General features: G+C 62.1%; 51 protein-coding genes and 1 pseudogene (2 of these 52 cut by a window edge). 34 read left to right on the top strand and 18 right to left on the bottom strand.

Going from position 1 to position 57,671, the window contains the following annotated elements:
- The 3 genes from PPUTUW4_RS10230 to PPUTUW4_RS10220 all read right to left on the bottom strand — a co-directional run.
- On the bottom strand, positions 1-96 hold the start of the coding sequence (locus PPUTUW4_RS10230) for a cytochrome c biogenesis protein DipZ (protein ID WP_015094564.1). The gene continues 1,122 nt to the left of window position 1, outside the view; only the first 96 of its 1,218 coding nucleotides appear in the window; its start codon is at positions 94-96; its stop codon lies beyond the left edge, outside the window.
- 144 nt (positions 97-240) lie between these two features.
- Positions 241-453 (bottom strand): hypothetical protein, encoded by a 213-nt coding sequence (locus PPUTUW4_RS10225; protein WP_015094563.1) that lies wholly within the window; start codon positions 451-453, stop codon positions 241-243.
- A gap of 48 nt (positions 454-501) precedes the next feature.
- Positions 502-765 carry a DUF2790 domain-containing protein gene (locus tag PPUTUW4_RS10220; RefSeq protein ID WP_015094562.1) on the bottom strand — a complete coding sequence of 88 codons (264 nt, stop codon included), beginning with the start codon at positions 763-765 and terminating at the stop codon, positions 502-504.
- A 291-nt stretch (positions 766-1,056) separates the two neighbouring features.
- Here PPUTUW4_RS10220 and PPUTUW4_RS10215 point away from each other — a divergent pair, with 291 nt between their 5' ends.
- Together PPUTUW4_RS10215 and PPUTUW4_RS10210 are read left to right on the top strand one after the other, a co-directional pair.
- Positions 1,057-1,797 carry a response regulator gene (locus PPUTUW4_RS10215; RefSeq protein WP_015094561.1) on the top strand — a complete coding sequence of 247 codons (741 nt, stop codon included), beginning with the start codon at positions 1,057-1,059 and terminating at the stop codon, positions 1,795-1,797.
- Positions 1,794-3,104, top strand: a complete 1,311-nt coding sequence (locus PPUTUW4_RS10210; RefSeq protein ID WP_015094560.1) for an ATP-binding protein — start codon at positions 1,794-1,796, stop codon at positions 3,102-3,104. The genes PPUTUW4_RS10215 and PPUTUW4_RS10210 overlap by 4 nt, the downstream gene beginning before the upstream one ends.
- Positions 3,105-3,705: 601 nt before the next feature.
- On the opposite strand, the gene PPUTUW4_RS10205 is transcribed toward PPUTUW4_RS10210, so the two are convergent.
- Positions 3,706-4,464, bottom strand: coding sequence for a putative DNA-binding domain-containing protein (locus PPUTUW4_RS10205; RefSeq protein ID WP_015094559.1), 759 nt, complete (start codon positions 4,462-4,464; stop codon positions 3,706-3,708).
- Entirely contained in the window at positions 4,457-5,299 is an 843-nt protein-coding gene (locus PPUTUW4_RS10200; RefSeq protein ID WP_015094558.1) for a DUF692 domain-containing protein, read from the bottom strand. Before PPUTUW4_RS10200 ends, PPUTUW4_RS10205 begins: the two co-directional genes overlap by 8 nt.
- A 446-nt stretch (positions 5,300-5,745) precedes the next feature.
- Here PPUTUW4_RS10200 and PPUTUW4_RS10195 point away from each other — a divergent pair, with 446 nt between their 5' ends.
- Both PPUTUW4_RS10195 and PPUTUW4_RS10190 read left to right on the top strand, forming a co-directional pair.
- Entirely contained in the window at positions 5,746-6,792 is a 1,047-nt protein-coding gene (locus tag PPUTUW4_RS10195; protein WP_015094557.1) for a class I SAM-dependent methyltransferase, read from the top strand.
- 127 nt (positions 6,793-6,919) lie between these two features.
- A complete protein-coding gene (locus PPUTUW4_RS10190; RefSeq protein ID WP_015094556.1) occupies positions 6,920-7,762 on the top strand; it encodes an NAD-dependent protein deacetylase in 843 nt (280 codons plus the stop codon).
- 119 nt (positions 7,763-7,881) lie between these two features.
- On the opposite strand, the gene PPUTUW4_RS10185 is transcribed toward PPUTUW4_RS10190, so the two are convergent.
- Entirely contained in the window at positions 7,882-8,778 is an 897-nt protein-coding gene (locus tag PPUTUW4_RS10185) for a LysR family transcriptional regulator (protein ID WP_015094555.1), read from the bottom strand.
- A gap of 173 nt (positions 8,779-8,951) precedes the next feature.
- Between PPUTUW4_RS10185 and PPUTUW4_RS10180 the strand changes: the two genes are divergently transcribed.
- From PPUTUW4_RS10180 to PPUTUW4_RS10160, 5 genes and pseudogenes are all read left to right on the top strand, one after another.
- A complete protein-coding gene (locus tag PPUTUW4_RS10180) occupies positions 8,952-9,650 on the top strand; it encodes a CoA transferase subunit A (protein WP_015094554.1) in 699 nt (232 codons plus the stop codon).
- 36 nt (positions 9,651-9,686) lie between these two features.
- The gene (locus PPUTUW4_RS10175; RefSeq protein WP_007975748.1) at positions 9,687-10,352 is read left to right on the top strand and encodes a CoA transferase subunit B; all 666 of its coding nucleotides are present in this window, start codon (positions 9,687-9,689) and stop codon (positions 10,350-10,352) included.
- 11 nt (positions 10,353-10,363) lie between these two features.
- On the top strand, positions 10,364-11,545 hold the full coding sequence (locus PPUTUW4_RS10170; protein ID WP_015094553.1) for an acetyl-CoA C-acetyltransferase: 1,182 nt from the start codon (positions 10,364-10,366) through the stop codon (positions 11,543-11,545).
- A 243-nt stretch (positions 11,546-11,788) separates the two neighbouring features.
- Positions 11,789-11,884: pseudogene (locus tag PPUTUW4_RS30180) on the top strand (outer membrane lipoprotein carrier protein LolA); the annotation flags it as partial.
- 233 nt (positions 11,885-12,117) lie between these two features.
- Positions 12,118-13,176 carry an IS110 family transposase gene (locus PPUTUW4_RS10160; RefSeq protein WP_086780471.1) on the top strand — a complete coding sequence of 353 codons (1,059 nt, stop codon included), beginning with the start codon at positions 12,118-12,120 and terminating at the stop codon, positions 13,174-13,176.
- 574 nt (positions 13,177-13,750) lie between these two features.
- Here PPUTUW4_RS10160 and PPUTUW4_RS10155 read toward each other — a convergent pair.
- Positions 13,751-14,590, bottom strand: a complete 840-nt coding sequence (locus PPUTUW4_RS10155) for a helix-turn-helix domain-containing protein (protein ID WP_015094551.1) — start codon at positions 14,588-14,590, stop codon at positions 13,751-13,753.
- Between the two features lie 94 nt (positions 14,591-14,684).
- On the opposite strand from PPUTUW4_RS10155, the gene PPUTUW4_RS10150 reads away from it, so the two are divergent.
- Positions 14,685-15,605: a LysR family transcriptional regulator gene (locus tag PPUTUW4_RS10150; protein ID WP_015094550.1), complete on the top strand. Its 921-nt coding sequence runs from the start codon at positions 14,685-14,687 to the stop codon at positions 15,603-15,605.
- A 136-nt stretch (positions 15,606-15,741) separates the two neighbouring features.
- Here the strand turns inward: PPUTUW4_RS10150 and PPUTUW4_RS10145 are convergent, their stop codons facing one another.
- Positions 15,742-16,656 (bottom strand): LysR family transcriptional regulator, encoded by a 915-nt coding sequence (locus PPUTUW4_RS10145; protein ID WP_015094549.1) that lies wholly within the window; start codon positions 16,654-16,656, stop codon positions 15,742-15,744.
- Between the two features lie 71 nt (positions 16,657-16,727).
- Here PPUTUW4_RS10145 and PPUTUW4_RS10140 point away from each other — a divergent pair, with 71 nt between their 5' ends.
- The 21 genes from PPUTUW4_RS10140 to PPUTUW4_RS10040 all read left to right on the top strand — a co-directional run bounded on the left by PPUTUW4_RS10140 (position 16,728) and on the right by PPUTUW4_RS10040 (position 40,388).
- The gene (locus PPUTUW4_RS10140; protein ID WP_015094548.1) at positions 16,728-17,801 is read left to right on the top strand and encodes an AraC family transcriptional regulator; all 1,074 of its coding nucleotides are present in this window, start codon (positions 16,728-16,730) and stop codon (positions 17,799-17,801) included.
- A 237-nt stretch (positions 17,802-18,038) separates the two neighbouring features.
- Positions 18,039-20,009, top strand: a complete 1,971-nt coding sequence (locus tag PPUTUW4_RS10135; RefSeq protein ID WP_227698118.1) for an acyltransferase family protein — start codon at positions 18,039-18,041, stop codon at positions 20,007-20,009.
- 481 nt (positions 20,010-20,490) lie between these two features.
- Entirely contained in the window at positions 20,491-21,843 is a 1,353-nt protein-coding gene (locus PPUTUW4_RS10130) for a UDP-glucose/GDP-mannose dehydrogenase family protein (RefSeq protein ID WP_015094546.1), read from the top strand.
- A complete protein-coding gene (locus tag PPUTUW4_RS10125) occupies positions 21,840-22,856 on the top strand; it encodes an NAD-dependent epimerase (RefSeq protein ID WP_015094545.1) in 1,017 nt (338 codons plus the stop codon). Before PPUTUW4_RS10130 ends, PPUTUW4_RS10125 begins: the two co-directional genes overlap by 4 nt.
- 154 nt (positions 22,857-23,010) lie before the next feature.
- Entirely contained in the window at positions 23,011-23,757 is a 747-nt protein-coding gene (locus PPUTUW4_RS10120; protein WP_015094544.1) for a sugar transferase, read from the top strand.
- Complete coding sequence (locus PPUTUW4_RS10115) at positions 23,758-24,405, top strand: CpsD/CapB family tyrosine-protein kinase (RefSeq protein WP_015094543.1); 648 nt, start codon at positions 23,758-23,760, stop codon at positions 24,403-24,405.
- A gap of 22 nt (positions 24,406-24,427) precedes the next feature.
- Entirely contained in the window at positions 24,428-25,456 is a 1,029-nt protein-coding gene (locus PPUTUW4_RS10110) for a polysaccharide biosynthesis/export family protein (RefSeq protein WP_015094542.1), read from the top strand.
- Between the two features lie 16 nt (positions 25,457-25,472).
- Positions 25,473-27,065, top strand: a complete 1,593-nt coding sequence (locus PPUTUW4_RS10105) for a Wzz/FepE/Etk N-terminal domain-containing protein (RefSeq protein WP_015094541.1) — start codon at positions 25,473-25,475, stop codon at positions 27,063-27,065.
- Positions 27,062-28,156, top strand: coding sequence for a glycosyltransferase family 4 protein (locus PPUTUW4_RS10100; protein ID WP_041475008.1), 1,095 nt, complete (start codon positions 27,062-27,064; stop codon positions 28,154-28,156). The genes PPUTUW4_RS10105 and PPUTUW4_RS10100 overlap by 4 nt, the downstream gene beginning before the upstream one ends.
- On the top strand, positions 28,153-29,520 hold the full coding sequence (locus tag PPUTUW4_RS10095; protein ID WP_015094539.1) for an O-antigen ligase family protein: 1,368 nt from the start codon (positions 28,153-28,155) through the stop codon (positions 29,518-29,520). Before PPUTUW4_RS10100 ends, PPUTUW4_RS10095 begins: the two co-directional genes overlap by 4 nt.
- Positions 29,517-30,485: a glycosyltransferase gene (locus PPUTUW4_RS10090; RefSeq protein WP_015094538.1), complete on the top strand. Its 969-nt coding sequence runs from the start codon at positions 29,517-29,519 to the stop codon at positions 30,483-30,485. The genes PPUTUW4_RS10095 and PPUTUW4_RS10090 overlap by 4 nt, the downstream gene beginning before the upstream one ends.
- The gene (locus tag PPUTUW4_RS10085) at positions 30,478-31,614 is read left to right on the top strand and encodes a glycosyltransferase (RefSeq protein ID WP_015094537.1); all 1,137 of its coding nucleotides are present in this window, start codon (positions 30,478-30,480) and stop codon (positions 31,612-31,614) included. Before PPUTUW4_RS10090 ends, PPUTUW4_RS10085 begins: the two co-directional genes overlap by 8 nt.
- A 12-nt stretch (positions 31,615-31,626) precedes the next feature.
- On the top strand, positions 31,627-32,628 hold the full coding sequence (locus PPUTUW4_RS10080) for a polysaccharide deacetylase family protein (protein WP_015094536.1): 1,002 nt from the start codon (positions 31,627-31,629) through the stop codon (positions 32,626-32,628).
- Positions 32,625-33,929 (top strand): oligosaccharide flippase family protein, encoded by a 1,305-nt coding sequence (locus PPUTUW4_RS10075; protein WP_015094535.1) that lies wholly within the window; start codon positions 32,625-32,627, stop codon positions 33,927-33,929. The genes PPUTUW4_RS10080 and PPUTUW4_RS10075 overlap by 4 nt, the downstream gene beginning before the upstream one ends.
- The gene (locus PPUTUW4_RS10070; RefSeq protein ID WP_015094534.1) at positions 33,926-35,845 is read left to right on the top strand and encodes a hypothetical protein; all 1,920 of its coding nucleotides are present in this window, start codon (positions 33,926-33,928) and stop codon (positions 35,843-35,845) included. Before PPUTUW4_RS10075 ends, PPUTUW4_RS10070 begins: the two co-directional genes overlap by 4 nt.
- An 87-nt stretch (positions 35,846-35,932) precedes the next feature.
- Positions 35,933-36,622, top strand: a complete 690-nt coding sequence (locus PPUTUW4_RS10065; RefSeq protein WP_015094533.1) for a hypothetical protein — start codon at positions 35,933-35,935, stop codon at positions 36,620-36,622.
- Between the two features lie 4 nt (positions 36,623-36,626).
- The gene (locus PPUTUW4_RS10060; RefSeq protein WP_015094532.1) at positions 36,627-37,838 is read left to right on the top strand and encodes a GNAT family N-acetyltransferase; all 1,212 of its coding nucleotides are present in this window, start codon (positions 36,627-36,629) and stop codon (positions 37,836-37,838) included.
- Complete coding sequence (locus PPUTUW4_RS10055; RefSeq protein WP_015094531.1) at positions 37,810-38,583, top strand: ChbG/HpnK family deacetylase; 774 nt, start codon at positions 37,810-37,812, stop codon at positions 38,581-38,583. The genes PPUTUW4_RS10060 and PPUTUW4_RS10055 overlap by 29 nt, the downstream gene beginning before the upstream one ends.
- A gap of 307 nt (positions 38,584-38,890) precedes the next feature.
- A complete protein-coding gene (locus PPUTUW4_RS10050; protein ID WP_015094530.1) occupies positions 38,891-39,586 on the top strand; it encodes a hypothetical protein in 696 nt (231 codons plus the stop codon).
- Positions 39,587-39,783: 197 nt separating this feature from the next.
- Positions 39,784-40,077 (top strand): type II toxin-antitoxin system RelE/ParE family toxin, encoded by a 294-nt coding sequence (locus PPUTUW4_RS10045; RefSeq protein WP_015094529.1) that lies wholly within the window; start codon positions 39,784-39,786, stop codon positions 40,075-40,077.
- A gap of 2 nt (positions 40,078-40,079) precedes the next feature.
- A complete protein-coding gene (locus PPUTUW4_RS10040; protein ID WP_015094528.1) occupies positions 40,080-40,388 on the top strand; it encodes an addiction module antidote protein in 309 nt (102 codons plus the stop codon).
- 14 nt (positions 40,389-40,402) lie between these two features.
- Here the strand turns inward: PPUTUW4_RS10040 and PPUTUW4_RS10035 are convergent, their stop codons facing one another.
- Positions 40,403-41,215, bottom strand: a complete 813-nt coding sequence (locus PPUTUW4_RS10035) for a class I SAM-dependent methyltransferase (RefSeq protein ID WP_015094527.1) — start codon at positions 41,213-41,215, stop codon at positions 40,403-40,405.
- Between the two features lie 172 nt (positions 41,216-41,387).
- Between PPUTUW4_RS10035 and PPUTUW4_RS10030 the strand changes: the two genes are divergently transcribed.
- Complete coding sequence (locus PPUTUW4_RS10030; protein WP_015094526.1) at positions 41,388-41,768, top strand: hypothetical protein; 381 nt, start codon at positions 41,388-41,390, stop codon at positions 41,766-41,768.
- A gap of 16 nt (positions 41,769-41,784) precedes the next feature.
- On the opposite strand, the gene PPUTUW4_RS10025 is transcribed toward PPUTUW4_RS10030, so the two are convergent.
- From PPUTUW4_RS10025 to PPUTUW4_RS10005, 5 genes are all read right to left on the bottom strand, one after another.
- A complete protein-coding gene (locus PPUTUW4_RS10025; RefSeq protein ID WP_015094525.1) occupies positions 41,785-43,218 on the bottom strand; it encodes a sigma-54 dependent transcriptional regulator in 1,434 nt (477 codons plus the stop codon).
- Positions 43,187-44,680 (bottom strand): ATP-binding protein, encoded by a 1,494-nt coding sequence (locus PPUTUW4_RS10020; protein ID WP_015094524.1) that lies wholly within the window; start codon positions 44,678-44,680, stop codon positions 43,187-43,189. The genes PPUTUW4_RS10025 and PPUTUW4_RS10020 overlap by 32 nt, the downstream gene beginning before the upstream one ends.
- A 103-nt stretch (positions 44,681-44,783) precedes the next feature.
- Complete coding sequence (locus PPUTUW4_RS10015) at positions 44,784-45,896, bottom strand: SCO family protein (protein ID WP_015094523.1); 1,113 nt, start codon at positions 45,894-45,896, stop codon at positions 44,784-44,786.
- A gap of 23 nt (positions 45,897-45,919) precedes the next feature.
- A complete protein-coding gene (locus tag PPUTUW4_RS10010; protein ID WP_041474823.1) occupies positions 45,920-46,141 on the bottom strand; it encodes a hypothetical protein in 222 nt (73 codons plus the stop codon).
- A 184-nt stretch (positions 46,142-46,325) separates the two neighbouring features.
- Positions 46,326-47,771 carry a HAMP domain-containing sensor histidine kinase gene (locus PPUTUW4_RS10005; RefSeq protein ID WP_015094522.1) on the bottom strand — a complete coding sequence of 482 codons (1,446 nt, stop codon included), beginning with the start codon at positions 47,769-47,771 and terminating at the stop codon, positions 46,326-46,328.
- Between the two features lie 275 nt (positions 47,772-48,046).
- Between PPUTUW4_RS10005 and PPUTUW4_RS10000 the strand changes: the two genes are divergently transcribed.
- Both PPUTUW4_RS10000 and PPUTUW4_RS09995 read left to right on the top strand, forming a co-directional pair.
- Entirely contained in the window at positions 48,047-49,393 is a 1,347-nt protein-coding gene (locus PPUTUW4_RS10000; RefSeq protein ID WP_015094521.1) for a hypothetical protein, read from the top strand.
- Positions 49,394-49,428: 35 nt separating this feature from the next.
- A complete protein-coding gene (locus PPUTUW4_RS09995; protein WP_015094520.1) occupies positions 49,429-51,678 on the top strand; it encodes an Ig-like domain-containing protein in 2,250 nt (749 codons plus the stop codon).
- Between the two features lie 196 nt (positions 51,679-51,874).
- Here PPUTUW4_RS09995 and PPUTUW4_RS09990 read toward each other — a convergent pair whose 3' ends face one another.
- The 4 genes from PPUTUW4_RS09990 to PPUTUW4_RS09975 form a co-directional block, all read right to left on the bottom strand.
- Positions 51,875-53,260 (bottom strand): DUF1254 domain-containing protein, encoded by a 1,386-nt coding sequence (locus PPUTUW4_RS09990; protein WP_015094519.1) that lies wholly within the window; start codon positions 53,258-53,260, stop codon positions 51,875-51,877.
- Positions 53,257-54,606 (bottom strand): DUF1254 domain-containing protein, encoded by a 1,350-nt coding sequence (locus tag PPUTUW4_RS09985; RefSeq protein WP_015094518.1) that lies wholly within the window; start codon positions 54,604-54,606, stop codon positions 53,257-53,259. The genes PPUTUW4_RS09990 and PPUTUW4_RS09985 overlap by 4 nt, the downstream gene beginning before the upstream one ends.
- A gap of 160 nt (positions 54,607-54,766) precedes the next feature.
- Positions 54,767-56,104 carry a DUF1329 domain-containing protein gene (locus PPUTUW4_RS09980; RefSeq protein WP_015094517.1) on the bottom strand — a complete coding sequence of 446 codons (1,338 nt, stop codon included), beginning with the start codon at positions 56,102-56,104 and terminating at the stop codon, positions 54,767-54,769.
- Positions 56,105-56,115: 11 nt separating this feature from the next.
- Positions 56,116-57,671, bottom strand: the 3' portion of a protein-coding gene (locus tag PPUTUW4_RS09975) for a DUF1302 domain-containing protein (RefSeq protein ID WP_015094516.1). It continues 271 nt past the right edge of the window; 1,556 of the gene's 1,827 nt are visible here — the last part of the coding sequence; its start codon lies beyond the right edge, outside the window; its stop codon occupies positions 56,116-56,118.

Genomic DNA, 57,671 nt, shown 5'->3' with positions numbered 1-57,671 from the left:
TGTGCGGTCGGCCCCGGCGAACAAAAATGGCACGACCGGCAGGATGCACGGGCTGAGGACGGTCAATATGCCGCCCAGGAAAGCGATGAGTAACATGGGATCACCTAATACAATTAGAGGGCGACACATAGCCAGTGTGGGAGCGAGCCTGCTCGCGATGGCGTCGGGTCAGGCGACACATCATTGACCGGACAATCGCTTTCGCGAGCAGGCTCGCTCCCACAGTGGATTGGGGTGTTTTCAAGCTGTCTGTTCATCCAGCAACTGTCCCTGAGGCGTGCGGCTGGCACCGTCTTGTGCCAGCAAGCCCTGGGTGCCCTTCTCTGCCAAGGGCGTCAGCTGGAAGCAGGTGTTGCTGGCGCAGGTGCTTTGCTCGACGGCGGCGTTGGCATGAGCCGCAGCACCGGCGACGGAAAAGGCGATGGCGGTAAGAAAGCGGGATACGTTATTCATGATGTCCTTCCTGATTCAATGGGATTAGGCGGGCGTTGATCGCAACACTCAGTTTTCCGAGTTGCAGTGATCGGCGAACTTGCTGTAATCCAGCACCTGGGTTTTCGACTGGGAGTCGAGGTACGTCAGCCGTGCATTGACCACACCGCAGGAAGGCGTTGCGTCCTCGGTCAGCGAAACCACTTTGCTGATGTCAAGATGGCTGCCGTAGGTGTAGGTTTTTGGCGCAACATCGGCTTCGGCGCGGGCCGACAGGGTGCAGATGTTCAGGGCGGCAAACAGGCAAGCGGCGTAGACGGCTTTGGTGTTCATGGCGAGTTCCTCAAGGTTTCAACAGATCCGAGGCGGTCTGGTTTGCCTCGATGGAACCAATTAAAAGCCTGCGAGGTATCTCGTCTGTGTCGGAAATCGGCGTGAATCAATCGGTACGTATCAGAACCGGGCGCAGATACAGAGCAATACAAACCCCCTGAAATCGGCTTTTTTTGCCTTCGTGTGTATCCGCAGGCAGGCCGGATACACTGCAATACAAAGGGCGACAGGCGACCCCGCCCAGGCTCGATAGACTGTGTGGCAATCCCCATTCATCAGAGGTTTGGCCCAATGGATCACGTTGATCACATCCTCATCGTTGACGATGACCGCGAAATCCGCGAGCTGGTAGGCAACTACCTGAAGAAGAACGGCCTGCGCACCACCGTCGTGGCGGATGGACGGCAGATGCGCGCGTTTCTGGAAACCACCCCGGTGGACCTGATCGTGCTGGACATCATGATGCCGGGGGACGATGGCCTGCTGCTCTGCCGCGAATTGCGCGCCGGTAAACACAAGACCACGCCGGTGCTGATGCTCACTGCACGCAACGATGAAACCGACCGCATCCTCGGCCTGGAAATGGGCGCCGACGACTACCTGGTCAAACCCTTCGCTGCCCGTGAACTGCTGGCGCGGATCAACGCGGTGCTGCGACGCACCCGCATGCTGCCGCCGAACCTGGTGGTGACCGAAGCCAGCCGCCTGCTGGCCTTCGGCCGCTGGCGCCTGGACACCTCGGCCCGTCACCTGCTCGATGAAGACGGCACCATGGTCGCCCTGAGCGGCGCCGAATATCGATTGCTGCGGGTGTTTCTCGACCATCCGCAACGGGTGCTCAACCGCGATCAACTGCTCAACCTGACCCAAGGCCGCGACGCCGATCTGTTCGACCGTTCCATCGACCTGTTGGTCAGTCGCCTGCGCCAGCGCCTGCTCGACGACGCCCGCGAACCGGCCTACATCAAGACCGTGCGCAGCGAAGGCTATGTGTTTTCCCTGCCGGTGGAAATTCTGGGCGACCCATCATGACGCAGGCGCTGCTTTGGCCGCGGACCCTGGCTTCGCGGCTGTCGCTGATTTTCCTGATCGGCCTGATCCTCGCTCAGGCATTGTCCTTCGGTGCGCAGTACTACGAACGCTACGAATCCTCGAAAAACACCATGCTCGGCAACCTGGAAACCGATGTTTCCACCTCCGTTGCCATCCTCGACCGCTTGCCCGCCGATGAACGAGCCGCCTGGCTCAAACAACTGGAGCGGCGCAACTACAGTTACCTGCTCAACGAGGGTTCGCCGGGCACGCCCATCCGCACCGACATGCCCGATGCGCCCATTGCCATCGCCTCGATCAAGGACGCCATCGGCCACGATTACCCGATGACCTTTACTGAGATTCCCGGGCCGAAAAAACACTTCCAGGTGCACCTGAACCTGGCGGATGGCAACCCGCTGACCATCGACCTCCGCCCGGCAATGGTACCGCTGTCGCCCTGGCTGCCCTTCGTGTTGCTCGGGCAACTGGCACTGATGCTCGCCTGTTCCTGGTTGGCGGTCAGAATTGCCATCCGCCCCCTCACCCGCCTCGCCGAGGCCGTCGAAACTCTGGACCCCAACGCCCACCCCGTACTCCTGGACGAAAAAGGCCCGACCGAAGTCGCCCACGCCGCCAAGGCCTTCAACGCGATGCAGGCACGCATCGCGGCGTACCTGAAGGAACGCATGCAATTGCTCGCAGCGATCTCCCACGACCTGCAAACCCCGATCACCCGCATGAAACTGCGCGCCGAGTTCATGGACGACTCCAGCGAAAAAGACAAACTGTGGAACGACCTGGGCGAGATGGAACACCTGGTGCGCGAAGGCGTCGCCTACGCCCGCAGCATCCACGGCGCCACCGAAGAAAGCCGCCGCACCGACCTCGACTCGTTCCTCGACAGTCTGGTGTTCGACTACCAGGACATGGGCAAGGACGTTCAACTCACAGGCAAGAGCTCCACCGTCATCGATACCCGCCCTCACGCCCTGCGCCGGGTGCTGGTCAACCTGACGGACAACGCCTTGAAATTTGCCGGAGCTGCCGAGTTGCGCGTGGAAAAACAGGCCGACGGCAAGCTGTCGATCAAGATCCTCGACCGCGGCCCGGGAATCGCCGAAGAAGAACTCAAGCACGTGATGGAACCCTTCTACCGCGTGGAAAACTCCCGCAACCGCAGCACCGGCGGCACCGGGTTGGGGTTGGCGATTGCCCAGCAACTGGCGATAGCGATTGGAGGGGCGTTGACCTTGAGCAATCGGGAAGGGGGTGGGTTGTGTGCGGAGTTGAGATTGCCGGGGTAGGAAGGATTGGCTGGGGGAGTATAAGGATGTTGGGCCAGCGGTAGAAAATGTTCGGCTGCAAGGCCGCCTTCGCGGGCAAGCCCGCTCCCACAGGTGCCTACCGGCCGACCTGGTTCTGATGCGTTTCCCTGTAGGAGCACCGCAGGCTGCGATCTTTTGATTTTGATTTTTGACAATGTCGAAAGAGCGGAAGATCAAGAGCAAAAGATCGCAGCCTGCGGCAGCTCCTACAGGGAGCGTGTTTAGCCGTAAGAGATTGGTCGCCCATAAGGCTCCACCACTCAACAGGCCGAGCGTTAGCTCGCCTGCCGCTCTTGATCTTGATCCACCCGCCCCCTCGGCAGGCTGAGTGGAGGTGTTCATCCGGGGATGGGCGCGCAGCGCCGTTCGACGCAGTCGAACTCATTGCATGTAGGTCGAAGCGAAGCCGACCGGAGGGCAATGCCCCCGGATGGACACCGGAGCGAAGGAACCCCGAGCCTCAGCGAGGGGCCGTACGTAAGGGGCGAGCGCTTTTGGTTACTTTTAAGGCGCTTGTTAAAAGTGACTCGCCGTAAGGGCGAAACCGCCAGCCGCCGTTACCGAAGAAACGGATATGTACTCAATCAACAACCCCCACAACCCCCTCCCCATGCATCTGCCGCAACAACACCAACCCACCCTCGAGAAACTCCGAAGCCCCCACCGCCCCAGCCTCCACCGCCAACCCCTGCAACAGCTCACGCCCGGTCAACTCGGGAAACTCGCCAACAAGCAGCAACAACCGCCACGCCAACGGACTCAACCCGGAAAACTTCACACTCCAGTCCTCGGCGCGACGCACCAGCAACAACGTCGGCTGAGCCGGTAAAACGTCCGGCTGGTAATCCGGCCCCACCTGTTGCACCGGCCAGGCATACGCCAACGGCCAGGCCAGGGGCGACACCTGCAAGGGCCGATCCAGCAGCAACGCCACATCACCGGCAGCCACAGGCTCGGCTTCAGATTGTTGCAGCGCCATTTCCACCCACTCGTAATGCGCCAGCTCCACCATGAACGGCGGCCACGAACCATCGGCCAACGTCGTAGGTTCACTGGCTAGAAACTCGACAAACTCCTGAGCGATCTCACCGAATTTCGGCGTGCGGGCGCGGTAGTCCCGCAGAAAAATCCGCACCAGCGAACGCCAGTGTTCATCGCCCAGAATCTTCACCAGGACCGGAAAGGTTCCGCTGAGCAATGAAGACAGGTTGGCGAACACCAGATCGCGATAAACCTGTGCCCGCGCCGGGTCCATTTCGGTGGGTGGTGCGTTGTGCTCAGGGTCGCGCAGATACAGGCCCATGGTGGTTTGTTGCTGCACAAGGCTCGACTTATCCACGGTTCATCCCCTCCTGCTGCAGGCGGCGAATGGTCTGCAGTTCCGCCACCAGTTCGGCGAATGCCGGAAAATTGAAATCGCGCTCCAGCAAGGTCGGCTGCGCACCGAACCGGGCGTAGGCCTGGGCCAGCAACGACCACACCGCCGGTTTCACCGAGGCGCCATGGGTATCGATTTTCAAAGTATCGGACTCATCGAAATGCCCGGCGATATGCATGGCCACCACCCGTCCCGCATCGATACCGGCGAGAAACGCCTGGGGATCGAAACCGTGGTTGATCGAGTTGACGTAGACGTTGTTGACGTCCAGCAACAGGTCGCAGTCAGCCTCGCGCAACACCGCATTGGTGAACGTCACCTCGTCCATGTCCTGTTGGGGGGCGGCGTAGTAAGAGACGTTTTCCACCGCCAGGCGCCGACCGAGGATGTCCTGGGCCTGGCGGATACGCGCGGCGACGTGGTGCACCGCTTCTTCGGTAAACGGCAGCGGCAACAGGTCGTACAGGTGACCGTCATCGCTGCAGTAACTCAGGTGCTCGCTGTACAGCGGCACGTGGTAGTGATCAAGGAAGCTGCGAACCTCCTGCAGAAAATCGACGTCCAGCGGCGACGGTCCACCCAGGGACAGGGACAAGCCGTGACAGGACAACGGATAACGCTCGGCCAGTGCCCGCAGCGCCGCACCATGGGCGCCGCCAATGCCGATCCAGTTTTCCGGCGCGACCTCCAGAAAGTCGAAACTGCCAACAGGGGCCGCTTGCAGGTCTTTGAGTAATCCGCGACGCAGGCCAAGCCCTGCGCTGGCCTTGGCTACGGGGGGAATGGATGTCTGCATGGTGTCGATCTCGCCTGTGTCCAATGGCGCGGGCCGGTGCCCGCCTCGAGACACAGTTAATCGAAGGGGTGTATCGGGACTGTGTTTGGCTGGGGCTGGAATAAGAGGTCATTGTGTCAAGAAGGGGTCTGGATACAGTGGGATACACACGATCCTTGCAGGCTCCGCTGATCCTGTGGGAGCGGGCTTGCCCGCGAAGAGGCCGGCACATTCAGAAGCGATGTTGGCCGAGCCACCGCTTTCGCGAGCAAGCCCGCTCCCACAGGGGTTTAGTGTCAATCATGAGGACTTTCGTCGCTCCAGACAGCAGTACACACGCCCCGGACTAGACTTAATGCACACAGGACCCGCTTGGTGCCCTGCACATCCCCACGACCACCGCCCAGCGGCGCATGCCTCGCCAAACGATGCCTCTGGACCGTGATCCTGCCAAAGGAGCACACGTGATGGACGAGGCCAGACTCAACGATTTCATGGGCAAACTGGTGAATGACATGGGCGGCGCGGCGATGCTCGCCAACGTCATCCTCGGCGAAGAGCTCGGCCTGTACCGGGCAATGGCCGACAGCCAGCCCATCACCCCCGAAACCCTCGCCGAGAGAACCGGCTGCAACACCCGCCTGCTGCGCGAATGGCTCAGCGCCCACGCTGCCTCCGGCTACATGGAACACCAGGACGGCCAGTTCCGCCTTCCGGAGGAGCAAGCCCTGGCCCTGGCCATCGAAGACTCACCGGTCTATATCGCCGGAGGCATAGGCGTGGTCGCGTCGTTTTTCCACGACAAGGACAAGCTGGTCAACGCCATGCGCGGCAACGGCGCCCTGCCATGGGGCGAGCATCACCCGTGCATGTTCAGCGGCACCGAGCGTTTCTTCCGCCCCGGCTACAAAGCCCACTTGATCGCCGAATGGTTGCCGGCCCTCGACGGCGTGGTGGCCAAACTGCAAGCCGGGGCCAAAGTGGCGGACATCGGCTGCGGTCACGGTGCCTCGACGGTGATCATGGCCCAGGCATTTCCGGATTCGCGCTTCGTCGGCTTCGACTACCACGCGCCCTCCATTACCGTCGCCACCCAACGGGCCGAAGAAGGCGGTGTGTCCGGCCGGGCCAGGTTCTTCCAGGGCACGGCAAAAAGCTACCCCGGCAACGACTATGACCTGGTCTGCTACTTCGACTGCCTGCACGACATGGGCGACCCGGTGGGTGCGGCCAGACATGCCTATGAATCGTTGAAGGAGGACGGCACGGTGCTGCTGGTCGAGCCCTACGCCAATGACTTGCTCGACGACAACGTCAACCCGGTCGGACGCTTGTTCTACGCGGCGTCGACCTTTGTCTGCACGCCCAACTCGCTGTCCCAGGAAGTCGGCCTCGGGCTGGGTGCCCAGGCCGGTGAAGCGCGGTTGCGCAAGGTGTTCAGCGAGGCCGGGTTCAGCCGTTTTCGTCGGGCCACGGAGACGCCGTTCAACCTGATTCTGGAGGCACGTAAATAACCCCCGCCACCCCCCCTGTAGGAGCGAGCTTGCTCGCGAAAAGCGCGAGCACGCCGCGGGGTGTCAGGCTTACAGTGTTATCGTTGACGACCATCGCGAGCAAGCTCGCTCCTACAGGTTTTCCAGCATGCTCGACAGCCTGATCCACGAACAACTCGAGCGCCTCCATCAACGCATGGCCGACGCGCCGTTTGCAGTGCTGACCGGGGCCGGCATCAGCACACCGTCGGGCATCCCCGATTATCGTGACAATCAGGGCGTGCGACGGGGCCGGCAGCCGATGATGTACCAGGAGTTTCTCTCAGCCCCCGAGTCACGGCGACGCTATTGGGCGCGGGCGATGCTCGGCTGGCCACGGGTGCGCCTGGCGCAGCCGAACGTGGCCCACGACACCCTGGCCCGGCTGCAGGGTACGCGACAGATCAACGGGTTGATCACCCAGAACGTCGACACCCTGCATGACCAGGCCGGCAGCCATGACGTGATCGAACTCCACGGCAGTTTGCACCGGGTGTTGTGCCTCGATTGCGGCAGGCTTTGCGAGCGCGACTCGATCCAGCGCTTGATGGAAACCCGCAACCCCTACCTGGCCGGCGTCGACGCGGTACAGGCGCCGGATGGCGACACCCTGCTCGACGCGGCCTTCGAGGCCCGTTTCCAGGTCCCGCATTGCCCCCATTGCGCCGGGGAACGGATGAAGCCGGATGTGGTGTTTTTTGGTGAAAACGTCGCGCAAGCCACGGCGGCCAAGGCGATGGCGGCCATTGAACAAGCGGCCGGGTTGTTGGTGATCGGGTCTTCGTTGATGGCCTATTCGGCGTTTCGCCTGTGCCGGGCGGTGGTGGATCAGGGCAAGCCGTTGATCGCGATCAACCTAGGCAAGACCCGGGCGGATGACATTCTGGATATGAAGATCGAGGGGTCGTGCGAGCAGCTCTTGCCCTTGTTGGCCCAACGCCTGTCTTCCTGATCAACCCAGAAAACTGTGGGAGCGGGCTTGCTCGCGAAAGCGGTGGGTCAAACCACATTGATGTAGCTGACACTCCGCCTTCGCGAGCAAGCTCGCTCCCACAGGGGCCGGCGCTCATGTCAGAGAAGCTTTTCCCCAAATTTTTCCTCCTTCAGCACATCAAACAACGCCTGCGCCGCCGCCGACAGCTCCCCCCCGGGCAACGTCAACACACCAAGCGCCCGCTCCACCACCGGATCGCGCAAGGTAATGCAGCGCGCGCCCAGCTCACGCATCTGCCCGGCACACAAGGCCGGCACCGCGCTCACACCCAGGCCGCTGGCGACCATGCGTCCGACCGTCGCCAGTTGATGGCTTTCAAACTCCACCGACAGCTTCATGCCGCGGGCCTGCAGGTGCTCTTCAAGCATGACCCGCACGGTGGAAGGTCGCTGCAAGGTAATGAACGGCTCCTTGAGCAGGGTCTGCCAATCGATGTCATCGAGTTCGGCCAGCGCTGAATCCAGGGGCACCACCGCCACGAATCGATCGATGTACAACGGCGTGAATTGCAGCGGCGAACTCTGGGTCGGCTCGAACGCCACCCCCAGTTCAACCTGGCGGTCACGGACCATTTCCAGCACCTGCTCGTTGATCACGTCATTGACCGTCACGTTGACGTTCGGGTAACGGGCGCGGAAGGTCTTGAGGATCGGCGGCAGCAGGTTGCCGGCGAACGACGGCATCGCCGCCAGGGTCACGCGACCGCGCTGCAGGGTGAAGCGTTGACGCAGCTCGTCCTCGACATTGTCCCAGTCGGCGATCAACCGGCGCGCCAGCGGCACCAGGGATTCGCCTTCGGCGGTGAGCGCCACGTTGCGCGTGTTGCGGGTGAACAGGCGTCCGCCAAGGCCCTCTTCCAGCGCCTTGATGGTCAGGCTCAGGGCCGATTGCGACAGGTGCAGGCGTTCACAGGCCACGGCAAAGCTCAGGCTCTGGGCCACGGCGAGAAAGGCGCGGATCTGCTTAATGGTCATGGTCGCTTCGCTTCCAGTTGTAAGCTACAAGCCTGGAGCTGCAAGAAAGCAGCGGTTTGTTGAGTTTTATCTATTAATCAACCTTAAAAATCAACTTAACAAATGAATACTTCGGCGAGACACTCCTTCCCATTCGGCTAGCCAGCCGCCCACAAAGAATAAAAGAGGTGCATATGGCAGGTTTCGACAAGCGCGTGAGTTCCTATGAGCAAGCGTTGGCAGGTCTTGAAGACGGCATGACCGTGATCGCTGGCGGCTTCGGCCTGTGCGGCATCCCGGAAAACCTGATCGCCGAGATCAAGCGCAAGGGCACTCGCGACCTCACCGTGGTCTCCAACAACTGCGGCGTCGACGGTTTCGGCCTCGGCGTACTGCTGACCGACCGCCAGATCAGCAAAGTGGTGGCGTCCTACGTCGGCGAAAACAAGCTGTTCGAAGAGCAACTGCTCAAGGGCGAAATCGAAGTCATCCTGACCCCGCAAGGCACCCTCGCCGAGAAAATGCGCGCGGGCGGCGCCGGCATTCCGGCCTTCTTCACCGCCACCGGCGTCGGCACTCCGGTTGCCGAAGGCAAGGAAGTGCGCGAATTCCATGGCCGCAAGTACCTGATGGAAGAGTCCATCACCGGCGACTTCGCCATCGTCAAAGGCTGGAAAGCCGACCATTTCGGTAACGTGATCTATCGCCACACCGCCCAGAACTTCAACCCGCTGGCCGCCACCGCCGGCAAGATCACCGTGGTCGAAGTCGAAGAAATCGTCGAACCCGGCGAGCTGGACCCGGCGCAGATCCACACCCCTGGCATCTACGTCGACCGGATCATCTGCGGCACGTTCGAGAAGCGCATCGAACAGCGCACCGTGCGTAAGTGATCCCCTGCCCCCGGACCGAATCAAGGAATAACGACAATGGCACTTTCCCGCGAACAAATGGCTCAACGCGTCGCCCGCGAAATGCAGGACGGCTTCTACGTGAACCTGGGCATCGGCATTCCGACCCTGGTCGCCAACTACATCCCTGAAGGCATGGAAGTCATGCTGCAGTCGGAAAACGGCCTGCTGGGCATGGGTCCGTTCCCGACTGAAGAAACCATCGATGCCGACATGATCAACGCCGGCAAACAAACGGTGACCGCGCGCATCGGCGCTTCGATCTTTTCCTCGGCCGAGTCCTTCGCGATGATCCGCGGTGGTCATGTCGACCTGACCGTACTGGGCGCCTTCGAAGTGGACGTGCAAGGTAACATCGCCTCGTGGATGATCCCCGGCAAGCTGGTCAAGGGCATGGGCGGCGCGATGGACCTGGTGGCCGGCGCAGACAACATCATCGTCATCATGACCCACGCGTCCAAGGACGGTGAGTCCAAGCTGCTGTCCCAATGCAGCCTGCCGCTGACCGGCGCCGGGTGCATCAAGCGCGTGCTGACCGACCTCGCCTACCTGGAAATCGAAAATGGCGCATTTGTCCTCAAGGAACGCGCACCTGGCGTCAGCGTCGAGGAAATCGTCGCCAAGACCGCTGGTAAACTGATCGTCCCGGACCACGTTCCGGAAATGCAGTTCGCTGCCCAATGAGGAATCATTCCATGCAAGAAGTCGTCATTGTTGCCGCCACGCGCACCGCGATCGGCAGTTTCCAGGGTTCCCTGGCCAATGTTTCTGCCGTTGACCTGGGCGCTGCGGTGATCCGCCAGTTGATGGCGCAAACCGGCCTGGACCCTGCGCAAGTCGATGAAGTGATCATGGGTCAGGTGCTGACCGCCGGCGCCGGGCAGAACCCTGCGCGCCAGGCCGCGATCAAGGCCGGCCTGCCCTTCGCCGTACCGGCCATGACCCTGAACAAGGTCTGCGGTTCGGGCCTCAAGGCCCTGCACCTGGGCGCCCAGGCAATTCGCTGCGGCGATGCCGAGGTGATCATCGCCGGCGGCCAGGAAAACATGAGCCTGGCCAACTACGTCATGCCCGGCGCGCGCACCGGCCTGCGCATGGGCCACGCGCAGATCGTCGACACCATGATCAGCGATGGCCTGTGGGACGCGTTCAACGACTACCACATGGGTATCACCGCCGAGAACCTGGCCGAGAAGTACAGCCTGACTCGCGAGCAGCAGGACGCGTTCGCCGCTGCCTCGCAACAGAAAGCCGTGGCCGCCATCGAAGCCGGGCGCTTCGTCGATGAAATCACCCCGATCCTGATCCCGCAGCGCAAGGGCGATCCGCTGTCCTTCGCCACCGACGAGCAGCCACGGGCCGGCACCACCGCCGAATCCCTGGGCAAGCTCAAGCCGGCCTTCAAGAAGGACGGTTCGGTGACCGCCGGTAACGCTTCGTCGCTGAACGACGGTGCCGCCGCCGTGATCCTGATGAGCGCCGAAAAGGCCAAGACCCTGGGCCTGCCGGTACTGGCGAAAATCGCGGCCTACGCCAACGCAGGCGTTGACCCGGCGATCATGGGCATCGGCCCGGTGTCGGCCACCCGTCGTTGCCTGGACAAGGCCGGCTGGAACGTCGACCAGCTTGACCTGGTTGAAGCCAACGAAGCCTTCGCCGCGCAATCGCTGGCGGTGGCCAAGGACCTGGAATGGGACTTGAACAAGGTCAACGTCAACGGCGGCGCCATCGCCCTGGGCCACCCGATCGGTGCTTCGGGTTGCCGCGTACTGGTGACCCTGCTGCATGAAATGCTCAAGCGTGACGCCAAAAAAGGCCTCGCCACCCTGTGCATCGGTGGCGGTCAGGGCGTGGCACTGGCGCTCGAACGGGCTTAAAGCGTTCAACAGACGGCGCGGGGACCCACGAAGATCCGTCGCCGTCTGGACAACTGTGGCGAGGGGGCTTGCCCCCGTTGGGTTGCGCAGCAGCCCCAGAATCTCGGCAATAGTCGAGTACTTTGGAAGTGCTTCGCACTCCAACGGGGGCAAGCCCCCTCGCCACATCCTGGTTTTTTTATCCCCGCTTTTTCATGTATACCGCGTCATCGTTCTTCGCGAGCAGGCTCGCTCCCACAGTAAATGTTCAGCTTGCTCGCGATGGAGGTCAACGATGATGCGGGGAGCCTGACACCCCGCGGTGCTCTCGGGTTTTTCGCGAGCAAGCTCGCTCCTACAGAGCCAGTCGCCATCCATGCCGGGTTGCCCACTGCGCAGAACCGGAACGAAGCCTTACGAGGCGGCGTACCGGCCGGCCTGATTCTGATGCGTACGTGATCCCCTGTAATTGGATGGACTCGCCCAAGCCGAGGCGTCAATGCGCCACGGTGACAGTCTAAACAGCCAACGACAGCGAGGGCGAGTCCATGAAAAATCATAGTTCGATTGAGCAATCTGTGTCTTCTTCCGATTTGTCGGCCTGCATAACCTTGGCGGTCGATCTGGCCAAACAGGTCTTTCAGGTCGCCGGCGAAGATGTCCTCGGCCAGGTGCTCTACGAGCAGCGGATCAAGTCGCGCGAGGCGTTTTATGATTTTCTCCGACAGTTGTCGCCTCATGTCATGGTTTTGATGGAGACCGGTCCGGGTGCCCAGGCCTGGGCCCGGCAGCTGCAAGACCAAGGCAATCCGGTGCGGATTCTTCCAGCCGGTTTGGTGGCCACACATCGCAGCGGGCCTAAAAATGATCGCAACGATGCGCTGGCGATCCTGCGGGCTAATCGCGATGAAAAAATCTGCGCAGTACCGGTCAAAAGCGTTGCAGCGCTGGCCATGCAGGCGTTGCATCGCGCCCGCCAGGGCTATGTGCGTCGACGCACGGCCCTCAGTAATCAGATGCGCGGCCTGCTGCTTGAGCACGGCGTAGCCTTGGCACAGGGCGATGTTGCGATCAGCCAGAAAATCCCGCGGGTGCTGGAAGATGCCACCCAGCCGGTGCCGGGCCTGCTGCGTGAACTGATCGACGAACTGTTGGCCGAGTGGCGCCATTTGGGTGAGCGCATCAGCGTACTGACGGGACGCCTGGAAGTGGCCGCCAACGCCGACATGACGGCGAAGCGGCTAATGACTGTGCGCGGCATCGGCCCGGTCACTGCCACGGCACTGGTGGCCAAGGAAACCAAGCCTGAGCGATTTCCCAATGCCCGCAAGTTTGCCGCGTATTTTGGCATGGTGCCTGACCAGCACAGCAGTGGGCAGACGGTCCGGCTGGGGGACATGACCAAGCGAGGCGATGCTTATTTACGCAGCCTGATGATCCAGGGAGCCCATGCGGTGCTGCAACAACTACGACCTGATTCCCAGCAACCCGATGACCGCCGCTTGTTGCACTGGATGAGCCGGTTGGGCCGCAAGGAGGCTGCGATCAGGCTAGCCAACCGCAACCTGCGAATCGTCTGGGTGCTTCTACAGAATGACCAGACTTATCGTCGCCACGCTGGTGATGGCCAGCCAGCGACAATGGGCCACTGAGCGACAGAGTTCTGCCACCGAGGTACTAACCGTCTGACCCTCTGCTGAAAAAAATTGACCCCAGGTAAGACCGGCGTGGGTTGATGCCTAAGCTCCTACTGGCCTTCGAGGCCTGACTGTAATCGGCATACCACGAGTTTTTCCAATTTTGGCCAGAAGCCGAAGACGGCTTCCACGAATAGGCCTGATACATAGATGCAACGGGGCAGCGGTTTTTCAAAAGCGGGTAGACAGTGGGGGCGAGTCCATACAATTACAGAAGAGCAGAGTTGCGAACACCTGCTCCTCACCACTCATCAGGCCGAGCGTTAGCTCGCCTGCAGCTTGTGATCTTGATCCACCCGCCCCCTCATCGGCAGGCTGAAGGTGTTCATCCGGGGATGGGCGCGCAGTGCCGTTCGGCGCAGCCGAACTCATTGCATGCAGGTCGAAGCGCAGCCGACCGGAGGGCAATGCCCCCGGATGAATACCGGAGCGAAGGAACCCCGAGCCTCAGCGAGGGGCCGTACGTAAGGGCGAAACCATAAGCCGCCGTTACCTAAATAACGGATATGTACTCAACCAAAAACCAAGACTACAACCCCAGACGAAACTGCTTGGGCGTAACCCCAAACCGCTTACGAAACGCCCGAATAAAATTACTGGCCTGCCGATACCCCAACCGCTCGGCAATCCGCTCAATCGGCTGATCGCCGGCAGTCAACCAGTGCCGCGCCAACTCCAGGCTGTCGCTACGACTCTGTTGCGTCGCAGCAGTCTGCCAATGCCGCAACATGCTCTGATGCAAAAACGCATTGGCCCCCAGCAACGGCTCATCAAGGCTAACCGCCGGCAGGCTCAAACACGGATGTGCCCCCTGCAGCACCTCGATGCCAACGCTACGCAACCACTGCCCGGCAGCCTGCTGCGGCGTCAGGTGAACGCAGACAAACACCTCGGCCGGCGCCCGCCCCAAGCGTCGGGCAATGTTGCGCACCAACGTCAGGGTCGCCGCATCGAGGCCGAAAAAATGCGCCTGCCGGCCAGCACTGCGCAAGTGCAGGCGGGCCTGCCCGTCACCCTCCTCCAGTTCCGCCACCACATAGTTGGTCACCCGTGGCAGGAAATCAGTGAAGCACGCCAGGCTCGCGCGCAGGGTGGCGGCGGAGTCCAGGAGGATGTTCAACCCCCGCAACGTGGTGGTCGCCATGCCATTGACCAGTTCACAGCCAAACGACACCCCCGCGCCCGCACGTTCGCATTCGTTCCACAGGCGCTCGACCAGGTGCGCAGGCACGTGCAGATCCTGCCCTTCGAGCAACGAAAGACAGATGCCGGCCCGTCGCAGCAGTTGGTCCTGACACAGGCCGGACTGCCGGGCATGGCTGAGAATGGTGCGGGTGAAGGCGCTGGAAATGAACGGTTGGCAGGTCATGGCACGTTACGACGAGAAGACAGGCGTGTACTTATGCCAGCCTCTATGCTATCGATCCAATGCATTAAAAGTATCCGCCAAATGCAGGAGACGCATGATGGATCTACGACAACTCCGCCACCTTGTCGCCCTGGCCGATTACCGCAATTTCGGGCGCGCCGCCGAGGCGATCAATCTCAGCCAACCGGCCTTCAGTCGTAGCATCCAGACCCTGGAGCGCGACCTCGACTGCGCGCTGGTGGAGCGCAGCAGCCGCGAATTCCGCCTGACTGGCCAGGGTGAACTGGTGCTGCAACATGCCCGGCGCCTGCTCGCTGGCAGCCAGGCCCTGCAAAACGAACTGACGCAATACAACGGTCTGACCGGTGGCGAGTTGCACTTCGGCTGTGGCCCGTATCCGGCACAGTTGCTGGTACCCGAGGCGCTGGCGGAATTCATCCAGGCGCACCCGGCGATCCGCATCAGTTTCCATCAGGGCGACTGGGAACAACTGGCGGTCTGGCTCCGTGAACAGCAGATCGAATTCCTCGTGGCCGACGCGCGCTACTTCACCGGCGACCCGCAATACCAGGTACAGCTGTTGCGCCCCCGGCGCGGGCGGTTCTTTTGCCGTGTCGGTCATCCCCTGGCGCAACGGCCGGACCTGTCCCTGCGCGCCCTGCTCGACTACGCGGTGGTCGGCACGCGCATACCGCCGATGATCCGCAAGATCCTCGCCGATTCGCAGGGCGAGGCGGACTTCAACCCGAGCGTGGAATGCGCGCAGTTCGATGCCATCCGCCGCGTGGTGATGCGCTCCGACGCGGTGGGCATCGCAACCATCGAGGCCCTGGCCGAACTGGTCGATCAGGGCCTGATCCGCCTGCTGGAGTTTGCCGATGTGCCCAAGGACGACCCCGGCCTGCAATTGCACTACGGCATCGTCAGCCGCGCCGGCCACTCCCTGACACCGGCGGCGCTGGCGATGGTCGAGGCGGTGCTGACGGTTGACCGGCGTTTGCTGGCGTCGAACTAAGGCTTGCCTGCAACGCCGCAATCCTTGTGGGAGCGAGCTTGCTCGCGATAGCGGTGTGTCATTCAACAATGATGTCGGCTGACACGGCCCAATCGCGAGCAAGCTCGCTCCCACAGGGTTCGCCGTTGCCTTGATGTCACGCACGCCGCGCCAGCGCCTGCAATGCCCGGGGCTCACCGAGTGCGCGCAGCAGGCAATGCATCGCCTCCTCACGGCTGCGCTCGAAGCGATAGCGGGACTCGATGTACAACGCCAGTTTCAACTCCACGGGTTCGTCCAGGGGCAGCGGCACCTGTTGCAGGCCCAGCACACTGGCGACCCGGCTCGGCAGGCTGATGCCCAGCGGCTGGCGGTCGGCGATCAGCTTCGCGGCCAGGGTGCTCTGGGTGCTCATCGCGATATGGCGGCGCAGGCCTTTCAAGCCAAGTTGCAAGTCCACCGGGCTGAGTCCGTCGCGGCGGCTCGACACCTGAATCTGCGGTTGCTCCAGATATTCCTGCAGGGTGCGCGGCGGCGCCTTGAGCGCGGTGCCATAGGCGAACACGTAATGGTCGGCGGGCAATACCTGTTTGTGCAGGCCCGCAAGCCCGGCCAGCGGCTGGTCGAGATCGATCAGGATATCCAGCTTGCCGCTGGCCAGGTCCTGCAAGGCGTCGCGACGCCGGGGCTGGAAATAACGCACCTGCCAATCGGCGTGGGGCGATTCGAGCAAGGCATCTAGCAGCACCGGTTGCAGGCAATCCAGGCAACTGATGCGCAGCAACGGATTGTTCTGCCGCGCGGCGGGGATCATGCGCAAACCATCGCGCAATGACTCGAGCGCTGCACGCACGTAGTCGGCCAGACGATGGGCGACCAGTGTCGGCGTCACGCCCAGGCGACTTTTGATGAACAGCGGATCGCCGCACAATTCGCGCAGGCGACGCAACGCATTGCTCATGGCCGGTTGCGACAGGCACATCACCTCAGCGGCACGGGTGACGCTGCGCTGCTGGTAAATCGCATCGAAGGCGAGCAACAGGTTCAAATCGAGCTGGCGTAAATCAAGCATGGTCTTGCTCCGGCAAATCGCTTAACGTCGGGCAGCCTAACCAGTGTTCCGGAACAAGCTGTGAGCCCTAAATGACAAAAAGCGATCAGCCACTGCACGATCAATCCATACCCAATGCGTTCTACGCGCCGACCCTGCTGCCGGCCATCGAAGAGTTGCTGGCCCGCGGTGTGGACCGGGAAAGCATTGAAGGCCTGTTCCGTCGCAGCCTGTTCGAGTTGCGCACGCCCTTCATGCGCGTTGCGCTGTTCATGTCGCGGCGCTTCTGGGCGTTCGCCCTGGAACAGACCGGCGATCCGTTGATCGGCCTGGCGGCCGGTCGGCGTTTCGTTTCCACCGCCACCAATGGCCTGACGTACCTGTTCGACGTGGCCGACTCACTGGACAGCGCCTGCCAGTATTTCGTGCGCTTCTTTCCGTTTTTCAACGGGCACTTCCAGGCGCAGATCGTGCGCGGCGGCGACAACGTCGAACTGCGTCTGCTCGATTGCGGCAGCGTGAAAGCCAGCGCAGCCACCGCCGATTACATCCTGATCAGCCTGTGCAGCATGTTGCGGCGCAAGTTCCTCGCCAGCGGCCTGGAGCGCGATCCGGTGCTGGGCATCGGGCTGACCGGGCCCTGCACCGCCAACCCGCAGGATCACGAGCAAGCCTTCCGCGCCCCGGTGCAGTGGCAACAGGCGCAACACTCGATCCGCCTCGATCCACAGCTGTTCGTCATCCCGTTGACGCCGGGCAATCATGAACTGGAGCAGACACTGGTCGAACTGTTGGAGCAGACCCGGCGCAACAGCGAGCCGACCTTGCTGGAGCAAGTCTGCGACCACTTGATCGTCGACCTCGCACAAGCCAACTGGCAGCAATGGTGTAGCACCCAGCACTTGCTCGAGCGCACCGCAGCCCGGCGTTTGAAAGCGTTGGGCTGGAGTTTTTCCGAGTTGCTCGACGAGTACCGCCGCTACCGGGCCGAAGACTTTTTGCAGGGGACAGACCTGGAGCTGGTGGAGATTTCCGACCGCCTGGGCTACAGCGATGTACAAAGCTTCAACCGTGCATGCCTGCGGTGGCTGGGGTGCGCGCCGGGCGCCTGGCGAGCCCGGCAGGGACAACAAAAAGGCTCTTTGCTCATTCCCGGGAAACTGTAGGAGCCAGGTAAAACGCAGAACCCTGTGGGAGCGAGCCTGCTCGCGAAAGCGGTATGTCAGTCACATCGATACTGGATGTGCCGCCGTCTTCGCGAGCAGGCTCGCTCCCACAAAAACCAGGCTCGTGCGCCACGGGGGCCTTTGGTTTTTTGCGTCCCCCCGGTTTCCAGCTACAAATGAAGGGTGGGTTGAGTGTCCGCAATCCTGACAGCGATTGTCAGGGGTGGACAACGATGGATGGCTGCGGTTTTACGGATGGTCAGGCGCATGGCTCAAGGCAAGTATCGCTCCGACATAGATGGGCTGCGCGCTGTCGCGGTGATTGCAGTGCTGCTGCATCACCTCAAGGCCGGCCTGTTGCCCGGCGGCTACGTGGGCGTCGACATCTTCTTCGTCATCTCGGGATTCCTGATCACTTCCCAGGTGTTTTCCGAGGTCAAGCGCAATGCATTCTCGCTCAAGGGTTTTTATCAGCGGCGCATCAACCGCATCGTACCGGCGCTGGCGACGGTGCTGCTGGCGACCGTGATCGCCGGCGCCTTCATCCTGTCTCCGGTCGACCTGGTCCGGCTCAACGTCAGCGCCCTGTTCTCGCTGCTGGGCGTCTCGAATATCTACATCTGGGTCAAGTACGGTAACTACTTCGCCGCCGATGCCAGCGAAGCGCCTTTGCTGCACACCTGGTCGCTGGGTATCGAAGAGCAGTTCTACGTCATCTGGCCGCTGTTCATCGTGTTGCTGTATCGCCTGGCGCCGCGTTACGTGTTGCCCGTGCTGGCCATCGGCGTGGTGCTGGCGGTGGGGGTTTCCGAGTACGCAACGGGGGTCTTCGCCACGGCCGCCTACTACCTGCTGCCCACGCGTTTTTTCGAACTGATGCTGGGCGGGCTGCTGGCGATCTACCTCCATTCACCGCGCATGATCGGCAAACGGACGGCCCATGGCTATGCATTGGCGGGCTACCTGCTGATCGGTTTCTCGCTGTTTGCCTTGAACCCCAACTCCACTTTTCCCGGGATCAACGCCCTGATTCCCTGCCTGGGCGCCGCCTTGCTGATCCTGGCCGGCAGCGGTGAACGCCATTCACGCCTGCTCACCAGCCGGCCCATGGTGTTTATCGGCCTGATCTCCTACTCGCTGTATTTGTGGCACTGGCCGCTGATCGCCTTCCTGAACTACGTGGAAATCCCCATCGACCTGCCCGTGGGCGCGCTGCTGATTGCCGCCTCTATCCTGCTTTCGTGGCTGTCCTGGCGGTACGTCGAAGTGCCGTTTCGCCGTACCGGGGCCAGCCTGCACTTTGCCCGGGTGTTCACCCGCCGGTTTGCCCTTCCGGCGTTGGGGCTGGCCGTGCTGGCGGGGCTGAGCCTGCAGTTCAACGGATTTCCACAACGCTTCAACGCCGGCGTTTCAGCGCTTGAAGCGATGACCCTGAACAAGCCTGCCGAGGTCCGCAGCGGCTGCCATGTGCCCAATGCGCTGTACCAGACCGAACCCAATGAGCGCTGCCGGTTGGGCGCAACCAAGGAGGCACTGGACGGCATCATGATCGGCGACTCGTTTGCCAATCACTTCACCGGCATGGTCGACATTCTGGCCAGGCCCAACAACATCATGCTCATGGACTACACCATGGACTCCTGCCCGCCGATCCTCGGCTACACCGCCGAAATGCCTCCGGTGTATGCGGCCCATTGTGCGAAACGCAACGAACGGGTGTTCAGCCTGATCGAGCAGAACAAGTATCGCTACGTGGTACTGGCGGCGATCTGGCCCAAGGATGTCCGGGCCAGGGATCTGGTCGAAGCGAGCCTGCGGCGGGTGGTGGAGAACAGCGGCCAGGTGATCGTCATCCTGAGCAACCAGCACATCGAAAAGGCCGCGAGTTGCCCGATTCGCCGGCTGATGTTCGGCACCGGGCGCAACTGCTCGGTCGCCCAGAGCGCTCTGGCGCCCTATTGGGCGGACGTGCGCGCCAGGTTCCCGCAGATACGCTTCATCGACCCCAATCAGGTGATATGCCCGGGCGGCGTGTGCAGTCCGATCATCGAGGGTCAGTTGCTGTACCTGGACGACTCACACTTGAACGAAGCGGGCTCGCGGTTTATCGGCCAGACCTTGCTCGATCGTGGCTTCTCCCTGCTGCACGACCCCAAGGCCAAACCGCAAACCGCCGACGCAAGGTTGGGTGCCCGCGTGGTCAATTGACACCACCTCCCCCGCTCACGGGCGCCCGGCAATCGGCGCGCCCGACTCATGAAAATGCCCATGGCCAGCCCCCCGTCGACCTGTCAGATCAGTGAATTCTGCAATGACCGGACAGACACCCGTCAATAAATTGTCGGTCGATTCTTGACAACGGCACATCGCCACATATGCGTAAGAGCTGTCGAAGTTTAGGGAAAAGCGTCAATAAACCGGTGACTCAATTCTGACACGCTCAAGCTGCTACAGCCCTTGTATTTCGCGGCTTACGACCGTTTATCGATTTCCTTGGCCTCTCGCCAAACGCTCAAAATCGGGGACAAACCCAACAGTGGTGCGAGTTTAATAGCAATTGCCCCCACGAATTTTGGGTGTCTTGCCTATTTAACATGCCGGACGGTTGACGCGGTTTGCCGAGGCTGGTCTATACCCATTTTTACAGTTTCACTTCGCGACTCTCCACCGTCTTACGAGGCACGCCAGTATGGACGTGAGCGTATTTGGTACGGGCTATGTCGGCCTGATACAAGCAGCGGCACTGGCCGATGTCGGACATCGTGTCCTGTGTGTCGACATCGACCCGAACAAGATCCGGCAACTGCAACAGGCCGTGCCACCGATCAGTGAGCCAGGGCTTAGCGCCACCCTTGAAGAAAACATCAAGGCCGGTCGCCTGCTCTTCACCACCCAGGCCAGCGATGCGGTGGAGCATGCCGATCTGATCTTCATCGCCGTCGGTACGCCCGCCGACGAAGACGGTTCGGCCGACCTCAGCCATGTGCTGAACGTGGCCCGGCAGATTGCCAGTTTCATGGAGGCCGACCGCACCCTGATCATCAAGTCCACGGTGCCGGTCGGCACGGCGGACCAGGTCAGTGCCACCGCTGTCGATGAGCTGCAGCGCCGCGGCAAAGGTTCGTTGAAGGTTCGGGTGGTGTCCAACCCGGAGTTTCTCAAGGAAGGCAGTGCCCTGGCCGATTGCATGCGCCCGGACCGGATCATCGTCGGTACCGCCGACGATGAAGCCCGCAGCCAGATGAGCGAGCTCTACGCACCGTTCTGCCGCAACCGCGAAAAACTGATGTTCATGGACAATCGCAGTGCCGAGCTGACCAAGTACGCGGCGAACGCGATGCTGGCCACGCGCATCAGCTTCATGAACGAACTGGCCAACCTCACCGAGTTGCTGGGCGCCGACATCGAAGCGGTGCGCAAAGGCATCGGTTCGGACCCGCGCATCGGTTACCACTTCATCTACCCCGGTTGCGGCTTCGGCGGTTCCTGCTTCCCCAAGGACCTGCGCGCCCTCCTGCACACCGCCGAGCACTGCGGCATGCCTTTGCGTCTGCTGCGCAGCGTGACCGAAGTCAACGAGCACCAGCGCCATATCCTGTTCAGCAAACTCAAGGCGCAATTTCCCGGCGGGCTGGCCGGAAAATCCGTCGCCCTGTGGGGCCTGGCGTTCAAACCCAATACCGATGACATGCGCGAAGCCCCCAGCCGTTATCTCATGGAGGCACTCTGGGCCGAAGGCGCGAGCGTGCAGGCCTACGACCCGGAAGCCATGTCCGAATGCCGGCGCCTCTACGGCTACCGTAACGACCTGCATCTGTGCGCCACCCGCGATGACACCCTCGAAGACGCCGATGCCCTGGTGATCTGCACCGAGTGGAAGAACTTCCGCGTGGTCGACTTCGACCTGCTGGCGAGCAAACTGCGCTGCCGGGTAATCGTCGACGGGCGCAACCTCTACAACCCGGAACAGGTGGCGGCTGCCGGCCTGCACTACAGCGGCATCGGCTTGCGCCACATCGTGCCCGAGGCCGTACGCCCATGAAGATTCTCGTCACCGGAGCGGCCGGCTTCATTGGTGCCCATTGCGTGCTGCGACTGTTGCGCGACGGCCACCAGGTGTTCGGCCTGGACAACTTCAACAGCTACTACGACCCGCAACTCAAGCGCGATCGCGTGCGCTGGGTGCAGGAGCAGGCACGCCCTTTCCCGCTCTCAACGATTGACCTGGCCGATGCCACGGCCATCGAGACGCTGTTTGCCGAGGAACAGCCCGAAGTGGTGATCCACCTTGCGGCCCAGGCCGGGGTGCGCTACTCCCTGGAAAATCCCCGGGCGTACCTGGACAGCAACTTGAGCGGTTTCCTGAACATCCTCGAGAGCTGCCGCAACCACCCGGTCAAACACTTGGTCTACGCCTCGTCCAGCTCGGTGTATGGCGCCAACCAGCACACACCCTACTCGGTGCGCGATGGTGTCGATCATCCGCTCTCGCTGTATGCCGCGACCAAGAAGTCCAACGAGTTGATGGCCCACAGCTACAGCCACCTGTTCGGCATTCCCTGCACCGGGCTGCGCTTCTTCACGGTATACGGACCCTGGGGACGGCCCGACATGTCGCCGATCCAGTTCGCCCGGGCCATCGCCGAAGAGCGGCCACTGAAACTGTTCAACTACGGCGAGCACCAGCGCGACTTCACCTACATCGACGACATCATCGAGAGCATCACGCGCCTGATCGAGTGCCCACCGCAAGCCAATGACCAATGGGACCGCGAACACCCGGACCCGGCCACGAGCATGGCTCCCTGGCGGATTTTCAACATCGGCGGCCAGCACCCGGTAGCGCTCAAGGATTATCTGGCGCTGCTGGAAAAACACATGGGGCACAAAGCCCGGGTCGAACTGCTGCCGCTGCAGCCCGGCGATGTCCTCAACACCTGCGCCGATGCCAGCGACCTGGCTCGCGCGACCGATTTCCAGCCGCGCATCCAGCTGGATGAGGGACTTTGGCGCTTCGTTGCCTGGTTCCGCGCTTATTACCAACTAAATAATTAAACACTCAACACTAATCAAACAATTAATTAACTGATTAATACCAATTAACTAAGTAACAAAGCGATCAAAAATAATTAACCAAGCAATAATTTGTTTAACACTAACTGACTGCCTATCGCCCACGCCGCACGCGGCTGAACTTTGCGGAGGATTTATGACTGGTCATGAGAAAAGTCTGTCCCTGGACACAATGCGCAGGGACAAACGCATGGACCCCGAGCACCGCATGCGCATGGACGCCGCCATCCATAGGCAGGGACGTGGCTGGATTACCGGTCGCGACGGTGGCCGACCCTGGACCCTGTCGCGCACCAACCGCGTGCTGGCCAGTTGCGGTGCACTACTGATCCTGGTGCTGATTGCGCCGGTGCTGCTGGGTCTGGCGCTGGCCATCAAATGCACAAGCCCGGGGCCGGTGATGTTCGTGCAGAAGCGCACAGGTTACCGCGGCCGCCTGTTCGGCATGTACAAGTTCCGCACCATGGTCATCAACGCCGAGGAGCTCAAGGAGTCCCTGCGGCACCTGAACAAGCACGGCGCCGACGCCATCGATTTCAAGATCGACCAGGACCCGCGCATCACCGGTATCGGCGGCTTTCTGCGGCGTACCAGTCTCGACGAGCTGCCGAACCTGTTCAACGTAGTGACCGGCGACATGCGCCTTGTCGGCCCCAGGCCCACTTCGTTCAACGCCTACCGCTACAAGGACAATCACCTGGTTCGCCTGAGCATCTACCCCGGCATGACCGGCCTGTGGCAGATCTCCGGGCGAAGCAATATCGATTTCGACCAGCGCGTTGAGCTGGATATGCGTTACATCGCCCAACAGAGCCTGCTGCTTGATTTGAAGATTCTGTTGAAAACCCCTTTCAAAGTATTCAGCGGCCACGGAGCGAGTTAAATGGACGGTTCAACTGCTAAAAGCCTCAGCATTGCCAGCCCGAGCGAGTCCAACCTGACATCGACCGTGCTGGACCAGGATCTGCGGATCCTGTTCCTGACCGCCGCCAACCCCGGCGCGGGCACCACCACCAGCGCCCTGACGCTGGCCAGCCAACTGGCGCAGATGAGCAGTGGCCTGGTGCTGCTGGTGGACGCCAGCCAGTCGGCGACCAACCTCACGCAACAGTTGGGGCTGACCAGGGAACGGGGGTTTCACGACTTGCTGTTCAACACCCAGAACCCGCCCTTGTTGCAGGACTGTGTGGTGGATGTGTCCAGCCTGCCGTTCCACGTCCTGCCGTTCGGCCGCCACTCCCGGGGCAACGAACACCTCACACCCGAACGCCTGGGCCCGCTGCTCGATCAACTCGGCAGTCAATACCGGTTCGTGGTGATCGACGGCGATGCCGTGTATTCGGATTCCGACACCCTGGCCATCAGCACCCAGGCGGACGGCGTGGTCATGGTCGTGCGCTCTGAAGACACTCGCTGGGAAGTGGCCCAAGCCGCGGCCCAACGCCTGAGTCAGGCCGGCGCGAAACTGGTCGGCAGCGTGTTCAACCGACGCAAGTACTACATGCCCAAGTGGCTGTACAAAAACCTGTGAGCAATCAGATAAGGATGACGCCATGAACGCCAAGATGCTTGTCCTGCTGTTGCTGCCGCTTGCAGGTTGCTCCAGCACTTCCTCCGACCAATCCCAAAGCATGCCGGTGCAGATCCTCACGGCTCCGCCGGCCAACGCCCAGGCCACCGACGTGCCCAAGGTCGAGCAGACCCTGCGGCCTCAAGATGTACTGGACGTGATTTTCCACATCAGCACCAGTGGTTCCGACGCCTATCGCGTGCAGTCCGGGGACATGATCTCGCTGAACTTCACCGCCGCCAGCCAACTCAACGGCAACCAGTTGGTGCTGCCCGATGGCACCATCGAACTGCCCGGGGCCAACACCTCGGTGAAAATCGAGGGGCTGACCCGCGATCAGGCACGTGATGCGATTCAGCGCGCCTACGACCGCAAACAGCTGTTCCAGCCCAACCGCAATCAACTGTCGGTGAACCTGGTGACCCCGCTGACCAATGAACAGAACCTCAAGTCCGTGCTCAATCACCCTGGCACCGGCATGAGCCGGGAAATCACCGTAGGCACCGACGGCTACGCCAGCTTCCCGGAAATCGGCTCCGTGCCGCTGCAAGGCATGACCGTCAACCAACTGGAGGCCTACCTCAATAAACGCTACGCCACCTTGCCGGGCCGCATGACCGTGGACGTGCTGCTCAAGTCCACCGCCGGCAATGAGATCTTTGTGCTGGGTGAAGTCGGCCAGCCGGGCTCCTACCCGATCCGCCGCCCAGTGTCGGTGCTTGAGGCCCTGACCATGGCACGTGGCTCCAACGTCAAGGCGCGCCTGGACTCGGTGATGATCATGCGGCGCAACGGTAACCAGGTGGTCGCACATCGTTATGACGTGGAGAAAGCCTTGTCCGGCGATGCCTCGCAAATCGCCTACCTGCAGGCCGACGACATGCTGTACGTGCCCAAGACCAAACTGGCCAGCGCCGGCGAACTCGCCAGGCAACTGGCGGACGTGGTGTTGTTCCAGGGCGTGGGCATGAGCTTCAGCTATCGCGTCGACAACAAAGACAGCAACGACTAACTCACAGGTGACCGCCATGAATCCAAAGGAAAACTACCTGCATGAGTTCTTCAGGATCTTCTTCGCCAACAAGCAATTGGTGAAACGAGTGTTCCTGGTCTTTGCAGTGATCGCCGTGGTCTTGCCGCTGATGCTCAAGCAGAGCTTCGATATCACCGCCCAGGTGATCGTGCAGTCCAAGAAACTCTCCCAAGGGGATGCCACCAGCACCCTCAACCAGGAGAACGCTTCCTTCATTCCGCCGTCGCTGGCGGACATGGAGACTGAGAGCAACATCCTGCGTTCGCCGGCCTTGATCCGCCAGACCATCGGCCAGTTGCGCGAAAATGGGGAGTACACACCGCCCGTGAGCGTCTTCAACAAACTGCTGGTGCAGCCGTTCAAACGGTATGTCAGCAATCCCGTTCGCGAGCAGGTGATCAACCCGCTTCGCAACATGCTGGGGCTGCAGACCGATCCGGTACGCGACACCGAGCTCGATGTGCTCACGCAGGAAGCGTCCGACGATCTCAAGATTGAAACCTTGCCGGGCTCCAACGTGATCTCGATCGTCTACAGCTTCCCTGACCCGGCCCAAGGCACCCGGTTCGTCGCCGCCCTGCTGCAGAACTACCTGGTCAACCGCCAGGAAATGCAGTCGATCGACCTGCCGCAGAGCTTCTACGAAACCAAGAAGTTGCAGTACCAGGTGAGACTCGATGGCCTGGAAGCCAACCGCCTGGCCTTGCTCGAAAACGTCGGCTCGTCCGATCCCAAGGAAGAAATCACATTCCGCCTCAACGCGATCAACACCGAGGAGCAAGCGCTCAACCTGTATCAGGACCGGTTGCTGCAAAGCCAGCGCTGGCTCGAATACCTGAAAACCAACCTGGCCACCGCCAACAACGCCAGGTTCAACGACTACACCTTCCCCTACACCTTTACCACCACGGTCGACAACGTCGCTTTCGAAGACCGCGAGATCAAGCAACTGGGTGAGCAACTGACGACCCTGGTCAGCCGCTACATGAGCGACCTGGCGATCTTTCAGCCCAGCAGTGAGCCGATGCTGCTGGCACGAGAGCAAATCACCCGCACCCGTGGGCAGTTCCTGAAGATTGTCAGCAACCGGATCCAGGAGCGCACCAGCGACCTGGCGACGGTCAGCTCGATCATCAACCAGAAAACCGCGCGCATTGCCGAGTTCAAGAACCGCATCCACCAGTTGCAGGAAACCCAGAGCAAGCTGCGGCAAATGGACACCGAGATCAATGCGCTGCATGCGGCGTTCTCCACCTATGCCCAGCGCTTCGCCGAAAGCAGCACCGCGCGCGCGCTGGACAACGACCTGTCCAACGCCCGGGTGCTCAGCCCGCCGTTCGAACCGACTGAAGCGGCGTTCCCCAAACCGCTGCTGATCATTCCGTTCGGGCTGTTCACCGGTCTGTTGCTGGCGATTGCCCTGGTCTACGTGCGTGAGTTCTTCGACCACCGCTTCAAGCACCCTGCGCAAATCACCCATGAACTGGGCTTGCCGGTGCTGCTGGTGCTCAACGATCAAAACACCCTGCCAAACAATCCGCACAAGAACTGGAGCGTTCCGGCCCTCGTGCATTGGGTGCGCAATTGAACGCGGCGCTCGGCACCACCGGCGACCTGCCGATCATTCATTTGCTCAGCAGCGGCGGCTTCTATGGGGCCGAGCGGATGCTGCTGGACCATTGCCTGGCGACGCCGGGGCAGCACCAGGTGCTGTTTCTCGATGCGCCGCCAGAGCTGATCGCGCGTTTTCGCCAGGCCGGTGTCGATTGCCTGGGCTGCGCGGGCCTGGGCGCGTTGCTGGGGCATTTGCGCCAGCGTCGGGACCGGCGGCCACTGATCAATACGCACAACTTCAAGGGCCTGCTGTTCGGCTGGGTCGGCGCCACGCTGTTGCGCCTGCCCCTGGTGATCACCCAGCACGGCTTTACCCCGCGCAGCCGCAAGCAGAAGTTCTACACCTGGCTGAGCCTGCAACTGTGCCGTACGGCTTCGGTGGACCGGGTGGTGTGTGTCGCCGAAAGCATTGCGGCGCTGCATCGCCAGGCCAACGTGCGCACGGACAAGTTGCAGGTGATCCCCAACGGCCTGCCGGCGGCCAACGACCTGCTGCCGCAAAGCGGCGCACATCAGCGCTGGCTGGCCGGTTACGTCGGGCGCCTGAGCAGTGAAAAAGGCCCTGACCTGTTTCTCGATGCACTGATCCCGTTGTGTCAGCAGTATCCGCAACTGGATGCGGTGATGCTCGGCGACGGGCCGGAGCGCGAAAGCCTGCAGGCGCGCATCGACGAAGCAGGATTGCAGGCGCGTATCACCCTGCCGGGCTACCAGACCGACATGCGGGTCTGGTGGCGGCAACTCGATGCGCTGGTGATCAGCTCGCGCACCGAAGGCACGCCGATGATTCTGCTCGAAGCGATGCAGGCCGGGGTGCCGGTGGTGGCCTTTGGCGTTGGCGGGATTCCCGATGTCGTGCAGGACCGCCACAACGGCCTGCTCGCCGCGCCCGCCGACAGCGCCGCCCTCGCCCGCCAGATCGGCACGCTGGTGCGTGACCCGGCACTGGCCGGCGAGTTGATCGACAACGCAAAACGTACGCAACGGGATCGCTACGACCTCAAGGCCCTGGCCGAACGCTGGTCGCAGCTTTACATCCGCACTGCACGGGAGGCACGCGCGTGATCTTTCCACTCTCGATCGTCAGTTTGCTCGGTCTGGTCTGCCTCGGTTTGCTGGCCAGTCCCTATCCGTACCTGGCGCCGGGAGCGGTGCTGGGCCTGGTGGGTGTCGCGGTGCTGTACCGCAAGCCTGCCTGGGGCCTTCTGGGTATTGTCGCCATTCTGCCGTTCGAGGGGCTGTTCAAGGCCAACTCGCTGTCGGGCACCAAGTTCCTCGGGGCCTCGCTGGCGCTGATCCTGATGCTGCAACTGGCGATTCATCAGATACCGGCCGATCGCCTGCGCAGCAATATCTGGCGTTTGCTGGTCGGGTTCATGTTGCTGTACCTGCTGAGCCTGTTGAACACCGACGACATGGGCATCTCCCTGGGCCACCTGCGCGAATTGAGCGTCGGCCTGATCCTGTTTGTCATCACCCTGCTGGTGGCGCGTGAGTTGAACCTCGACATGTTCGCCCGGCTGGTCGCCATCAGTGTCGCGGTGACCTGCGCCATGGCCATGTTCTCCACCAAATACCAGGACGCGGGCCGCGCCTCCGGGCTGCTCAAGGACCCGAACAACTTTGCCCTGCTGATCGCCTTCGCCGTGCCCATGGCGTTGTTGCTGGTGGTGCGTAGCCCGAACCTGTTGCACCGGTTGTTCTGGGGGGGCTGCACCCTCCTGTTGCTGGGCGGCATGACCAAGACCGATTCCCGTTCGGGGCTGGTGGTGTTGTTCCTCAGCCTGTTGATCGGTGCGTGGCATTACCGTGCGCAGTTGCCACGCATTCGCCCGCGTCACCTGGGCTTTGCCATGCTCGGCCTGGCGATTGTGATTCCACTGGGGTTCTATGCGATGCCGGCCGGTTACGTGGAGCGTATCCAGTCGCTGAGCATCCTCGGCTCCGGGGCCAAGAGCCAGGACCCGTCCCTGGGCCGTCGCGCCTCCTACATTGTGGTCGGCGGCGCGATGATCGCCGAGAACCCCTTGCTCGGCACCGGCCCCGGCACGTTCCCGCTGCACTACGCCACCACCGGTTACGCCAAGGCCTTTTCCATCAAAGGCGAGACGCAAGACCTGTACCGGCGTGCCCATAACACCTACCTGGAGATCGTCAGTGAACTGGGAATTCCCGCCGGCCTGATGTTCGTCGGCATGCTGGCCCTGGGGTTGTACAACCTGCTTCGCGCCCGCCGGGTCTGGCTGTTGCGAGGGAACGCAGCGCAGGCCGATGTGATGACCCACCTGAGCATGAGTTTTCTGTCGTTGACCTTGTTCCTGATGTTCCTCAGCGCGCCGAACCACAAGTACCTGTGGATCATGCTCGCGTTGACCTGCGTACTGCGCACCAAGGCCGAAGAAGCCCCGTTGACGGAGGCCAGGGCATGAACCGCATCAGTATCGTCATCCCGATGTACAACGAAGCCCGGCACATCGCCAGGACCCTGTTCGCGGCACAACATGCCGCCGATGCGGCCAGGGTGGAATGCGAGTTGATCGTGGTCGACAACGGCTCCGACGACCAGGGCCCGCACATCGCCAGGCAGTTCGGCGCCCAGGTGCTGGTCCTGCCCGGCCTGCTCATCGGCGCATTGCGCAATCGCGGAGCGGCGATCGCCCGTGGTGAATGGCTGGCCTTTATCGATGCCGACATCGAGATGCCGGAGAACTGGTTCGAGCTGCTGTTCGACCTCGAATCCGCCGGCCAGGCCGATGTCATGGGGCTTGACCTGCACACCCCGGCCGAAGCGCCGTGGTACGCCGATGCCTGGCAGCGCCGCACCTTGCGCCCCGATACGCAGCCGCTGCAAGTCGTGCAATGGCTGCCCAGTTCCAACCTGCTGATGCGCCGTCGCTGGTTCGACAAGGTCGGCGGATTCAATGAACAACTGCGCACCGGCGAGGACAAGGAGCTGACCATGCGCCTGGCCGACGCCGGCGCCAGGCTGTGCTCGGTCAACCAGAGCGTGGCGCTGCACTGGGGCTACGAAGGCAGTTGGCGCGAATGGATGGGCAAGGAACTGTGGCGCCAGGGCAGTCATCTGCAACTGCTGCACACCCATGGCCCGAGCCTGCGCCTGCTGCGTTTTCCGCTGCTGTCGATGGCCGCCTGGGGGATCGACTTCCTGGCCATTTCCGCCCTGCTCGACGGCTTCCCCCACCACGCGGTGTTGATGCTGATGCTGACTCTCCTGCCCGCCCTGGGCCTGAGCCTGCGCCAGAGTGCCAAACACCACGACATGCGTCTGACCCTGCAACTCTGGGGCCTGCATTGGGTGCGCCTGCACCTGGCGGGCGCCGGATTGGTCCTCAGCCTTTGTCATTGGAATGCCAGGAGGCCCGCCCGTGGCTGAATTCATTTTCTGGTTGTGCCTGTTGCTACCGGTCTACGCCTACCTCGGCTATCCCCTGTTACTGACGTTGCTGGCACCCTTTTATCGGGCACCGCGTCATGGACCGGCTCAACCGATGGACGTGAGCATCGTGATTGCCGCACACAACGAGGCGCGGCATATCGAAGCAAAACTGCGCACCGTGCTGGCCCAGGACTACCAGGCCCGCTCGCTGCACATCATCCTCGCCAGTGACGGTTCGACCGACGACACCGTGGCCTGCGCACGCAGGGTCGATGACCCGCGCATCAGCGTGCTCGACCTGCCCCGCCAGGGCAAGGCGGCGACGCTCAATGCCGGGGTCGCGATCAGCAGCGGTGAGATCCTGGTGTTCACCGACGCCGACAACCAATGGTCCGGCGACACCCTCGGCCATCTGCTCGCACCACTCAACGACCCGCAGGTCGGCGGCTGCGCCGGGCACATGGTGATCCCGGTGACCGGCAAGGGCCTGAGCATTGGCGACAGCCTGTACCGGCATTACGAAGGCTGGCTGCGCTACGTGGAAAATCGCACCGGCTGCATGGTTTCCGCCGACGGCGCATTGCTCGCCCTGCGCCGCGAGTTGTTCCAGAACGTGCCGGCGGAGGTCAACGACGACTTCTTTATCAGCACCTGCGCGCCGGCGGCTTTCAAAAAGATTGTCTACGTGCCCCAGGCCCGGGTCATCGACCAGGGCGTGGATGAAGCCGACAAGCAGTTCCGCCGCCGTCAGCGGGTCACGGTCGGTGGCCTGCAAAGCCTGGCCCAGCGCCGCGAGTTGCTCAATCCGCTGACCCACGGCCTGTATGCGATTGCGCTGATCAGCCACAAGCTGATCCGGCGACTGGCGCCGATCCTGTTGCTGCCGTTGCTGCTGAGCAATTTCTGGTTGTGGGAAGACCACGATTTCTATCGCCTGAGCCTGATCGCGCAACTGCTCGGCTACACGGTGGCCCTTGCCGGCCTGCTGGATTCGCGACACCGCTTGCCCAAACCCTTTCGCCTCGCCGCGTTCCTTCTGGTGACCCTTGCCGGGATGAGCATCGGCCTGTGGCAGTTCCTGCGCGGTCAGCGTTACGCCCAATGGAACCCCGAGCAAAATCGATGAGAGGCGCGCGCCATGGCGATCAAGCAATTGTTAAAACGCACCAGTGGCTGGCTGTACCTCAATTCCCCGGTCGGGCGCAATCAACTGCACGGCGCCGGGGTGATCCTGATGCTGCACCGGGTGCTGGCCAGCGACCGGGCCGCCGCACTGCCCCATCGCAATGAACTGTGCGTCGGGCCAAAGGCGTTTGAACACCTGCTGGCGTGGTTGAAAAAACACTTCGACTGCGTGCCGCTGATGGACATTCTGCAACCGGGCACGCCGCGCTCGGAACGGCCGAAAGTGGCGCTCACCTTCGATGACGGCTGGCGCGACAACGCGGTCAATGCCTTCCCGTTGCTGCGGGAATACCAGGTGCCGGCGAGCATTTTCCTGTCCACCGATTTCATCGGCAGCCGCCAGCGATTCTGGTGGGAAAGCATCGGCGAAACCCTGTGGAACAGCCATGGCGAACAGGCACGCCGGCACCTGATCGCACGCTTGCAGCTCGCGGGGCGTGCGCTGCCGACACTGTGCGATGACCCGGACGAGCAGCGCCGCAGCCTGGCGTTGCTGAATTTCCTGCAGAGCCTGAAGACCCTGTCGCCGCCGGACCTCAATCGCCTGACCGACGACTGCCCGCAAGAGTCGTTGCCCCAGGCGCTGGACTGGCAGCAGGTGCGTACGCTCGAAGCGTCCGGCCTGGTGCGCTTCGGCCCCCACGGTGCCAGCCACGCGATCCTCACCGGTCTCGACGATCAACGCCTGAACGAAGAACTGCGCCGCAGTCGCGACGCACTGCTCCGCGGCTGCCACCAGCCGTTGCCGGTTTATTGCTACCCCAATGGTGACAACGATGCGCGGGTGCGCCAACAGGTGGCCAGGCATGACTTCCCGTTTGCCCTGGGCACCGGCACCGGCATTTATCGAGGGACCGAAGATCCGCTGGCCCTGCCGCGCTTCGGCGTCAGCCAGCGTACCGCGCGCAATCCCGAGTTGCTGTCCTGGCGCATCTACCGTGGGGCACGTCCATGAGCCGCAGCCACTACCTCAAGCATCTGGCCCTGAGCATGGGCACCAAACTTGCGATGATCGCCTTGCGCTTGCTGCGCAACGTGCTGCTGGCGCGGATTCTCGGCCCCAGCGAGCGCGGCCTGTTTGCCTTACTCAGCACCCTGCCCGACCTGATCAGCGCGGCCACCAGCGGCGGCTTGAACTCCGCGGTGGGTTATCAGGCAGCCAAGCAACGACCGATGGGATTGCTGCTCAGCCAGGTGCTGGTATTCGGTTGTCTGCTGGCGGCGTTGCTGACCCTGCTGGTGGTGGCGCTGACCCGCGAGTTCGGCAGTGAGCTGGACATCACCACGCAATTGGGCCTGCTCGCCTGGCTGTTGCTGCTGGCGGTGCCGCTGACTGTGCTCAAAAGCGGTTTGCTGACCTTGCACAATGCCTCGGGTGGCGTAGTCGCCTTCAATGCCTTGCGCCTGATCGAATCGCTGGTGCCGCTGTTGCTGTTTCTCGCCTTGTTCTGGATGTGGCAAAGCGCAGCGCTGGAAGCGGCATTGATCAGCTGGCTGGCGGGCATCAGCCTGGTGGTGCTGGTCGGTTGGGTGTGGCTCAAGCGCAACCAGCCACTGACCCTGCAATGGGACCGCGCCAGCCAGAACGAACTGCTGCGCTACAGCGCCCGCAGCCATCCGGACTTGCTGTTCCAGCAAGTGATCCTGCGCTCGGACTACCTGTTCATCGGCGCCCTGCTCGGCAGCACCGCGTTGGGTCACTACGCCATGGCCAGTGCCGCCGCCGAGTTGCTGCTGATCGTCCCGGAAGCGGTGACCACGCCGCTGATGAAACGCCTGCTGCAACAGGAAGAAGGCATCGACAAAGTCACGCCGCTGGCCTTGCGCCTGACGGCCACGGTGATGCTCGGCGCCTGCCTGAGCATGGCGCTGATCGGTGAGTGGCTGATCGTCACGCTATTCGGCGTGGCCTACCAACCGGCCTATCCGGCATTGCTCGCCCTGCTGCCGGGCCTGCTCGGGCTGTGCTACGCGAGCATCCTGCGCCTGGACTTGCTGGGCAAGAATCGCCCCGGTTCGATTTCGTTGCTGATGGGCCTCGGTGCCTTGCTCAACCTGGCGCTGAACCTGGTGCTGATCCCGGCCTACGGCATCGTCGGCGCGGCGGCGGCCTCGTCCATCGCCTACCTGGCGGTGACGGTCGCCCTGCTGGCGATGTATTGCCGCCTGAGCCAGGTGCCGCTCTGGCAAACCCTGATCATCCTGCCCAGCGATATCGCGCCGATGCTACTGGTACTGCAACGGAAGTCGGCATGAAGTACTTTGCGCTGCTGGTGAGCCTTGGCCTGAGCGTCGACGCCTACGCCGGGCCGATGCGCTGGGCCGATATCCGCGACGGCAGCCTGTACCTGCAAACGGATCGCCCCGACACCCTGAGCGTGCAATGGGTGCCGGCGTGGCAGGCCGGGGCCAACGAAGAACATCTGTATCTGCTCGATGGCCAGGGCCGGCTTGCGGGCGAACGGGCGATTGCCGCCGCCGAGACCCAGGGCAGCCAGCGCTGGCCACTGGCACCGGGTGCCAGCAGTTATCGCCTGGAGATACCGGGCTACAGCTTCCGCCGCTACCGCGTGGAACACGATGAGCACACGGTGGCGCTGTTCGCACCGGCCAAAGTGCATTTCAGCGCGGAAACCCGTGACGGCGACGAGCTGTATTTCAAGGTCGCGGCCGGGGAACACGCCGTCCTCGCCGGCAAGTTCCACGATGGCGTCGAAGCCCTGCATGCCCAGCGCGTGGGCGACGGCAAGCAACTGACGTTGCCCCTCAAGCCCTACCGCGCCTATTGGCAATTCGACAAGGCCCAGCTGCCGGTCGCCGACAGCGACCAGGTCTGGCGCCTGCGCCTGCAAGGCACCGGCAAGGCGGCGTTCTGGCTCGATGGCACGGCCAATCTGTTCGCGCAGAATCCGCAACAGCTCAAGCCGCTGCGCGAGGACGATGGCCGGACCCGGTTGACCCTGCACAAGGAGCTGCTCGGCAACACGCCGAACCTGGGCATCGCCCTGCCCTACGTGATGCCGCCGCCCGCCAGCTTTGCCGTGCTCGATGCGCTCAAACCGCAGGCAGCGACTTACTACAGCCTCGTCGACATCATGGCCACGCGGCCGCACTACGAAGACGCGTTCCGTCGCCTGTACCAGGACCGGTTCGGCATCACCCAGGACATCACCCTGTTGGCCGGCAGCCAGCGCCAGGCCGAACTGCACCTCGACAGCACCAGCCATGGCGGCCTCGAGGCCTGGCTGGCCGCGACCCGCGCCCTGGGCGGCAAGGGCACGCACTACATCGGTTTTGCCGATGAGCCGAACCTCAATTACCCGGACTACGCCAGTTTCCAGGCCCTGTTCAACAGCATGGCCCGGAAGGTACGCGACAACCCCGACAACGCCAGGGCGGGTGTGCGCATCGCCATCCCGGCCAGCTCGCGTTTTATCAACGGCCCGTTGTCTGACCACGCCAGCGAGCGGCGCGGCATCGATTGGGCCCGGCGCTTGCTCAAGGACAACGGCGAGCAGATTGACGCCCTGGCCTGGCACGAATGGATGATCCGCGACCTGCTCGCGACCCGTGTCTATCGTGACAGCGTGCGCCGTGCCGCCGAACTGGTGGGACTCGACGCCCAGGGTCGGCCGCGCAAGGCCTTGTTGCTCGACCAGACCAACATGTCCAGCGGTGCCAGCCTCAGCCCTTACGATCAGGAAACCCACTACGCCTCGCTGTGGTGGGCCTCGGTGGTGATCAACGCGTCCCAGGACGGTCTGCTCGACATGCTCGGCTGGTTCCAGGCCGCGGACGAGCCCGAGTACCCCAAGGGCATGCTGCGGGTGCTCGGCGATGATCATTTCGAGCTCAAACCCGTCGGCCTGGCCCAGCAGTTCATCCAGCAACACTGGCTGCACCAGGTGGTGCGCCTGGACAACGATGCCTTCGAAGTCGATGTGCTGGCCATGGCCGACGACCTCAAGCGCACGCTGCTGGGGGTGAACAAGGGCACGCGTTTGCAGCGTGTCGACCTCAACGGTGTGGCCTGCCCGCTGGGCAAGGGCTCCCTGCGTTACTTCGGTGCAGACAATCGCAGCCGCGACTCGCCCTTCAACTGCCGGGACGGTCGCGTGAGCTTCGAACTGCCCGGGCAAACCTTGTTCGCCCTCAGCTGGATCGCCCCATGACCGCCCCTCTTGTGTTTGGCCGTGTCGGCATTTCGTCGCGCGCAGGAATCACTCCACTCACGGGTAATCCCGTCAGGAGCCAACAACATGAGTGCAATACACAAACTCAGCGAACACATAAAGCAAAGAGGCCTGAGCGCCACCCTGAAAAAAGTCTGGAAGCACTACGTGTTTTCTCATCAGGAACTGCTGTGGATGGAACGTGACCTGGTGAGCCCCGTGCCACCGCACAAACTCAAGGCCTACCCGCCACTGCGGGTCGTCAACATCACCCCGCAGAACGCCGTGGCCTTCACCCGTCACTTTGGCGACCGGGTAGAGACCATGGCCGAACTGGCCCGCGAGGGTTACACCGGGCAAATGCACCTGGATGACAAGGGTGACGCGGTGGCGTTCATCTGGGGCGCCGCCCGCGACTATCACGACAAGCACTACTACGGTTGCCGGTTCCCGGTGAAGCCAGGGGAATTCTTCGAGTTCGGTGGCGAACTGGCCAGGCCTTACTGGGGTACCCGGCTGTCGATGGACCTGCAGACCGAGCTGTGGAAAGCCATGCACGTCCAAGGCTGCAACAAGGTGGTGGACGTGTGCGAGTGGCACAACACCCCGGCACTCAAGCTGCATATACGCACCGGCTACAGCGAACAGGGACGGATCATGAACATCTACAAACTGTTTGGCCGTTGGCGCTTGTTCCGCGAAACACGCTACACCGGTTCGCGCCTGGAATCCTTGCGCAAACCGGCGCGTGAACCTGCCACTGCCGAGGCGACGTGATCCCATGACGCTACGATTCGAATGGCACACTTCGCTGTGCACCCACGACTTTCCCGCTGCGGCTTACGAAGCGTTGCGCCAGTGCGTGACGGACCACACGCCGTTCAACACCCTGGCCTGGCTATGCGCATCGGAACAGGCACTCAAACCCGGCGAGCAGTTGCACGTGCTGCTCGGCTGGCAGGGTGACGAACTGGCGCTGTGCCTGCCGCTGGTGGCGTCCGTGGAGCGCTTTGCGCGCGTGCCATTTCGGGTCCTGCATCATTTGGGCTATCCCCTCGCCGACCGCCTCGCGCTGCTGACCAGGCTGGACGGCGACGCTTCAGGCAAGGCGCTGAGGCAAATCCGCCAGCGCCTGCCCCATGCCTTGCTGCAATTGAACGAACTGGCCGGCGCCACGGCCCAGGCCCTGGCACCCTGGCAGGCGCTGAGCTCGACCGCCGAACAACGCCTCAGCTGTCGAGTGCCGGTGCACCTGATCAGCGAGGCCGACCATCAGGAAGTCTCCGGCGATCCGCGCTACAAACTGCGCCGCGCACGCAAACGCATCGCCGCCTGTGGCGCCCGGGTGCGGCGGATTACCCCCGACGCGTTGACCATGGGGCCGCTGTTGCAGGAAATCAGTGAAGTCGAAGCCGTAAGCTGGAAAGGCGATGAAGGGGTCGGAATCTTTTCCGATGCACGCCATCGCCAGTGGATGGACCGCGCCTTCACCGCACTGGCCGCCCGCGGCCTGGTGCGCGTGGTGGTGCTGGAGCTGGAGGGGCGCTGCATCAGCTATCGCCTCGGCTTGCTGGAACAGGGTCGGCTGTACGACTACAACCTGGCGTTCCTGCCGCAATATGCCGACCTGGGCAGCGGCCGGGTGCTGCTCGAAGAGTGGATTCGCTGGGGCCTCGAAGACCACTGGCAGTGGATCGATGCGTCGCGGGTCAGCCTGGAAAACTCCAGCCATCAACTGCACGAACGCATGACCGGACAACTGGAACACTGGCGCTGGAGTTTTTACTCCTGGCGCCCGGGTGGACTGGTGTTGGGGCTGGCCTTGCGGGTCTGGCAACGCTTCAAACCCCGAATGCAGCAATGGCGCGCCCGGCGCGCGGCGGCTGCAGTCGCAACCCCGGCGCCCGTCGCGACACCGGCTGTCAAAACGCCTGCGCCTACGGAAAAACTCAAGGAGGGTGAACATGCCCCGGCAAGTGATAGTCAACGCTGACGACTTCGGCCTCAGTGCCTGCGAAAACGCGGTGATCCTCGGCGCGTTCCAGGCCGGGCTCATCAGCTCCGCCACCGCCATGGCCAATATGCCGGCGTTCGAAGCGGCCTGTGTCCTGGCCCGGCACCCGTTGCTCGAAGGCCGCATCGGCCTGCACTTCAACCTGACCTACGGCCGTCCGTTGAGCCAGAGCATTGTGCAGCGCCCGACCTTTTGCGACGACGCCGGCGTGTTCGACCTCAACCTGCGCCGCACCCGCCTCTGGCTCGGGCGCCGGGATCGCCACGCCGTGCTCGAAGAACTCGAAGCCCAGTGGCAACGCTGCCTGGACAACGGCTTGCGCCCCAGTCACCTGGACTCCCATCAACACGTGCACAACATCTGGCCGATCGGCGAGATCGTCGCGCGCTTCGCCGCCCGCCAAGGGGTGCCTGTGCGTCTGGCGCGCAACCTGGGGCAAAACCTCAGCCTGCCCAAGCGCGTGTTCAAGGACCTGCTCAACCGTCGCCTGAGCCACCTGGCCGGCACCACTGCCGACTACGTGTGCACCCCTGTGGATCTGCGCAACGCCGCGCCGCCGCCCGACGGACTGCTGGAAATCGTCGCCCACCCGAACCGGCTCGGCGTCGACTTCGGCGATGCCTATCTGGAACCGGGAGAGTCGTTGAGTGCATTGCTGCAACAGCGTTTGCCGGGTGTGCCGCGGGTGGCCTATACCGCCGCTGGCGAGGCTGTTCTCGAATGAACCGCAATCTCCCCTGTGGGAGCGGGCTTGCTCGCGAAGGGGCCGTGTCAGGCGACATCATGGATGCCTGAACTGACGCCTTCGCGAGCAAGCCCGCTCCCACAGGTTTGGTGTTTTTCCTTGCCCCTTGAAAGCTCCGAAAGCCTTCAGGATCAGCAGCATTTTGACGCCTGAAAACTGTGTCAAGACTGATACACAACTTGAAATACATTGATGACAAGGACACGGCCATGCAATTGCCACTGGTGATCTATACCCATCAATACCTTCACCACACACCACCAATCCTCGGTTAAAGGAGGGCTTCATGAGCGTACTCGACAAGCTTCACGAACACATCAAGCGCAAGGGTCTGGGTCGCACGTTCAGTACGCTGTGGAAGCGCTATGTGTTCTTCCATTGGGAGTTGCTGTGGATGGAGCGCGACCTGGTCAGCCCGGTACCGCCGCACAAGCTGCGGCCCTATCCTCCCGTCCGCCAGGTGACCATCACCCCGGAAAACGCCACGGCGTTTGCCAAGCACTTCGGCGACCGCGTCGGGACCATGGCCGAGCTCGCCGCCGAAGGTCATACCGGACTTATGTACCTGGATGACGAAGGCCATGCGATCGGCTTCATCTGGGCCAGCACCCGGGATTATTTCGACCGTCACTATTACGGCTGCTTGTTCCCGGTCAAGGAAGGCGAGTTCTTCGAATTCGGCGGCGAAATGACCCGCGCCTACTTCGGCACCCGCCTGTCCGTGGATGTCCAGGTGGCTCTCTGGGAAACCATGGCGCTGCAAGGCTGCAACAAGGTGGTGGACGTCTGCGAGACCCACAACATCCCGGCGCTGAAACTGCACATCCGCATGGGCTACCAGGAGCAGGGCCGCGTCACCCACGTCTACGGCCTGTTCGGCCGCTGGCGCTTCTTCCGCGAAACCCGCTACAGCGGCTCACGCCTGGATCCGCTGCGCAAACCGGGGCGGCCGGTGGTGACGCAGGCGCAGGCCGAGGCTTGATTCCGGGGTTATCCGCTTTAGTGCGTCGCCCTCTTCGCGAGCAGGCTCGCTCCCACATTTGATCTGTGTCGTTCACAAATCCAGTGTGGGGGCGGGCTTGCTCGCGAAGGAGTCGCCTACAACTTCCTCAGAAAAAAACCACCTGATCGCGGAAATGTCTGACTGCTCATCTGTATCCATTTGGATACATTCGAGTAATGAATTATCTTGTCCAGCAAACCACTACTTTCGCAGCATGGCACGCCTCAGTTCGCGATTTGCGGGCCAAGCTAGCTATCGCTCGTCGCATTGACCGAGCATCTGCGGGTAATCTCGGCGATAACAAACCGGTCGGTGATGGCGTTTCTGAAATGCGCGTGGACGTGGGTGCCGGATACCGGGTTTACTTCACGATGCGAGGCGGTGTCGTCATTGTCTTGCTGGCCGGGGGTGACAAGTCATCTCAAACCGCCGATATCAAACGCGCAAAAAAAATGGCAAAGGAGGTTTGACCATGAGCCAGACTTTGACGAATTTCGACATGGCGGCACTGCTCGACAGTGATGAAGCCATTAGCGAGTACCTGTCTCAGGTACTGGCAGACGGTGACAACGAGGAGTTTCTTCGCGCTATCGGCTATGTGGTGAAAGCCCGTGGCATGACACAGATTGCCAAAGACTCGGGAATGGGTCGCGAAAGCCTCTACAAAGCCTTCGCGCCCGGAGCAAAACCACGTTTTGATACGGTCCTGAAGGTCATTCATGCCTTGGGCATAGATCTCTGCGCGCAGCCAGGGCACACGGTCAATCACTCAAATCCCTGATTTGATTCCGCGCGTTATGTCACTGGCTTCACCACCACCCAGGTAAAACACAACGGCAACTGCGCCACCTGCTGCTGATAGCGGTCATAGAGTTCTTCGCGGTTGGAGTGCGGGTATTCCTTGAAGTGACGGATCTGCAGGCCTGCGGCAATGGCGGCGCCGAAGAGGTCGCCCAGGGTGTGGACGAACCAGTAGGACGGCGCGGCCGGCTGTTCGATCTTGCCCTCGTAGACGATCGGTTCGTGCTGCACGAACGGTTCGCGACGGAAGTATGAACTGGCCGGACGAAAAGGATCAGCTGCCTCGGGGTCGAACATTTCCAGGAATGGGTGGGTTTCGTACACCACCAGCGCGCCCCCCGGCTTCAGGGTACGCGCCACATGACGGAAGAATTCGCCGATGTCCGGCATCCAGTTCAGGACCCCGATGGTGATCAGCGCCAGGTCGAAGCGCTCCTGCAGTTGCGCAGGCAAGCGGTGAATGTCCGCTTCGATGAATTGCGGCGCATGGGGCGAGCGGCAAGCCAGTTCCCGTGCCTGCTCGAGAAATGCGCCGGACTGGTCGACGCCCACCACGCTGCGCGCACCCAGGGCAAACAGCGACAGGCTTTCGCGGCCGTTGTTGCAGCCCAGTTGCAGCACCTCCTTGCCGTCGACACCGGTCTGGGCCAGCAACGCGGTCAGGGTGTCGTCCAGGCAGGAAAAATCCGCCTGTTGCACGCCCTTCAACAAGGCGTGCCATTCGCTGGAGTCTTTGTGGTGACGGGCGGAGTCATTCCAGGCCTCGCGGTTGCTGGCGATGGCTTGTTCTTTTGTCGGCAGTTCCATTGCACGCTCCAGGGTTCGGGTTGTCGAATTGACCGGCCGAAGTCTAGATCAAGCCCATACTGACAGCTGTTGCGAACTTGTAATTCGCGCAGCGTCGACGCCTGCTCACGGCGCCAGCTATAGTTAATGACCATGGGGGAAATGTGGTTAAACCGATTTAGCAGGTGTTGCCATGAAAAAGACCGACCTGACGCTTTTGCTCCCCTTCTTCCTGAGCGTGTCCGCTGCTGCCCACGCCGACGACTTTCCAAACACCACTCAATACAGCAGTGAATTCAACTATTACGGCGCCGACCAACCCTTCGCCCACCCCGCACCGCCGTCCATGAACTTCATCCCGCCGGGCTCATACATCCCGACCGCGCCAGGGGATTTCATTCCGGTTTCCAGCGAGCATGTGTTTTCCGACTCGCGCCTGCCAACCGTGGCCGATGCCACGGTCCGGGTGTTTATCCGCTCCTACGATCCGGAGCGTGGCGTGTACGTGAACCAGGAAGTCGAGAATCCCGCTTGCATGATGTCCTGCCTGAGACAGGGCCCGGTATTGCAGTGAACACCAGGGGCGTTCTCTACCACTGGCGTTTGTCCGGGCGGGCAAGACCGAGCTTTTCGATCCGGTAGCGCAACATGTCACGGCTAAGACCCAGCAGGCGTGCCGATTTGGTGACGTTCCAGTCTGTCTTGTCGAGCATCTTGCGCACCATGTCGCGCTCCACTTCCGGCAGGTTCATGGATTCGCCGCCGTTGTAGGACGGACGCTGTTCGCTGAAATGTTGCGGCTCGTGATGAAACATCGGTGGCTCATCCACCAGGCTCAGGCAAACGTTCAATTGATGGGCAGCGATGTTGTCGCTTTGCGCCAGCAACACGGTTTGCTCCAGCATGTTGCGCAGTTCGCGTACGTTGCCTGGCCAGCTGTAGCTGAGCAGCAACTCTTCGGCCTGGTTGCTGAAATACAGGTTCGGCTTGCCGTAGCGTTTGCCATGCAGCCCCAGGAAGTGCCGGGCCAGCAGCAGGATATCGGCGCCACGGGCGTACAGGCGCGGCACCTTGATTGAAATGATGCGCAGGCGGAAAAACAGGTCGCGGCGGAATTTGCCTTGCTGGACCATCTGTTCGAGATTGCAGTTGGTGGCACTGATCACCCGCAGATCGACCTTGCGCTCCTTCACCGAACCGACCCGGCGAACGGTCCGGTCCTCCAACAGCTTGAGAAGCTTGGCTTGCAACAGCAGGTCCATTTCACCGATTTCATCGAGGAACAGCGTGCCGCCATCGGCCGCTTCCACCAGCCCCATGCGACGGTCCTTGGCGTCGGTGAAGGCGCCCTTCTCGTGGCCGAACAGCTCTGATTCCACCAGGTTGGACGGGATCGAAGCACAGTTGAATTCAATGAACGGGCCTTTGCTGCGCGGGCCGTCGAAGTGCAGTGCCCGGGCCACCAGTTCCTTGCCGGTACCGGTCTCGCCTTCCACCAGGACCGGCGGCAGATCGCTGTTGGCCATGCGCCGTTCGGCGTCGAGCAACTGGCTGATGGTGCCCTTGAGATACACCATCGGCGCCGACTCGCCAATCAGTGCCTGCACCCCCGACTTCTGGGCCTCACGTTCCTGATAAAAGGACAGCGTGCGCTCCATGCGGTCGGTCGCCAGGGCCTTGTCCAGCAGCAGCTTGAGCTCTGGCAGGGCTACCGGTTTGGTGACGTAGTGAAAGGCGCCCTCTTTCATTGCCACCACGGCGTCTTCGACGTTGCCGTAACCGGTCATCATGATCACTTTCAGATCCGGCGCGCTGATGCGCAGCTTCTGGATCAGGTCGTGACCACTCATGCCCGGCAACGAGTTGTCGGTCAGTACCACGTCAGGTGCGAAAGAACCCAATTGCTCCAGTGCATCTTCAGCCGAGTGGCAGACGGTCACCTCGAAGTCCTTGCGCTCCAGGTAAGTCTGAATATTCTCGGCGAGGATCTCGTCATCCTCGACCAGCAGAATGCTGTGCTCCATATACCCCTCCCGTTGCCACTTTGAAATTGAGACAAACGCGGGTTCCCTCCTGCTCCCGGCTGGTCAGTTCGACCGAGCCGTCAAACCGTTCCATTATTCTTTTGACCAGGGCCAGGCCCACACCCAATCCACCTTGTTTGGTGGTGAAAAACGGCTTGAAGACCATTTGTTGTTGTTGTTTGGACATCCCCTTGCCGGTGTCGGTCAGGATCATGCTCAAGTAGCCGGGCACCGAGGAATCGATCTCGATCGTCAGCATGCCCTCCTTGGGCATGGCTTCCAGTGCGTTAGCAAACAGGCTATTGAGTATTTGCGTCAGCAGCACCTGGTGGCTGACGACCGGTGGCACGCTGGCGGGAGAGAAACGCACTTCGACGTTCGAACGCTTGATCAGGGACTCGAAGGCACTCAGGGTGTCTTCGATGGCGAGCACCAGGTCGACCGTTTCAAAATCGTCATTCATCGGCCGCAACGACACCAGCAACTCGCGCACCCAACGCGACATGCGGTCGACCTGATTGATGATGTCGCCAATGTTTTTCTGTGCCGGCTGGCTGGCGATGACCTGGGCCAGTTCGGCGCTGGAACGGATATTGGCCAGTGGATTGCGCAAGCTGTGGGCGACCGCCGAGGACATCTCACCCAGGGCGACAAAGGTTTCATTGGCGATCAGCTGTTTTTGCTGGCTTTGCAACAGCATCGCCGCACGCCGCACGATCCAGAATAACCCCAGGTAGATCGCCGCCCCGCCAATCAGGGTCGCCAGCCAGATCGCCTTGAAGCCACGCTGGATGCGACCCACCAGGTCCACCGGTTCCTTGTAGATCTCCACCATGGCAATCACTTTGCTTTTGTCGGCGTTGAACATCGGGATGTAGTTCTCGACGAACAGGTATTCCGGTTCGCGCAACAGGCGCTGCTCGGGACGCTCTTCATCGATCTCGTGGTAGCTGGTGGACACCGGCGATTTCATTTCGAAGGATTCATCCAGCTCATCGTCGCCTTCGATGCGCACGCCGATCAACTCGGAGTTGGTCGACCAGACCACGGTGCGGTCCTGGGCATACACCGTCGCCAGCAGGATGTCCGGCAGATGCTTCACATGGTCGAGAAACTCGGAGCGTACGGTGGCCCGGGATTCGGGAGGGACGTCGGCATAGGCATGGTCCAGTCGCGGGTCGAGCATTTCGCCCATGGTCCTGCCCGGCGAAATCCCGGCATGACGGACTTCGGCCTCGCCAATGGCGTGGATGAACTGCGCGGTCAGCATCGAATCGCGCTCAATGCTTTCATCGACCACAAAGCGCGTGGAGATGTAACCCAGCCCCAGCGCCACCACGCCAATGATGAAAAAACTGGCCAGGGAGAACCAGCGCAGCAAGTTGAACTGGGGCAGCCACCCCTTGCGCGGAGCGGCCGGGGCCTGCGGCGCAGGTACTTTTTGTTGTTCTAGTATCTGCATGGGGTCTGTCCTGAGTTCTTGAAAACCAGCCTTTGCAGCCATGTATCCAGTCAGTGTAGGTAACATTGATAGCAATTGACCGGCCCACGAAACTATTTCGACGCTATTGCATTTGGGGCTCGTTCGGTTGCGCGACTGAGTGATGCTGTTCAGGTTCTTCGCTACCACTTGCCAATGGCGCCACTGGCGGATGCTGACGGTCGGTTTCTTCTTGCAGGAAGTCGATGATGGACTGGGCGGACTTCTTGTCCAGCCGCAGGTTGGGCATCGAGATCCTGTTGTAGCTTTCGAACAGCTGCATCGCAATCGGGTCCTTTTCCGCCAGCATGCGATCCGGTTCGCGGATCCAGCGGTTGAGCCAGGCCGGATCGCGCTGACGGGTCACGCCGATCAGGTCCGGGCCGATGCTGCGCACACCGATGCCCTGCCCGTCCGTTGGGCCGAGGCTGTGGCAAGACGCGCAGCGGGTGCGGAACAGCTCTTCGCCATTGCTTGGGGGACGGATTTGCGGTGCATCGACGTAGCTTTCTTCCACGCTGGGCTGCTTCCAGTTCTGCAGGGTGTTGGCCAGTTGGTCGGCCAGAATCCACGGATTTTCGAACGGCGAGGCTTTCATCCAGCGGCCCGTTTCCTGGTTGCCGACAATCAGGCTCAGGTTGTGGTCCTTGTTGCGCCCGTTATCGACGCCGTCGATGAACAGGCCCAGTTTCTGCCGCAGTTCGGTGACGTCGGCGAATTCCCCGGTGAGGAATTTCCACCCGGGCCCGACCTGGAAGCGTTGCGCATAAGCCTTGAGTACCTCGGGGGTATCGCTCAAGGGGTCGATGCTGATGGAGTAGAAGAAAATGTCCTTGCCGACCCTGTCTCCCAGCAGTTTCTGCACCTGACGCAGACGCGCGGTTTCCAGGGGGCAGGAGTCGCTGCACGTGGTGAAGATGAAATTGATCACCACCACCTTGCCTTTGATCATGTCATCGAAAAAACGCAGTTGCTTACCGTTCTGGTCGGTCAGCAGGGTGTTGGGGAAATAGTCGCCGCCCCACGGGGTGGCGTCCTCAACGACAGCGGGTTCGGCAGCGGCTGCCGGAGCCGGTGCGGGCGTCGACAATGGCTGGCTGGCGACCAGCAACTGGCTGGCCAGCAAACCGGTCACCAACATCAGCACCAGGTGCATGCCCAAAGCTCGTGAGCGTGGTGAATGCGTCTTCATGTTCATGTCGACACCCTCCCTGTTCAAGTTCAGGACTGAAGCCGTTGCGATTGAGGAAGGTTGGCAGTGCGGCGCAACGGGCCAATGGCCGTCGGTGGAAACGGCAAGGGCGCCGCTGGCGTGGTGGGGGAATCAAAACGGGCCTGCACTGCAGGCAACAGAGCGTTCTGCACCCGCGCGGTGTTGCGTGAGTCTTTGACCCCGTCAGGCAAATCGAAGAATTCTTCGCTGCACTGCGCTTTTTTTTCCATCACCAGCCGCCTTGATGTCGTGAAGGGGGGTGATGATGGTTTTGCAAGGATCTCGCCAGTTCTGTAACTGTTTTATGCAAAGTCATTAACATTTGATAAACAATGGCTTATCAACATCAATGCGCTACGACCGGGGAAATGACTGGGGATTTGACCCGATAACGGGGATAGTTCATCCCCATTTTCAGGGGACGAGATTAAATGAAAGGCGGACGGTGGTGCCCTCGCCTTCACGGCTATCGAGGGTCACTGCCCCGCCAAAACGCTCCATGATCCGCTTGACCAGCACCAACCCGACGCCCAGCCCGCCCTGCTTGGTTGTAAAGAACGGCCGGAAGGCCATGGTGCGCTGTTCTTCGCTCATGCCTTTGCCGGTATCGCTGACCGTCACGCTGACACGCTGGGCTTCACGCGGCTCGATCCGGATGGTCAGTGTTCCGCCGTTGTCCATGGCTTCCACCGCGTTGGACAGCAGGCTGTTGAGGATCTGGGTCAGTTGCACGTGCTCGCTCAGGACCATGGGCGTCTGGTCCGGCTCGAACACCACGTTGACCCTGGCCTTGCGGATCTGCTGCTCGTAAGCCAGCAGGCTGTCGTGCAGTGCAGCCACCAGGTTCACCGGTTCAGCCTCGTCATTGAGCGGTCGCAGGGACTGGAGCAACTCCCGTACCCAATTCGACATGCGATCGACCTGTCCAATGATGTCGTTGATGTTGCCGTGTGCCGGACCGTCGTCGAACTCTATCGCCAGCTCGGCGCTTGAACGGATGTTCGCCAACGGATTGCGCAGACTGTGGGCGACCGCCGAGGACATCTCCCCCAGCGCGACGAAGGTTTCGTTGGTGATCAATTGCTTCTGCTGCGTCGCCAGCAGGATCGCCGCACGCCGCACGATCCAGAACAGGCCCAGGTAAATCAAAGCGCCGCCCAGGGCGGTCGCCAGCCAGATCAGCACCAGTCCGCGCGCCATGCGGTTGATCAGGTCCTGCGGTTCCTTGTAGATCTCGACCATCGCCGTGACGGTGGTGCCATCGGCGTCGAACAGGGGAATGTAATTCTCGAGGAAGATGAATTTGGGTGGCACCACGAACTTCTGCTCCATGCGGGATTTGTCCACATCGTGGTAACTGGCCGACACGGAAGTCCTGGAGTTGAATGCCCGTTCGAGGTCTTCATTGTCATGAATCGTGGTGCCCATCAAGGACGGATTGGTGGACCAGATCACCATGCGGTCGGGGGCATAGATATTGGCCAGGATCACGTCCGGCAGCTTTTCGATATGGTCGAGGAATTCACCACGGGCACTGGCCCGGGCCAGCGGGTCGACGTCGGGAAAGTCCTTGTCTGTTCGTGGGTCGAGCAACTCGCCCATGGTCCGCACGTTGGGAATCGACACATGACGTACCTCGGCCAAGGCAATCGACTGAACGAACTGCGAGGTCAACAGCGCATCGCGCTGCACGCTTTCGGTAATCACGAACCGCGTGGACACCGCCCCCAGCGCCACCACCACCGTGCCGATCACCGCCATGCTGATCAGCGAGAACCAGCGCAGCAGATCGAACGGCTGCTTGCGCGTTCTCAAGCGGACTTCGCTTTCGCTCGCAAGCACTTTAGCGATTGTGGTCATGGACACCTTCCCGGTAACCCTCCATTGGTTTATAGCCCACCCAAGACAGTTTGCCCGAACCTGGGGACTGCGGTTCCCCTGCGTCCCTGCGCCCCCTTTGCCCCAATGTTGGGGACAACCGCCCGTTTGATCACTTCCCGGTCTATCGGCCGCGACTGCGCCAGCGCCTTTGTTCAGGCCTCTGCCGGGCGTTTTCGCTGATTGGTATGGAAGTTGCCACTCCCTGTCAGCTGACCCATCCCCAAAGGGCAGGTACTTCGACAGAGGGAATACCCATGCACCCTTTTCTGTGCAAAACCGCGACCGCGCTGGGCGTGATCGCTCTAGCCCAAGGCATCGCCCAGGCAGCGCTGTTTGCCGTAGACCCCGGACCCTACCTGCCAGCCAATGGCAATTTCGCCGCCTGGTATCAAGATGCCCACGGCCGAACACTTGACCTGTGTCTGTCAAAGGCTGTCAGTTCCAGGGTTGCCAGCGCGCCTGGCGCCCCGACTTACATGTGCTCTTTGATCCCTAACCCCGGGATTTTCGACGACACCCAACCGTTGGTCTTCCCGACCAATTTCCCCGACGAAGCGTTCTGGGCGACAGGCGAAACGACCATCGTCGACGCCGCCCGAGGCATTGACCTGACCTATGTCTCGGCGCTCGAAGCCGCCTTCAGCGGGGGTGATCCGCTGGAGGGCGAGCAGATCAGCTTCGCCCGTATCCGTATTCGCGTCGACGTGCCCGTCGCCGGCACCTATGTCATCACCCACCCCTATGGCGTCGAGGTATTCAATATCGACACCCCCGGCCGGCGGGCGATCAACATGACCCGGGACATCGGCATCGGTGCGCCAAAAACCTATGACGGCGCGCTCAAGGGTGACGTCGGGCCGTTCCTGCGCAGCGTCAACGGCCCCTACACCGAGACCAACCCGAGCACGGGCCAGGCGGAAATATTCGTCGGCGATCCGAACCTCAACGAAGCCGTGACCGGCAGCCCGTTCAACACCAACTACGTGCGTATCGAAGGCCCCAATGGCCTGGACCTGCGCACCACCCTCTTCGCCGTTTCCGGCAAGTTGTCGTCGGTGGTCCGGCCGACCCCGGTGATCGCCGAACGCAGCACCTACTCGCGACATGCCGGCGCCAGCGCACCGGTGGCCCAGCAGGATGTGTTCGTGCTGGCCCCACCGCCACCGGCCAGCGTGACCCTGACCAGCAACAATCCGATCCTGAACTTCTCTGAAGCGGACACCACCGGCCACTGGTATGCGCAGTCGCCGAACAATCCGACCCTGCCGAGCACCTTGCAGGTGACCGCCGACAACCACCTGGCGATCACCAGCAGCACGCCGACCGTCTTGCCCATGCCGCTGACCGACCTGGTGACGATCTCACGTGCCGAGTACAGCCTGAGCACCGGGCAAATCAGCATCACCGCCTCGACCAGCGACGAAACCTCACCACCGGTGCTCACCGCTACCACCGGCTCCGGTCTTGCCATCGGCGCCCTGAGTGGCGACGGCGCCGTGAAAAGCCTGGCCACCGGTATCACGCCGATTCCGCCAGCCCAGGTTCGCGTGACGTCATCCAATGGCGGCAGCGATACCGAAGAAGTGGTCATCGTGCAATGAACGCCCACATGCCCGGATCCTCATCAGGAGGCATCATGAACAAATGGCCACGCCTGGCGGTCAACGCCCTGGGACTGACTCTATTGCTGTCCGGCAGTGCCTTCGCACAACTCGCCGCCGTCGATCCCGGCCCCTACACCTTTGCCACCGGGAAATTCCCCATCTGGTATCAGGACAACAATCTGCTGTCGATGGAGCTGTGCCAGTCCCGCGCCGTCAGCACACGGGTCGCTGCCAGTGTGCCACCGGCGTACATGTGCACCCTGCTGCCGACACCCGGGATTTTCGACGACACCCAGCCGATGGTGTTCCCGGATAACTGGCCGGACGAAGCCTTCTGGTACCTGGCCGAAACCAGCATCCCCGACAATGCCGCCGGCTATGGCATGGACGCTTATGTCGCCGGGATCGAGGCTGCATTTGCCGGCGGCAACCCGGTCGACGGCGACCAGATCAGCTTCGCGCGGATTCGCATGCGGATAAATGTTCCCACTGCCGGGACCTACACCATTACCCACCCCTATGGTGTGGAAACGGTCAACGTCACCACTCCCGGACGTCGTGCGATCAACATCACCAGGGACGTCGGCATCGGTGCACCGGGGGTTTTCACCGGTGCAGTCAACGGTGCGATCGGGCCGTTCCTGCGCAGCGTCAACGGCCCCTACACAGCGGTGAATCCGGACACCGGCGCCATCGAAACCTTCATCGGCGACCCGAACCTCACCGAGGCCGTGACCGGCAGCCCCAACAACACCAACTTCGTACGCATCCAGGGCCCGGCCGGGACCATCCAGACCAACCTCTTCACCGTGGCCGGCAAGGTGCTCGACAGCCGCGCGCAAACCGCGGTGGATATGAGCCGTGCCACCTACCGGCGCACCGCCGGCACGGGGGGCAACAACACCCGGGTCGAAGTGTTCGCCAGAGCCGACAATGGTTCGACCCTGTGCTTTCGCGAAAGCATCGCCCTGGTGCCCGGTCCGCCGCCGACGCCTTGCCAGACCAACATGGTGAGCGATGACAACGGCACGTTCTTCGCCCAGCATCTGCTGGCCAACGGCACCGTGCCGCCGGTCGTGGTGGTCACCGCCACCAACCCGGCCGGCACCACCCGCCCGACCACGGTGTCGAGCAAGCTCTCGGACCTGGTGAAAATCCAGACCGCCAGTTATAGCTGGAGCAATCACAGCCTGCTGATCGAGGCCACCTCCACAGACGAAGTGGTGGTACCGGACATGGTCGCCCAGGGTTACGGACGGCTGTCGAAAACCGGCACCCTGCAACGTCTGACGGTGGCCGACCTGTCCCAACCACCTGCAACCGTCACGGTGAAATCCGCCGCCGGCGGCAGTGACACCGAGCCGGTCGCAGTCGTTGGCACTGCACCGGACACCGGCGCGAACCAGGCACCGATCTCCGTCGCCGATACCGGCAGTACCAGCTTCGGCGTGCCGATCACCCTCAACCTGCTGGCCAACGACAGGGACCCTGATGGCAACACGCCGCTGAGCATTACCGCGCTGACCCCACCGGCCGCCGGCCAGGGTACCGTGGCATTGAGCGGCACCACGGCGGTGGTCTACACACCTCCCGCCGTGGTCAACGCGCCGCTGACCGCGACCTTCACCTACAAGGCCCAGGACGTCAAAGGCCTGGCCTCGACGACGGCGGCAACCGTGACCATTACCGTCACGCCTAACCGACCTCCGGTGGCGGTCGCCGATGCCGTCACGACACTGGGTGTGGCGATCCCGATCAGCGTGCTGGCCAACGACACCGATCCGGAAGGCAACCTGCCGCTGGCCGTCGCCAGCTTCACTCCACCACCGACAGGTCGCGGCACCGTCAGCAGCAACGGCACGGTGCTCACCTACACCCCACCGGCCTCCGTCCCCACGGCCTTCACCACGACCTTCACCTACTTCGCCCGGGACAGCTTCGGCGCCGTGTCGACGACGCCGGCCACGGTCACGGTGCAAGTCTCGCCGCGGCCTGTTGCGGAAACCTTCGCAGTGACCACCGCAACGGTCAGAGCCCGCTCCAACAACCGCTTCACCTGGGACTTTGCCGGCACCTCATCGGTGACCACCGGCAACACCATCACCGTCAAGGTCACTACTCCTGCCGGGCTGGTCACCCTGGGCACCACCTCCGTACCGGTGAATGGACGCTGGAAGTTGACGGTGAACAACACCACCACGGTGGTTCCGTCGGCCAGCCCGACCGCCACGATCAGCTCGTCCCAAGGCTCCGTGCGCACGGTACCGGTGATCGCCAACTGAGCCCGCGCCCCATCAGCCACGCTGGTTGATGGGGCCGGTATCCCTGGGTTGGCGTACGCAAACGCTCTTGCCTGCATGCGAATCCTGCTGATCAGGCTGAAGGCCATGTTGCGGGACGGCACCGAATGGCGGTGACGAATGGCATGGTGAAGACAGTTGCTCCCACAGGGATCCCATGCAGGAGCGACGGTGCGGCTTAAACAGACACCACTTCAACCACCGGCATTTGCCAGCGTTGATTGACCACCTGCTGCCCGGGCCCATACAGGCGCAAGATCAGGGTGAACGCCCCGCTCGCCGGCGTCGGCAACCAGTTGCTCTGCTCCGGCGGCGTGGTGTTCTGCAAGATCAACGTCAACCCGCCGTCCGCGTCCATCTGCATATGATCCCGACTGCTCAGGCCGTAACGATTGATCGGGTTGGCCACCAGTTGCCGGTCCGGCAAGTCATACAACGTCAGCGACCAGAACTCGCTGGCGGGCGGCAATTGACCCGGTGCGAAACGCAGGCGATAGCGTCGCCCGCCCTGCAAGGGTTGCCCCTGATTATCCACGCGAGTGCCGGTGTAGAAGGCCTCCTCCACACTGTTGCCGTAAATGCCGACATTCGCCGCAACAGCGCGGTTGAGGTAATTGCCATCCAGTGTTTCGCGAGTGCCGAACAGGCCGAGGGTGGTGCGGACCTGGCTCACCGCCGTTTGCAGTTGCGCCTGGGCGTCCTGAATCCCGGCGAGCAGTGCCTTGCGAGTGGCTGGCGGCAACGTCGCCGGGTCGAAGCCCTGGCCAGGCACGATGCCGATCCGCGCAAAGCGTGCGCGCAAGGCTTGCTCGGACGGTTGCGTCGGACACAGGCTGAGGATCTGGTTCAACACCGGGATAAACTCAAGCCCCAAGCCGGTCTTGCTGTCCCAGGGTTGCCAGTCAATGACTGGCGCGGCCACGGGCGCTGCACTGCCGACGTATTCATGCAACGAACGCAAACCGTATTGCTGCTGCAAGGCACGCACCGCCGGCAGGTCCCCGGCGTTTTTCAGGCCCGTTCTGCCAAGCACCATGACGATTTCGGTTTCGCTGCGCAGCACGGCCGTGACGCCGTCCGGTGTATGGCCTTGCCAGTCGGGCCCGGCGATCAGGTAATTTCCCGCATCGCGCCCGGTGCTGAGCACGCCGACATAGGCAAAGTTGTGGGTGTACTGGTCGACCAGTTGCAGCACGTAGTAGCGGTCATCAGGCACGGCCGGCACACTCAGCACTTGCGGCTCGCTGCGCAGGTCGAGCCAGGCCCAGGAATACGGCGTGTCGTTGTTCGGCGTGACGATGTCGCGATTGCTCGGGGTGAACAACTCGCCGTAGTGACGCCAGCGGTTGAAGCCGCCGACGTACTCCGGCGCAGACGCGTTGAGCGCCTGTTTTTCCATGGTCTGGTAATGCATGAGCATGGGATACGCGTAAATCCACGCCTCTTTGGCAATCTGGCGAAGGTCATCGGAATCAGCGGCCAGCAACCAGCGTGGAAACATCAGGCTGCCTCCCAATACCCCCATACTGCCCAACACCCGGCGGCGACTGAAAATCAGGTTCACGGTTCGATCCTCGCAATCGTCGGCAACCGATAACTCCCGTCCAATGCCCCGCCCTTGGGCAGGTACAGGCGCAACAGCAGGTTGAACGGACCTTGCGGCGTCGGCAGCCAGTTGCCCTGCGGCGCATCCTTGGGCGCATCGGCTTGCAGGGTCAGGGTCAAGCCGCCGTCGGCATCGTATTGTAGACCAGGGCTGCGGTCGCCCAGGGCATAACGCTGGATCGGGTTGGCGGCGAGCAGTTGGGTCTTGCTGTCGTACAAGGTCAGTGACCAGAACGCATTCACCGGCGGCAATTGCCCTGCAGGGAAATGCAGGCGATAGGCGTGCTGGCCGCTGAGCATCTGCCCCTGGGCATCGTGCAGCGCCATCGGGTACAGCGCTTCCACCGCATCGTTGGCGTAGATGTAGCGCCAGGCAACCGCGGCACGGGTCAGGTCGTCGTCGCCGAACTTGCCGACGTTGGACGGCGACGGCAACCAGCCCTGCTGTTCCACCGACAGCTGGCTGGACGCGGCGCGCACTTGCTCGCGACCGGCTTCGGCGCCTTGGGCGACGGCTTCGTGCAAATCCGCCGGCGCCTGGAATGTGGCGCCCGGGTTCACACCGATGGCGGCGAAACGGGCCAGTTTTTCCTGCTCGCTGGCGCTCCACTGGTGCAGCGGCGCCAAGGCGTTGAAGGTGCTGAACAGCGCCTGCGCCGGCCCCTGTTTGGTGTCCGTATACGCTGGAAGCTGCAGCGCTGCCAAGGGCTCAGGCGCCGCGCCGCCGCTCACGGTGGACAGTGGTTGCAAGGCGTAGCCCTTGAGCACTTGAGCGGCGTCTTTCTGATCGGCTTCGCCCTTGACCTCGGTGCGCCCCAACAGGAACACCAGGCGGCTCGGCGAGCGAATCACGCCGCTGAAACCCGATGGCGCTTCACCCTTCCAGTCCGGCCCGGCGATCAGGTAGCGCCCCGCTTTATCACCCGTGGCGCGGGTGCCGATGTAGTCGAGGTTGTCGGTGCGCATGTCGACCAGTTGAAAGCTGTAGTAGCGCCCCTGCACGGCCGGCACGTCCAGCACCATCGGTTCGCTGCGCAAATCAAGCAGGGCCCGGGAATAGAAGGTGTCGTTGTTCGGCGACACCACTTTGTTGTCCTGCGGGCCGAGCAAGCGCGGTTCGCTGTAGAGCCGGTTGAACGGCAGCTTCGCGGCGATGGCGCTGAGCACTTTGTCGTGCTCGACGGTGGCGTAGGCGAACACGTAGGCCTCCTGGGCCAGTGCCTTCGCCTGGGGTTGATCGAGGGTTGCAGCGTGAACGGTACCCAGGCTTGCGCCCAGGGCAAGAGCGGATATCCAGTAGCGCACGGTAGATCTCCTTTGTGGAATCAACGATTCACCGCAAGTCCCTGTGGGAGCGGGCTTGCCCGCGATGGCGGTGGGTCAGATAGCAATGCAGTCGACTGACACACCCTCTTCGCGGGCAAGCCCGCTCCCACAGGGACTTGCAGTGTTGCTGCAATACGAATTACTTGGCCCAGCGCCGCAGGTCCGACGGGGTGTAGTCGTCGGTCTTGGCGGCGAAGCCCACGCGCATCGGTTCGGTCTCTTCGTTGGCCAGGCCGCCGGCGTAGTAGCGTCCGGAGATCAGGTCGTACGAGGTTTCCAGCACGTTGTAGGTGAAGCCGTGGTCGTACTGCTGAATCGCATGCAGTTCACCGCTGCGCCACAGTTCACCGCGGCTGTCGTACTGGTCCGACTGGGCGATCTGCCAACTGTCCTCGTCCACATAAAAGCGGCGCTTGGCGTAGATGTGCCGGGCACCCGGCTTGAGGGTCGCTTCCACCACCCACACCCGATGCTTCTCGTAGCGGGCCAGGTCCTGGTTGACGTGGTTGGGCTTGATCACGGCGTCGTACTTGAGGTCGCGGCTGCCGATCCTGTAGCTGTTGTAAGGAATGAACAGCTCTTGCTTGCCTACCAGTTTCCAGTCGAAACGGTCTGGCGCGCCGTTGTAGCCGTCGACGTTGTCGGCGGTGATCAAGCCATTGCTGTAACGGGCGCTGTTGTCATAGGCGATCATCGGCGCACGGCGCACGCGACGTTGCCCCGGCAGGTATTGCCAGGCCGAACGCGGCTCGGCGACCTGGTCGATCGGCTCATGCACCAGCACCGCTTCGCCGGACAGACGCGCCGGCTCCAGAACCCGGCTTTTGAACATGAACAGCACGTTGGAACCCGCCTCCAGGCCACTGACGGTGTCGGCGAAGTTGATCAGCGACTGGTTGCGCACGTAGCTGGTGGCGCCGTTTTCACGCACCAGTGCGGCGCTGCTGATGCGCTCGTAGCTGCCGCCGCGATAACGGGTCATGTGGTTCCACATCACCTCCAGGCCTTCGGTGGGCAGCGGGAACGGAATGCCCCTGGCGTAGTCATGCAGACCGTTGCCGCCATCGGCCATGCTGGTCTTGGCCACGTTGTCGCGGCTTGCCGCCAGCACATCCCTGGGCAGGTTGGCGCTGCGATGGGTCGGGTAAATGTTCATCTTGTAGGTGTCGGGAAAGCGCTTGAACAACGCGATTTGCCCGGGGCTGAGAAACTTTTCGTACTGCGCCACATTCTTCGCCGTGACAGTGAACAAGGGCTTCTCGGCCGCATAAGGGTCGCTGTAGCCGCCCTTGCTGTCGACGGTGCCAGCGTTGCTCGCCAGGCCACCGGTCCAGGCCGGAATGCTGCCGTCGGCATTGGCTGCCATTTCCGAGCCCATGGGGGTCAGGGTCTTGCCCAGGGCTGCCGAATCGGTGCCCTTGGCCTGTGCCAGGCCGACGGTGCAGGCCAGGGCCAGCACGCACAATTGCATACGCATAACGGTTCTCCTCAGAAGTCTGCCTTGAAGCTGACGGATGCGAAATCGCGGTCGTCGAGGGTGCTGTAGTCGTTGGAACCGAAGAAGGCGTTGTAGGCCAGTTCCACGCTGTAATCGTTCATGTAGACGCCGGTCAGGCTCACGCCCAGCGCTTGCTGGCCTTCCTGGAACGGCCCTTGCGGATCGTAGGAATAACCCTCGACGTCATGCCGCCAGTTGACGGCCGGAATCAGGTTGATGCCCGGCAACACATCGCTGTACTCGAGGCTGGCGCGCAGGCGATAACCCCACGACCACTCGGTGGCAAAGCCTTTGTCGGTGCAGTACTGATTGGTGACGCCGGAGGCGACGGTATTGCACGGCGTGCCGTTGCGCGGCGCACTGCGGCCGAACGCGGCGCTACGGCCAAGGCGCTCGTCCCCTAGATCGTCGATGTGTACGACACCGACTTCACCGAACAGGCTCAGGCGCGTGGCGCCCAGTACGTTGTCGATGGCCTGGGTGGCCGAACCGGTCATCTGCCAGACACCCTTGCGTTCCCAGGCATCGAACTGGCTGCCATTGGTGGTGCTGAAACCTGGCGGCAATTGCACCCAGGAGCTGCCCCCCGGCCCGGAAATCACGGCGACGTTGACGTCGGGTGCGTTGATCGCCAGTGGCATGTTCGGCCGATAGCTCAGCTCACCGGCCAGGGAAATCCCGGTGACCGGTTCGACGCCGTTGAGGCTGATGCCGTACAGGTGAATGTTTTCCGGGAAGGCCGCCGCATAACTCGGCGCCTGGGTGCCACCGGGGAAGGTGCCGGGCAAGGAAGTGTTCCTGGCGTCGAGGGTGAAATACGGCAAACGCGAGTGATAGTTGATGTAGTAAATCGCCGCTTCAGCATCGTTCAGCGCCGGGATCATCTGGCGCAGGGCGAAGCCGAACTGGCCGTAATCGGACGGCGACTCATTGCCCCGGGAGGTGGCGTACAACCCCGCGGCCTGCATCTGTTCATCGGTCTGCACCTGGCTCAGGTACAACGGCCCGCACCCCGGTTGAATCACGTCACTGCTGGCGAAGAACGTGCCGCAACCGTCGAGGACACTGGGTCGCCAGTTGTATTGGTAGAAACCTTCGAGATTGGTGGTGTCGGTCAGACCGAAGCTGAAGGACACCATCTCCACAGGCAACTGGCCTTCCTTGATTTCCACGCCGGGACGGTTGAACGCCGAGATGTCCAGCGGGTTGATCACGTTGATGCCGTTCTGGATCAACAGCGCCTCGCCCCAGGACAACACCTGGTTACCGACCTTCACGTTCAGCGGATGGTCGGCCACCTGGAAGTCTTTCCAGACGTAGGCGTCGAGGACCTGGAAACCCTTGAATTTCGACAAGTCGTCCCAGCCCGAATCGTCGAAATCCTTGAAGCGGCCATTGCCGGTTTCATAGGCGTGGTCGTACCAGTATTTGAAGCGCAGGAACGCGCCCTGGCCCTGGCCATCGAGACTGAAATCGGTGAGGCCCTTGAAAAGCTGCGAGATAGGGTCACCCTTCTCGAAGTTCAGCCGGTTGTCATCGGCGCTGA

Origin of the sequence: Pseudomonas sp. UW4, assembly GCF_000316175.1 — a bacterium.
In the GTDB taxonomy this organism is placed as follows: Bacteria; Pseudomonadota; Gammaproteobacteria; order Pseudomonadales; family Pseudomonadaceae; genus Aquipseudomonas; species Aquipseudomonas laurylsulfatiphila.
The sequence above is the reverse complement of the archived record's forward strand: the minus strand, read 5'-3'. Positions and strand labels throughout refer to the sequence as shown.

Bases quoted from the DNA above. Each gene is read 5' to 3' on its own strand.
- PPUTUW4_RS10215 (WP_015094561.1), top strand. From the start codon at position 1,057: ATGGATCACGTTGATCACATCCTCATCGTTGACGATGACCGCGAAATC.
- PPUTUW4_RS10125 (WP_015094545.1), top strand. From the start codon at position 21,840: ATGAAGATTCTCGTCACCGGAGCGGCCGGCTTCATTGGTGCCCATTGC.
- PPUTUW4_RS10065 (WP_015094533.1), top strand. From the start codon at position 35,933: ATGAGTGCAATACACAAACTCAGCGAACACATAAAGCAAAGAGGCCTG.
- PPUTUW4_RS09980 (WP_015094517.1), bottom strand. From the start codon at position 56,104: ATGCGTATGCAATTGTGCGTGCTGGCCCTGGCCTGCACCGTCGGCCTG.
- PPUTUW4_RS10190 (WP_015094556.1), top strand. From the start codon at position 6,920: ATGCTCGACAGCCTGATCCACGAACAACTCGAGCGCCTCCATCAACGC.
- PPUTUW4_RS10135 (WP_227698118.1), top strand. From the start codon at position 18,039: ATGGCTGCGGTTTTACGGATGGTCAGGCGCATGGCTCAAGGCAAGTAT.
- PPUTUW4_RS10000 (WP_015094521.1), top strand. From the start codon at position 48,047: ATGCACCCTTTTCTGTGCAAAACCGCGACCGCGCTGGGCGTGATCGCT.
- PPUTUW4_RS10105 (WP_015094541.1), top strand. From the start codon at position 25,473: ATGAATCCAAAGGAAAACTACCTGCATGAGTTCTTCAGGATCTTCTTC.
- PPUTUW4_RS10005 (WP_015094522.1), bottom strand. From the start codon at position 47,771: ATGACCACAATCGCTAAAGTGCTTGCGAGCGAAAGCGAAGTCCGCTTG.
- PPUTUW4_RS10175 (WP_007975748.1), top strand. From the start codon at position 9,687: ATGGCACTTTCCCGCGAACAAATGGCTCAACGCGTCGCCCGCGAAATG.
- PPUTUW4_RS10145 (WP_015094549.1), bottom strand. From the start codon at position 16,656: ATGCTTGATTTACGCCAGCTCGATTTGAACCTGTTGCTCGCCTTCGAT.
- PPUTUW4_RS10150 (WP_015094550.1), top strand. From the start codon at position 14,685: ATGATGGATCTACGACAACTCCGCCACCTTGTCGCCCTGGCCGATTAC.
- PPUTUW4_RS10035 (WP_015094527.1), bottom strand. From the start codon at position 41,215: ATGGAACTGCCGACAAAAGAACAAGCCATCGCCAGCAACCGCGAGGCC.
- PPUTUW4_RS10200 (WP_015094558.1), bottom strand. From the start codon at position 5,299: ATGCAGACATCCATTCCCCCCGTAGCCAAGGCCAGCGCAGGGCTTGGC.
- PPUTUW4_RS10185 (WP_015094555.1), bottom strand. From the start codon at position 8,778: ATGACCATTAAGCAGATCCGCGCCTTTCTCGCCGTGGCCCAGAGCCTG.
- PPUTUW4_RS10060 (WP_015094532.1), top strand. From the start codon at position 36,627: ATGACGCTACGATTCGAATGGCACACTTCGCTGTGCACCCACGACTTT.
- PPUTUW4_RS10170 (WP_015094553.1), top strand. From the start codon at position 10,364: ATGCAAGAAGTCGTCATTGTTGCCGCCACGCGCACCGCGATCGGCAGT.
- PPUTUW4_RS10015 (WP_015094523.1), bottom strand. From the start codon at position 45,896: ATGAACATGAAGACGCATTCACCACGCTCACGAGCTTTGGGCATGCAC.
- PPUTUW4_RS10045 (WP_015094529.1), top strand. From the start codon at position 39,784: ATGAATTATCTTGTCCAGCAAACCACTACTTTCGCAGCATGGCACGCC.
- PPUTUW4_RS10025 (WP_015094525.1), bottom strand. From the start codon at position 43,218: ATGGAGCACAGCATTCTGCTGGTCGAGGATGACGAGATCCTCGCCGAG.
- PPUTUW4_RS10225 (WP_015094563.1), bottom strand. From the start codon at position 453: ATGAATAACGTATCCCGCTTTCTTACCGCCATCGCCTTTTCCGTCGCC.
- PPUTUW4_RS10020 (WP_015094524.1), bottom strand. From the start codon at position 44,680: ATGCAGATACTAGAACAACAAAAAGTACCTGCGCCGCAGGCCCCGGCC.
- PPUTUW4_RS10195 (WP_015094557.1), top strand. From the start codon at position 5,746: ATGGACGAGGCCAGACTCAACGATTTCATGGGCAAACTGGTGAATGAC.
- PPUTUW4_RS09995 (WP_015094520.1), top strand. From the start codon at position 49,429: ATGAACAAATGGCCACGCCTGGCGGTCAACGCCCTGGGACTGACTCTA.
- PPUTUW4_RS10090 (WP_015094538.1), top strand. From the start codon at position 29,517: ATGAACCGCATCAGTATCGTCATCCCGATGTACAACGAAGCCCGGCAC.
- PPUTUW4_RS10110 (WP_015094542.1), top strand. From the start codon at position 24,428: ATGAACGCCAAGATGCTTGTCCTGCTGTTGCTGCCGCTTGCAGGTTGC.
- PPUTUW4_RS10120 (WP_015094544.1), top strand. From the start codon at position 23,011: ATGACTGGTCATGAGAAAAGTCTGTCCCTGGACACAATGCGCAGGGAC.
- PPUTUW4_RS10050 (WP_015094530.1), top strand. From the start codon at position 38,891: ATGAGCGTACTCGACAAGCTTCACGAACACATCAAGCGCAAGGGTCTG.
- PPUTUW4_RS10155 (WP_015094551.1), bottom strand. From the start codon at position 14,590: ATGACCTGCCAACCGTTCATTTCCAGCGCCTTCACCCGCACCATTCTC.
- PPUTUW4_RS10055 (WP_015094531.1), top strand. From the start codon at position 37,810: ATGCCCCGGCAAGTGATAGTCAACGCTGACGACTTCGGCCTCAGTGCC.
- PPUTUW4_RS10210 (WP_015094560.1), top strand. From the start codon at position 1,794: ATGACGCAGGCGCTGCTTTGGCCGCGGACCCTGGCTTCGCGGCTGTCG.
- PPUTUW4_RS10220 (WP_015094562.1), bottom strand. From the start codon at position 765: ATGAACACCAAAGCCGTCTACGCCGCTTGCCTGTTTGCCGCCCTGAAC.
- PPUTUW4_RS10140 (WP_015094548.1), top strand. From the start codon at position 16,728: ATGACAAAAAGCGATCAGCCACTGCACGATCAATCCATACCCAATGCG.
- PPUTUW4_RS10130 (WP_015094546.1), top strand. From the start codon at position 20,491: ATGGACGTGAGCGTATTTGGTACGGGCTATGTCGGCCTGATACAAGCA.
- PPUTUW4_RS10075 (WP_015094535.1), top strand. From the start codon at position 32,625: ATGAGCCGCAGCCACTACCTCAAGCATCTGGCCCTGAGCATGGGCACC.
- PPUTUW4_RS10080 (WP_015094536.1), top strand. From the start codon at position 31,627: ATGGCGATCAAGCAATTGTTAAAACGCACCAGTGGCTGGCTGTACCTC.
- PPUTUW4_RS10040 (WP_015094528.1), top strand. From the start codon at position 40,080: ATGAGCCAGACTTTGACGAATTTCGACATGGCGGCACTGCTCGACAGT.
- PPUTUW4_RS10070 (WP_015094534.1), top strand. From the start codon at position 33,926: ATGAAGTACTTTGCGCTGCTGGTGAGCCTTGGCCTGAGCGTCGACGCC.
- PPUTUW4_RS10010 (WP_041474823.1), bottom strand. From the start codon at position 46,141: ATGGAAAAAAAAGCGCAGTGCAGCGAAGAATTCTTCGATTTGCCTGAC.
- PPUTUW4_RS10180 (WP_015094554.1), top strand. From the start codon at position 8,952: ATGGCAGGTTTCGACAAGCGCGTGAGTTCCTATGAGCAAGCGTTGGCA.
- PPUTUW4_RS10115 (WP_015094543.1), top strand. From the start codon at position 23,758: ATGGACGGTTCAACTGCTAAAAGCCTCAGCATTGCCAGCCCGAGCGAG.
- PPUTUW4_RS10030 (WP_015094526.1), top strand. From the start codon at position 41,388: ATGAAAAAGACCGACCTGACGCTTTTGCTCCCCTTCTTCCTGAGCGTG.